This window comes from Pseudomonas sp. NFX5 (assembly GCF_049132125.1).
Lineage (GTDB): Bacteria > Pseudomonadota > Gammaproteobacteria > Pseudomonadales > Pseudomonadaceae > Aquipseudomonas > Aquipseudomonas marginalis.
Window position 1 is genome coordinate 1 of the sequence record NZ_JAFMZG010000022.1, and the last position, 57,671, is coordinate 57,671.

General features: G+C 61.6%; 42 protein-coding genes and 1 rRNA gene (1 of these 43 running past the window's edge). 36 read left to right on the forward strand and 7 right to left on the reverse strand.

All coding sequences use genetic code 11. The features are described from left to right. Positions 1-5 precede the first annotated feature (5 nt). Positions 6-121 (forward strand): 5S ribosomal RNA (gene rrf, locus J1N02_RS14130). 375 nt (positions 122-496) lie between these two features. Further along, positions 497-2,377 (forward strand): methyl-accepting chemotaxis protein, encoded by a 1,881-nt coding sequence (locus J1N02_RS14135; protein WP_027608051.1) that lies wholly within the window; start codon positions 497-499, stop codon positions 2,375-2,377. Positions 2,378-2,415: 38 nt separating this feature from the next. On the opposite strand, the gene J1N02_RS14140 is transcribed toward J1N02_RS14135, so the two are convergent. The 5 genes from J1N02_RS14140 to J1N02_RS14160 form a co-directional block, all read right to left on the reverse strand. Next, positions 2,416-2,880, reverse strand: coding sequence for an SRPBCC family protein (locus tag J1N02_RS14140; protein ID WP_169899940.1), 465 nt, complete (start codon positions 2,878-2,880; stop codon positions 2,416-2,418). 19 nt (positions 2,881-2,899) lie between these two features. Further along, positions 2,900-6,277 carry an amino acid adenylation domain-containing protein gene (locus tag J1N02_RS14145; protein ID WP_421147421.1) on the reverse strand — a complete coding sequence of 1,126 codons (3,378 nt, stop codon included), beginning with the start codon at positions 6,275-6,277 and terminating at the stop codon, positions 2,900-2,902. After that, complete coding sequence (locus tag J1N02_RS14150; protein ID WP_421147422.1) at positions 6,274-7,212, reverse strand: diiron oxygenase; 939 nt, start codon at positions 7,210-7,212, stop codon at positions 6,274-6,276. The genes J1N02_RS14145 and J1N02_RS14150 overlap by 4 nt, the downstream gene beginning before the upstream one ends. Then, positions 7,209-7,967 carry a DUF3050 domain-containing protein gene (locus J1N02_RS14155; RefSeq protein WP_092358592.1) on the reverse strand — a complete coding sequence of 253 codons (759 nt, stop codon included), beginning with the start codon at positions 7,965-7,967 and terminating at the stop codon, positions 7,209-7,211. Before J1N02_RS14155 ends, J1N02_RS14150 begins: the two co-directional genes overlap by 4 nt. 339 nt (positions 7,968-8,306) lie before the next feature. Then, complete coding sequence (locus tag J1N02_RS14160) at positions 8,307-9,014, reverse strand: GntR family transcriptional regulator (RefSeq protein WP_092358594.1); 708 nt, start codon at positions 9,012-9,014, stop codon at positions 8,307-8,309. A gap of 265 nt (positions 9,015-9,279) precedes the next feature. Between J1N02_RS14160 and J1N02_RS14165 the strand changes: the two genes are divergently transcribed. The 11 genes from J1N02_RS14165 (at position 9,280) to J1N02_RS14215 (ending at position 22,267) form a co-directional block, all read left to right on the forward strand. Then, positions 9,280-10,173: a TauD/TfdA dioxygenase family protein gene (locus J1N02_RS14165; RefSeq protein ID WP_027608057.1), complete on the forward strand. Its 894-nt coding sequence runs from the start codon at positions 9,280-9,282 to the stop codon at positions 10,171-10,173. 14 nt (positions 10,174-10,187) lie between these two features. After that, positions 10,188-11,213, forward strand: coding sequence for an ABC transporter substrate-binding protein (locus J1N02_RS14170; protein ID WP_098480643.1), 1,026 nt, complete (start codon positions 10,188-10,190; stop codon positions 11,211-11,213). Between the two features lies 1 nt (position 11,214). Next, positions 11,215-12,066 carry an ABC transporter ATP-binding protein gene (locus J1N02_RS14175; protein ID WP_027608059.1) on the forward strand — a complete coding sequence of 284 codons (852 nt, stop codon included), beginning with the start codon at positions 11,215-11,217 and terminating at the stop codon, positions 12,064-12,066. Between the two features lie 12 nt (positions 12,067-12,078). After that, on the forward strand, positions 12,079-12,927 hold the full coding sequence (locus J1N02_RS14180) for an ABC transporter permease (RefSeq protein WP_027608060.1): 849 nt from the start codon (positions 12,079-12,081) through the stop codon (positions 12,925-12,927). A gap of 59 nt (positions 12,928-12,986) precedes the next feature. After that, positions 12,987-13,907, forward strand: coding sequence for a LysR family transcriptional regulator (locus J1N02_RS14185; protein ID WP_027608061.1), 921 nt, complete (start codon positions 12,987-12,989; stop codon positions 13,905-13,907). A gap of 235 nt (positions 13,908-14,142) precedes the next feature. Further along, the gene (locus tag J1N02_RS14190) at positions 14,143-15,678 is read left to right on the forward strand and encodes an MFS transporter (protein ID WP_027608062.1); all 1,536 of its coding nucleotides are present in this window, start codon (positions 14,143-14,145) and stop codon (positions 15,676-15,678) included. A gap of 15 nt (positions 15,679-15,693) precedes the next feature. Next, positions 15,694-16,752 carry an HlyD family secretion protein gene (locus tag J1N02_RS14195; RefSeq protein WP_092358600.1) on the forward strand — a complete coding sequence of 353 codons (1,059 nt, stop codon included), beginning with the start codon at positions 15,694-15,696 and terminating at the stop codon, positions 16,750-16,752. Beyond that, complete coding sequence (locus J1N02_RS14200; protein WP_421147423.1) at positions 16,749-18,194, forward strand: efflux transporter outer membrane subunit; 1,446 nt, start codon at positions 16,749-16,751, stop codon at positions 18,192-18,194. Before J1N02_RS14195 ends, J1N02_RS14200 begins: the two co-directional genes overlap by 4 nt. A gap of 73 nt (positions 18,195-18,267) precedes the next feature. Further along, complete coding sequence (locus J1N02_RS14205) at positions 18,268-18,777, forward strand: sigma-70 family RNA polymerase sigma factor (protein WP_027608065.1); 510 nt, start codon at positions 18,268-18,270, stop codon at positions 18,775-18,777. Then, positions 18,774-19,724, forward strand: coding sequence for a FecR domain-containing protein (locus tag J1N02_RS14210; RefSeq protein ID WP_414886880.1), 951 nt, complete (start codon positions 18,774-18,776; stop codon positions 19,722-19,724). The genes J1N02_RS14205 and J1N02_RS14210 overlap by 4 nt, the downstream gene beginning before the upstream one ends. 92 nt (positions 19,725-19,816) lie before the next feature. Beyond that, positions 19,817-22,267: a TonB-dependent siderophore receptor gene (locus tag J1N02_RS14215; protein ID WP_421147424.1), complete on the forward strand. Its 2,451-nt coding sequence runs from the start codon at positions 19,817-19,819 to the stop codon at positions 22,265-22,267. 105 nt (positions 22,268-22,372) lie between these two features. On the opposite strand, the gene J1N02_RS14220 is transcribed toward J1N02_RS14215, so the two are convergent. After that, positions 22,373-23,077, reverse strand: a complete 705-nt coding sequence (locus J1N02_RS14220) for a DUF3142 domain-containing protein (protein ID WP_092490014.1) — start codon at positions 23,075-23,077, stop codon at positions 22,373-22,375. Next, positions 23,074-25,236 (reverse strand): outer membrane assembly lipoprotein YfiO, encoded by a 2,163-nt coding sequence (locus J1N02_RS14225; RefSeq protein ID WP_421147425.1) that lies wholly within the window; start codon positions 25,234-25,236, stop codon positions 23,074-23,076. Before J1N02_RS14225 ends, J1N02_RS14220 begins: the two co-directional genes overlap by 4 nt. 179 nt (positions 25,237-25,415) lie before the next feature. Here J1N02_RS14225 and J1N02_RS14230 point away from each other — a divergent pair, with 179 nt between their 5' ends. The 23 genes from J1N02_RS14230 to J1N02_RS14340 all read left to right on the forward strand — a co-directional run. Continuing rightward, entirely contained in the window at positions 25,416-27,020 is a 1,605-nt protein-coding gene (locus J1N02_RS14230; protein WP_027608070.1) for a glycosyltransferase family 39 protein, read from the forward strand. Positions 27,021-27,053: 33 nt separating this feature from the next. Next, the gene (locus J1N02_RS14235; RefSeq protein WP_027608071.1) at positions 27,054-27,299 is read left to right on the forward strand and encodes a DUF2789 domain-containing protein; all 246 of its coding nucleotides are present in this window, start codon (positions 27,054-27,056) and stop codon (positions 27,297-27,299) included. A 100-nt stretch (positions 27,300-27,399) separates the two neighbouring features. Further along, positions 27,400-28,893 (forward strand): Fic family protein, encoded by a 1,494-nt coding sequence (locus J1N02_RS14240; RefSeq protein ID WP_421147426.1) that lies wholly within the window; start codon positions 27,400-27,402, stop codon positions 28,891-28,893. A 74-nt stretch (positions 28,894-28,967) separates the two neighbouring features. Further along, a complete protein-coding gene (locus J1N02_RS14245) occupies positions 28,968-29,381 on the forward strand; it encodes a hypothetical protein (protein WP_421147427.1) in 414 nt (137 codons plus the stop codon). 413 nt (positions 29,382-29,794) lie between these two features. Next, the gene (locus J1N02_RS14250) at positions 29,795-30,205 is read left to right on the forward strand and encodes a MarR family winged helix-turn-helix transcriptional regulator (RefSeq protein WP_065941015.1); all 411 of its coding nucleotides are present in this window, start codon (positions 29,795-29,797) and stop codon (positions 30,203-30,205) included. Beyond that, on the forward strand, positions 30,202-32,280 hold the full coding sequence (locus J1N02_RS14255; RefSeq protein ID WP_421147428.1) for an FUSC family protein: 2,079 nt from the start codon (positions 30,202-30,204) through the stop codon (positions 32,278-32,280). The genes J1N02_RS14250 and J1N02_RS14255 overlap by 4 nt, the downstream gene beginning before the upstream one ends. After that, positions 32,277-32,486: a DUF1656 domain-containing protein gene (locus tag J1N02_RS14260; RefSeq protein ID WP_012721577.1), complete on the forward strand. Its 210-nt coding sequence runs from the start codon at positions 32,277-32,279 to the stop codon at positions 32,484-32,486. Before J1N02_RS14255 ends, J1N02_RS14260 begins: the two co-directional genes overlap by 4 nt. Next, the gene (locus J1N02_RS14265; RefSeq protein WP_027608075.1) at positions 32,483-33,373 is read left to right on the forward strand and encodes an efflux RND transporter periplasmic adaptor subunit; all 891 of its coding nucleotides are present in this window, start codon (positions 32,483-32,485) and stop codon (positions 33,371-33,373) included. Before J1N02_RS14260 ends, J1N02_RS14265 begins: the two co-directional genes overlap by 4 nt. Continuing rightward, positions 33,370-34,812, forward strand: a complete 1,443-nt coding sequence (locus J1N02_RS14270) for an efflux transporter outer membrane subunit (protein ID WP_421147429.1) — start codon at positions 33,370-33,372, stop codon at positions 34,810-34,812. Before J1N02_RS14265 ends, J1N02_RS14270 begins: the two co-directional genes overlap by 4 nt. Positions 34,813-34,893: 81 nt before the next feature. Continuing rightward, positions 34,894-35,526 carry a hypothetical protein gene (locus J1N02_RS14275; protein ID WP_027608077.1) on the forward strand — a complete coding sequence of 211 codons (633 nt, stop codon included), beginning with the start codon at positions 34,894-34,896 and terminating at the stop codon, positions 35,524-35,526. 148 nt (positions 35,527-35,674) lie between these two features. After that, a complete protein-coding gene (locus J1N02_RS14280; RefSeq protein WP_421147430.1) occupies positions 35,675-37,171 on the forward strand; it encodes a YdgA family protein in 1,497 nt (498 codons plus the stop codon). 300 nt (positions 37,172-37,471) lie between these two features. Beyond that, positions 37,472-39,952, forward strand: coding sequence for a poly-beta-1,6 N-acetyl-D-glucosamine export porin PgaA (gene pgaA, locus J1N02_RS14285; protein ID WP_027608079.1), 2,481 nt, complete (start codon positions 37,472-37,474; stop codon positions 39,950-39,952). Positions 39,953-39,964: 12 nt separating this feature from the next. Next, positions 39,965-41,962, forward strand: coding sequence for a poly-beta-1,6-N-acetyl-D-glucosamine N-deacetylase PgaB (gene pgaB, locus J1N02_RS14290; RefSeq protein ID WP_092358621.1), 1,998 nt, complete (start codon positions 39,965-39,967; stop codon positions 41,960-41,962). Between the two features lie 2 nt (positions 41,963-41,964). Then, entirely contained in the window at positions 41,965-43,305 is a 1,341-nt protein-coding gene (gene pgaC, locus J1N02_RS14295; protein WP_027608081.1) for a poly-beta-1,6-N-acetyl-D-glucosamine synthase, read from the forward strand. Positions 43,306-43,307: 2 nt separating this feature from the next. Next, the gene (gene pgaD / locus J1N02_RS14300) at positions 43,308-43,790 is read left to right on the forward strand and encodes a poly-beta-1,6-N-acetyl-D-glucosamine biosynthesis protein PgaD (RefSeq protein ID WP_108574897.1); all 483 of its coding nucleotides are present in this window, start codon (positions 43,308-43,310) and stop codon (positions 43,788-43,790) included. Between the two features lie 422 nt (positions 43,791-44,212). Further along, positions 44,213-45,934, forward strand: a complete 1,722-nt coding sequence (locus J1N02_RS14305) for a ShlB/FhaC/HecB family hemolysin secretion/activation protein (protein ID WP_074848304.1) — start codon at positions 44,213-44,215, stop codon at positions 45,932-45,934. Between the two features lie 29 nt (positions 45,935-45,963). Continuing rightward, positions 45,964-54,228, forward strand: a complete 8,265-nt coding sequence (locus tag J1N02_RS14310) for a hemagglutinin repeat-containing protein (RefSeq protein WP_421147431.1) — start codon at positions 45,964-45,966, stop codon at positions 54,226-54,228. 2 nt (positions 54,229-54,230) lie between these two features. After that, the gene (locus J1N02_RS14315) at positions 54,231-54,680 is read left to right on the forward strand and encodes an SMI1/KNR4 family protein (protein WP_027608095.1); all 450 of its coding nucleotides are present in this window, start codon (positions 54,231-54,233) and stop codon (positions 54,678-54,680) included. Positions 54,681-54,734: 54 nt separating this feature from the next. Beyond that, on the forward strand, positions 54,735-55,298 hold the full coding sequence (locus J1N02_RS14320; RefSeq protein WP_139202131.1) for a hypothetical protein: 564 nt from the start codon (positions 54,735-54,737) through the stop codon (positions 55,296-55,298). Between the two features lie 219 nt (positions 55,299-55,517). Beyond that, a complete protein-coding gene (gene lepB, locus J1N02_RS14325; protein ID WP_027608093.1) occupies positions 55,518-56,306 on the forward strand; it encodes a signal peptidase I in 789 nt (262 codons plus the stop codon). Positions 56,307-56,435: 129 nt separating this feature from the next. Continuing rightward, a complete protein-coding gene (locus J1N02_RS14330) occupies positions 56,436-56,909 on the forward strand; it encodes an RDD family protein (protein ID WP_051429414.1) in 474 nt (157 codons plus the stop codon). A gap of 7 nt (positions 56,910-56,916) precedes the next feature. After that, positions 56,917-57,351 (forward strand): RDD family protein, encoded by a 435-nt coding sequence (locus J1N02_RS14335; RefSeq protein ID WP_027608092.1) that lies wholly within the window; start codon positions 56,917-56,919, stop codon positions 57,349-57,351. Positions 57,352-57,556: 205 nt separating this feature from the next. Further along, positions 57,557-57,671: the beginning of a hypothetical protein gene (locus J1N02_RS14340; protein ID WP_027608091.1), read on the forward strand. The gene runs 506 nt beyond the window's last position; 115 of the gene's 621 nt are visible here — the first part of the coding sequence; it begins with the start codon at positions 57,557-57,559; its stop codon lies beyond the right edge, outside the window.

The following is a 57,671-nucleotide window of genomic DNA, read 5'->3' on the forward strand; positions in this document are numbered from 1 at the left end:
AATTTCTTGACGACCATAGAGCATTGGAACCACCTGATCCCATCCCGAACTCAGCAGTGAAACGATGCATCGCCGATGGTAGTGTGGGGTTTCCCCATGTGAGAGTAGGTCATCGTCAAGATTAAATCCCAGAACCCCTGTCTGCTCATGCAGACAGGGGTTTTGTCGTTTAGAGGGTTTATGAACTCTGTAAGCGAGCAGCAACTACGCCTACCCAACTCCAAAATCAGGTTCATGGCACTGACCTGCTTTAAGAGCACGACGCAGGTAATAGGGAAGAATTTTTACTTCTAAATCTTGTACGACAACCTTTGGTCGGTTTCCTACGTAAAAGGACGATTCATCCCACAATTCCCTAAGCTTTCCTCCAGCTTGGCCGAAAGCCTGATGAGCCATGCGTGCACCGAAATAGAGCGGCCCGAGACGCCGCCTATACCGTACATGGAATGTTCCTCTCGGCACGCTCACCCCCATTTGGCAAAAAGAAGTCGATGAAATGAATCTCAAATTCAGTCATAAAATTCTGTTGGCCGCGTCAGGCGTTGTGGTTCTGGCCTTCGCGTTATTCACGCTTTACAACGATTACCTGCAGCGCAGCACCATCAAACAGAATCTGGAGTCGTCTATCCAGCAGTCCGGTGAGCTCACCGCGAGTAGTGTGCAGAACTGGCTTAGCGGTCGAATACTGGTGCTCGAAAGTCTGACGCAAAACGTTGCCCATCAGGGTAGTGCTGCTGATCTTCCAGGGTTGGTTGATCAACCGGCGTTCACCTCGAACTTCCAGTTCACCTACGTTGGCCAAACCAACGGTGTGTTCACCCAGCGCCCGGACGCAAAAATGCCTGACGGCTACGACCCTCGTCAGCGTCCCTGGTACAAGCAAGCCGTGGCTGCCGATAAACCCATGCTCACGCCGCCCTATATGGCCGCCGTGGGTGGGCAGATCGTAACTATCGCTATGCCGGTGAAAAAGAACGGCGAGTTGCTCGGCGTGGTCGGCGGAGACCTGAGCCTGCAAACCCTGGTGAAAATCATCAATTCGGTGGACTTCGGCGGCATCGGCCATGCGTTTCTGGTCAGCGGCGACGGCCAAGTCATCGTAAGTCCTGACGAAGACCAGGTGATGAAAAACCTCAAGGACATCTACCCGGGCACTAACGTCCGTATTGAGAAAGTTAATCAGGACGTAGTTCTCAAGGGCCAGGATCGCATCCTGTCGTTCACACCTATCAGTGGCTTGCCCGGTGCAGATTGGTATATCGGCCTGTCGATTGATAAAGACAAAGCCTACGCACCGTTGGGCAAATTCCGTACGTCTGCATTGATCGCCATGCTGATCGCCGTAGTCGCGATTGCTGTGCTCTTGAGCCTGCTGATTCAAGTGTTACTGCGGCCCCTGACCACCATGGGTATTGCCATGCAGGACATTGCCCAAGGTGAGGGCGACCTGACTCGCCGCTTGACGGTCACCAGTAAAGACGAGTTCGGTGAAGTGGGCAGCGCGTTCAACCGGTTCGTAGAGCGTATCCACGCCTCGATTTCCGAAGTGTCTTCTGCAACACGTCAGGTGCATGACCTGTCTCAGCGTGTGATGGCGTCATCCAACGCCTCGATCATCGGCTCTGATGAGCAAAGCGCACGCACCAACAGCGTGGCCGCCGCAATCAACGAACTGGGGGCTGCCACCCAGGAAATCGCGCGTAACGCCGCCGATGCTTCACAGCACGCCAGCGGTGCCAGCGAGCAGGCTGATGATGGGCGTAAAGTGGTCGAGCAAACCATCCTGGCAATGTCGGAGCTGTCGCAGAAAATCAGCCTGTCCTGCACTCAGATCGAAACCCTGAACGCCAGCACCGACAATATCGGCCACATCCTTGATGTGATCAAAGGCATCTCCCAGCAAACCAACTTGCTGGCACTGAACGCTGCGATTGAAGCAGCACGTGCCGGGGAAGCCGGACGCGGGTTTGCCGTGGTCGCCGACGAGGTGCGTAACCTGGCTCACCGTACCCAGGAGTCGGCTGAGGAGATTCATAAAATGATCACTTCGCTGCAAGTGGGGTCGCGTGAAGCAGTGACCACCATGAATGCCAGCCAGACCTCCAGTGAGGAAAGTGTCCAGGTGGCCAACCAGGCCGGTGAGCGCCTGGTCAGCGTAACGCAGCGAATTGTCGAGATCGACGGCATGAACCAGTCCGTCGCTGCGGCCACCGAGGAACAAACTGCCGTGGTGGAAACCCTCAACGTCGATATCAACCAGATCAACCTGCTGAACCAGCAGGGCGTGACCAACCTCAACGAAACCCTGAAAGACTGCGATGCGTTGTCGCAACAGGCCAATCGGTTGAAGCAGCTGGTCGACAGCTTCAAGATCTGAGCCGCTGAGTGTACGAGTAGGAGCGAGCCGGTTCGCTCCTACTGCTTACCCAGCAAGCGGCGAACATTGTCCAGCGCGCTGTCTGCGAAGCCTTGTACAAACTGTTCAAATCCTTCCTGCGCCGTCTCCAGGGGGTCGGCAATGATGGTCCAGGTTACCTTGGAGCAGTGTGCTCCAAGCGCTTCCACTTTGATTGCGGCCCACAACCTGGCCACGCCCAGGGTGTTGTAGATCGTGGTCCAGGTCATGTGCATCGCTTGCTCATCCCGGCTATTGAGCTGTTCTACGACGCGGTTGCCATCGCGGAAAAATTTCGTGCGTAAAGCGCCCACTCCGGTGCCGGTCATTTCGATATGCGTCAAGGAAGGGATGAACGCATCGAAGCCTGCAAACTGCCCCACTATGTTCCATAGACGGTTGGCATGGCAGTCGATCACCACAGAGGACACTATCGGGTGGCCGCTCGGGTTATGAATTAGCGTATCGGGTTGCAGCGGTTTCATGAAGTTGTCCTGAAGCTATTCAAAGAAAGCCGATGGCCTTGAGGTAGTTGCAGCCTTTACTCAGCAGTGCCGGGTCTTTTTCGGGGTATTGCTCACCCATCTGCTGAACGCCGCGTTGCGCGTTGTCATGGAGGATCATCGAGGTGTCACCGATATCTTCATCCAGTCGATCAAGGTAAAACCCGAGTACACCAAACATCGCATTGTCCTGGCTTACCGTTCGCAGCGCCTGCTGCCAATGCGCAGTACTGACCCGCTCGAACCGGTGGCCCGCCCGGTTGAATGCATCCAGGTAGTGCTCCCAGCTCAGTGGTTGTGGGTTATGCAGGTTGAATACGCTTCTATCGGCTTGAAAGCGATTGCAGTGGAACGCAATGAAGCGAGCCAGAAAGTCCACGGGCATCAGGTCGAAATTCAGGTCCAACCTCGGCAGCATGCCCAACTGCAGCGATCCCTTGAGCATCAACATCAGGCGATTCTTCTGTGGTTGGCAGATACCGTTATGGCTGTTGAAGCTGATATTTCCAGGGCGATGGATGTTCACCCAGGCCCCTTGCTCGATTGCACGCCCCAGGATCCGCTCGGCGACCCACTTGGACAGGTTGTAGCCATTTCGGATGTACAGCGGCAGGGTGGTTGCCGCCGGAGCTTCGAGCACATGCCCCGTCGTGCTGATGCTGCTGGCGGCCGACAATGTCGAGACAAAGTTGAAGACTTTCTTGCAGCGGGTTTCGCACAGGCGCAGGCATTCGAATATGGGGTCGACGTTGTCCCTGGCCAGTGAGGCGTAGTCCAGCACGTGGTTGACCCGTGCTGCGTTGTGCACCAGCGTGCCAAAGTCTGCGGCGAGTGCGTCATACGCGTCACAGGCCAAACCCAACCGCGGAAGGCTGACATCGGCGGCGAATACTCGCACCCTGCTCAAGTCCAGATGTTCCAGTTGGTAGTCACGCAACGCCTGGGTAAAACGAGCCATCGCAGGACTCCCCGGCAAGTCACGCACCAGGCACGCCACCTCGGTGGCCCCGGCGTTCAACAACGCCTCGACAATATGGACGCCGACGAAGCTGTTGGCCCCTGTCACGATCACCTTGTGCGGATTGCCTGCGCGGTCCCCTTGCAACGGATTGATTTCCCACTCCCGTTGAGCGTCCACGGCTGCTCGGGCAGAGGATGCGTCTGGCAGTTCACCTTCCTCCATCAGCGTTGCGAGCGTACGAATAGTCGGTACTTCAATGAAATGGCTTAACGCGAAACTACGGCCAAATTGCTCGCGAACGCGCAACAACAGCGTCGACAGCAAAATCGAATGGCCGCCCAGTGCAAAGAAGCTTTCATCGATGGGCAACTGGCTGGTGGGCAAGCCCAGCAGCTCACCCCAAAGGTCGCTCAATCGCGCTTGAAGCGGCGTGTGCGCGGCGCCGGGAGTGGCCTGCAAAATGGGGAGGAAGGGGCGCGACAGCAGCCCCTTGCGGTCGACCTTGCCGTTGTCGCTGTGCGGAATGGCTGGCAGTTCCACCCAGAAACCAGGTTGCATGTAGTCCGGTAGCCACTGGCGCGTATGCTGCTGCAAGGCCACCAGCGTAGCATTGGGTTCGGGCTGGGCGACAAAGGCGCAGATCCTGCTTTCATGGTCGATCACCACGGCCAGCTCGCGATACAGCCTGCTGCTGCGCAGGCATTGTTCAATCTCCCGGGGGTCGACCCGAAAACCGCGGATCTTTACCTGGTCGTCGCGACGCCCACCCAGCACAATCCCTGCGGCGCTCCACTGCGCCAAGTCGCCGCTGCGGTAGGCCCGCAGCCTTTGGCCGCCCGGCACCAGCAGTTCGACGAACGGGCTGTCAGCCTGCCGCGGCGCATTCACATACCCCAGGCTCACTCCGGGCCCGACGATGTACAACTCGCCCATCACCTGTTCATCCACCGGTTGCAGATCGTCATCGAGGATCAGCACCTGGCTATTGGCGATGGGGTAGCCGACATTACGATTATTGTCATCGGGGGCGAACGTCCGGTGCGTAATCAGTACCGTGGTTTCGGTGGGGCCATAGAGGTTGTGCAACTGGCACCGTCCCGCCAGCCGCTCGATTACATGGGGTTCGCAGGCATCGCCACCGGTGAGCAGATGCGTCACGCCCAGGGGGGGATCCGGCGGCAGGATATTGAGCAGCGCAGGCGGCAGGAAGGCATGAGTGACACGCTGTCGGCGGAGCAATTCCAACAGTTGCCCAGGGTCGCGTCGCTGTTCCTCACTGGGTACGATCAACTCGGCGCCGGCAATCAGGGCGGGGAAGATTTCGATCAATGACGAGTCGAAACCCAAGGGCGAAAACTGCAGGACGCGGCTCCGTTCATCCTGCGTCATGCAGGACCCGAACCAAGCGGTGAAATGCGCCAGGTTAGCTTGGCTGAGCAGCACACCCTTGGGCTGGCCCGTACTGCCCGATGTATAGAGCACCATGCACGGCATATCCGAACAGGGGCGATCGTGCATCAGCGAGGATGCGGAATTGGCGTTGTGCGCCTCGACTGTGCTGACATCCAGTGAAATGAAACGCTCCCGCAATGGATGTTGGCCGGCGTCCAGCAATACGCGGGCCCCGGCGTTTTCGAGCATGGCCCGATGGCGTTTTGTGGGTTGATCAGGTCCCAGTGGCAGGTACACCGCGCCACTGCCCAGTACGGCAAGAATGCTGGCATACAATTCCACGGATTTTTCCAGGCATACACCGATCACCGGTGGCGCCTCAAGCGCCTCCAGCAGCGGGCGCAATCGCAGCTGAATCGCCATGGCCTGTAGGTGCAGTTGGCGGTAGGTCACGGTGTGCCCCGCAATGTTCAGCGCCTGCCGGTCGGCGAACAGGACAAGGCTGGCCTGCACCCGTTCGATCACCGGTACCTGGGCTTCCTGGATCAGGGCAGGGTTTGCCGTACGATTGAATCGATGCATAAATGCCAACGGCTCAAGCCCGTGCAGGCCGTGGTCGGGCCAGTCAGTGGCAATCGCGCGTGTAGAGAGAGACTCGGGGTCACGTGAGAAGCCACTGACCAGCAGTGCGACCCAATCCACCAGCGCGGTTGTTGCCTGCCGACGCAATCGCTGGCCGTTGCCACTGGGCTCCTCGGCGATGTCCAGTACGGCGAACAAGCGTCGGCCATGGCCATAGGCGCGCACTTGCAGCGCAGGCAACCCACCGTCGCTCAACGGGCCTATCCCCAGGCGCAGACTTATACAGGTGGTTTCGCCCACGTCATCCGGCAACGGCAGGCTGCCGTCTTCAATCCACAGGTCGGCGGCCTCATCCCCTGAAACATGGCCGTACTGTTCCAGCATTGGCCTGATTTCGCCCAGTGCCTTGCTTGTGCCGCACCAGCCGATGGTCAGGCACCTCATGGTGACACCGACAGGTAGTCGTTCAGCACTTGTCCCACGCTCGGCGTTTGCAGCACGCCGCTGTGTTGCAGGAAGCCCATGATATTGGCCATCAACGGGTGCTGGCGGGTGATGGGGAACGCAAGCGCTGATATTTCATCGCGCAGCACACCGCGCAGGCGCTCGCTGATGTCCAGGTGTTCGATCAGGCGCAGGTCGAAGTTTTTCTGCAGGTCGTTGGTCAGGTAATGTGCCAGGAATGTCGGCAGTACGTGAGCGATGCTGTCACGGTCATCCGGGCTCGCGGCTTGCCAGTAGATGCGCACCAGCCGCGTCCAGAACTGCGCGTGGCGACCTTCGTCAAACAGGTGGTCGTCCATCAAGCCCCGTATGGAGGCCTTGACACTGCGGTCCTTGGAAAACGCTGCGACATCGTGGGTCACGGTGTTTTCGGCGATGGCTACGCCAATCAGCTCCACAGCATCGCTCAGGTGTTCCGGAGCCTGCGCCTGCGCCGCCGGCAGCGCGCGACTCAGTTCGATATGCCCGGGCAGGTCAATCGGCTGTATGCCCGTCATTGCGACAGTCTGTTGCATGAAATCCAAGGCCACCAAGGCGTGATAGTCCTCGTCCACCACAACCGTCATCGCATCAACGCGACAGGCAAGCGGGAAGGGCAGCGAGAAGCGATTCTTGGCAATGCTGCGCGCGGTCTTGTCGACGATTTCGGTTTCGAAAATCACCACATCGTGGATGAACTTATAGAAGCTTTGCACCAGCACGAAGTCGCGCCATTGCGAGCAATGTTCCATGAAGGTCGCGTTGAGTACCAAGGGCTGACGGCACAGTGGGTAGATCAGCTTGTTGTCGTCTTCCAGCAGGCGACGAGGGCGGGTTCGGATGGTGGCGCGGCGTTCCCAGTCGTCGGCGATGGTGGTGTAGCCGGCGGTATTCATGGGTGCACCTCGTGCAGCGCGGCGCGCACCTCGTCCCAGAACGTGATACGGCTTTCTACGGCGGCAAGGGCTGCGTCATGGGCCTGTTGCGGATAAGCCGGGTCTGCACCCACCAGGCGTTCGAGCAGCTCCTCAGCTGCTGGCCCGTGATGTTCAGTATCCAACTCGATGTGGCGCCTGAAATAGCCACACAGGGACGGTGCCTGGCGATGGATGAGCGTATCGGGCTGCAGGAGGTGTTCGAACATACTTGGTATGACACGCTCACGCCCATGAAGGAATGCGGCGGCTACGCAATGGGTAGGGGCTTGCAGCGCAATGTGCAGCGTGTCGCTGACGAAGCGCGCGGCCCCAGCAGGAACATCGGCCATGCGCAGGGCCGTGCTTGCTTCCACGCCCTGGTGCAGCAGTGCAATGAAACGGTGTATCGCCGAGGTGCTGGCGCCGACTTCGACCATGGCTTCCAGGTACCACTCGAAGTGGCTGCAATGGCCTTGCCTGGGGCGTGAGTCTGATTCTTCGCCCAGCACAATCTCATTGATCAAGCGTGCTGCTTGCGGGTCGGCCGGTGGCAGCCAGGGTAGGCGAGTGCAGGTCAGGTCCTGCTGCAGGCGTTTGGTGAGCGTCATGAAGTCCCAGACAGCGAATACATGGTTTTCCATGAACAGTCGTAACTTTTCCAGCGAAGTTATTTCCAGAAATAACGGATGGCTGCACAACAGCCGTTTTCTTTGTTCCAGTAAAGGTGGGTACATAGTTGATGCCTATAAATTATTGCGTCGTCGCTAAAACAACGTTGGACTTTTGTATGCCGCAAAAAAGATAAGAAAGATGTAAACCAGGCTTTGCGCGCACGCGCGCTCACGCAAGTGGGGCTGCACGGTCGAATTAAGTGGCTGGTTTAGTAATGAAAGATAATAAGCGGGTTAAACAAGTTGGCCAGTATATGAATGCATTAGATGTTTTTCTAAATAATATAAGCTGTCGGTAACTTACTTTATAAGAGTGGGAAGTTTCTTCTGCGCGGGGCGCTACTTGGCCAGGTAGGGAACCCCGCAGTGCTCGACGGGCAAGCCGAGCGACCTTACGCCATGTTAGAGCGTCTTCTTTGCGGCGGCGTCGAGGTTATCGAGATAGGTTGTGATCACGTCCATCCCGCGCATCAGGTGATTACGCAGCGTCAGGATGCTTTCCTCGACCTTCTTTTGTGTCACCAGGTTCAGCAGTTCACGATGGTCTTCCTGGGAAGTTTCGCCCAGCCCCATCGCCTCGAGGTTGAAACGCAGGAAGCGCTCCTCCTCATTCAGCCCGTGCTCCACCAGCTTGAGCAGCCGCTGGTTGGGGGCCTTGCCATACAGGGTCATGTGGAACAGGCGATTGAGACGGCCAATCTCGGTGTAGTCTTTTTCCTGTTCCAGGGCACAGATGAGCGTGTCTGCCTCGGCGATATCGGCTTCGGTCAGCAAGGGAATCGACAAACGCAGGGCTTCAGACTCCAGCAACATTCGCAGCTCATAGGTCTCAGCCGAATTGTCTTCGATCAACGGTGCAACCACGGCGCCCTTGTGGGTGACCACATGCAGCAGTGACTGCGCCTCCAACTGACGCAAGGCTTCACGCACCGGCATGCGGCTGACCCCGAACAGGCTGGCCAGCTCCTGCTGACGCATGGCGGTACCGCAGGGCAAGCGGCCATCAAGGATGGCATTGCGCAAGGTTTCTTCAATCACGGAGCGAGCAAGATGGGCGGGAATAGGGCCGGTGATCTTGATGCTGTTCAACGGGTTCGGCTTCTGCGTCACGGTTACGCTATCCTCCTTATTAAAATAGGGTGGCTAATTGGATCCAATGCACACTAGAGGCTGCCCATAGGCTTGTCAAACGGGCACGGTTTCGGCTTGTAAGCGTTTCAACGCTCGACTCCGGCGGCCCACGCGCGGGTTTTGCCAGGTCTGACACGCCGCTGGTGTATTGCGACATTACCGCATATATATATTCTCTAACGGTATTTAAATTACCGTTCTTATGCCTATAAAGTCACTCTCCTGTCTGACCGGGAGTGAACTCATGTCCGCCACCTCTACTGTTCCAACAGCGACCCTTGCCACTCAAACGTTCGAGATTCGACCACTGCCCGGCAGCGTCGGTGCCGAGATTGTCGGCCTGGATTTGTCCCGGCCAGTCAACGACCAGGATTTCGCCCGCATTCATCGCGCGCACCTGGATCACCACGTGGTGGTGTTCCGCGATCAACGCATCACGCCCGAACAACAGATCGCTTTCAGCCGCCGCTTTGGCGTCCTGCAGATCCACGTGCTCAAGCAGTTCCTGCTGGCCAACCACCCGGAAATCCTGATCGTCTCCAACATCATCGAAAACGGCCAATCCATCGGCCTGGGTGACGCAGGCAAATTCTGGCACTCGGACCTGTCCTATAAAGAGCTGCCGAGCCTGGGCTCGATGCTCCACGCCCAGGAGCTGCCGTCCGAAGGCGGCGATACCCTGTTTGCCGACATGCACAAAGCCTGGGACCAACTGCCCGAGCACCTGCGCAAAGCCGTGGAAGGCCGCAGTGCCGCACACTCTTATACCGCGCGCTACAGCGAAACCAAATTCGAAGGCAACTGGCGCCCGACGTTGACGCCCGAGCAGCTTGCCCAAGTCGCGGAAGTGGTTCACCCCATCGTGCGCACCCATCCGGAAAACGGCCGCAGGGCGCTGTTCGTCAGCGAAGGCTTCACCACCCGCATCGTCGGCCTGCCGGAAGATGAAAGCCGCGAACTGCTGGCCCAGCTCTACGCCCACAGTGTGCTGCCGCATAACATCTACCGCCACCAATGGCAGCCCCACGACCTGGTGTTCTGGGACAACCGCTCGCTGATCCACCTGGCCGCCGGTTGCCCGAGCCATCTGCGCCGCAAGCTGTTTCGCACCACCATCCAGGGCGACGCGCCTTTCTGATTCGGAGCATGACCATGTCCAGGAAAACCCCATTTGCACGGCTGGCCACGACCGTCGGCCTCGGTATGAGCCTGTTGGCCGGCAGCCTGCTGGCTCCGGTGGCTGCGCAGGCCGAAGGCGAGATCCGCATCGCCGAACAGTTCGGTATCGTCTACCTGCTGCTTAACGTAGTGCGCGACCAGAACCTGATCGAAAAATACGGCAAGCAGGAAGGTCTCGACATCAAGGTCGATTGGACCCAGCTGTCCGGCGGCGCAGCGGTCAACGACGCACTGCTCTCCGGCTCGATCGATATCGCCGGTGCCGGCGTCGGCCCGCTGTTGACCATCTGGGACCGCACCCATGGCAAGCAGAACGTCAAGGCCGTGGCCTCCCTGGGCAACTTCCCCTACTACCTGGTCAGTAACAATCCCAAGGTCAAGACCATTGCCGATTTCACCGACAAGGACCGTATCGCCGTGCCCGCGGTGGGCGTGTCGGTGCAGTCGCGCTTCCTGCAATACGCCGCCGCCAAGCAATGGGGCGACAAGGAGTTCAATCGCCTCGACAAGTACACCGTCGCCGTCCCGCACCCGGATGCCACCGCCGCCCTGATCGCCGGCGGCACTGAACTGACCGGGCACTTCTCCAACCCGCCGTTCCAGGATCAGGCCTTGGCCAACCCGAACGTGCATGTGGTGCTGAACACCTACGACCTGCTGGGGCCGAACTCGCCAACGGTGCTGTTCGCCACCGAGAAATTCCGCAACGACAACCCGAAAACCTACAAGGCATTTGTCGAGGCGTTGACCGAAGCCGCGCAATTCGCCCAGAACGATAAAGGCGCGGCGGCCGACACTTACATCCGCGTCACCAAGGCCAAGATCGACCGCGCCGAATTGCTGAAAATCATCGACAACCCTCAGTTCGAATTCAGCGTCACGCCAAAAAACACCTACCCGCTGGCGGAATTCCTCTACCGCGTCGGCGCCATCAAAAACAAGCCTGAATCGTGGAAGGACTACTTCTTCCAGGATGCCAAGCCCCTGCAAGGAAGTTGAGATGAACGCGCCCTTGCAAGGCCACACGGCCAGCAACCTGCACACCGCCGCACCATTGCTGGCGGTGGATAACGTCAGCCTGGAATACCGCACCCCCGAGCGCGTGGTGCGCGCCACTCACCAAGTCAGCTTCGAGATCGACCCGGCGGATCGCTACGTGTTGCTCGGCCCATCGGGTTGCGGCAAATCCACACTGCTCAAGTCCATTGCCGGGTTTATCAAACCCTGCGAAGGCGAGATCCGCCTGCTGGGGCAAAAGGTCGAACAGCCGGGCCCGGACCGCATCGTGGTGTTCCAGGAGTTCGACCAGCTGCCGCCGTGGAAAACCGTCAAGCAGAACGTGATGTTTCCGCTGCTGGCGTCGAAGACCTTAGCGCGTCGCGAAGCCGAAGAACGGGCGCTGCACTACCTCGACAAAGTCGGCCTCAGCGCCTTTGCCGACGCTTACCCGCACACGCTGTCCGGCGGCATGAAAGCCCGCGTGGCCATCGCCCGCGCCCTGGCCATGCAGCCGAAAATCCTGCTGATGGACGAACCCTTCGCCGCCCTCGACGCCCTGACCCGGCGCAAGATGCAGGAGGAATTGCTGCTGCTCTGGGAAGAAGTGCGCTTCACCCTGCTGTTCGTCACCCACTCCATCGAAGAAGCGCTGGTGGTGGGCAATCGCATCCTGCTGCTGTCGCCGCATCCGGGGCGTGTGCGCGCGGAAATCCACAGCCATCAATACGACCTGCACAGCCTCGGTGGCGTGGAGTTCCAGGCGTCGGCGCGGCGGATTCATCGCCTGTTGTTCGATGAAGCGCCCGAGGCCGAACGTGAGTTGGGTTTCGCCGACATCCGCATCGCTTACTAAGGGGACAACCCAATGCGCCAGGAATACGAAATCAACCTTGAGCCGCTGCTCAGCGTCCCCGTGGAACGCGAACTGCCCCTGCGCCAACGCCTGTGGCAGCAAGGCTGGCTACGCAAGGGCCTGATCCTGATCGTGCTCGCGATCCTTTGGGAAGCCGTCGCGCGCTACCAGAACAACGACCTGCTGCTGCCGAGTTTCCTGCAGACCTTTCACGCGCTCTATGACGGCCTGCTCAGTGGCGAACTGCTGGGCAAGGTGAGCATCTCGCTGGTGGTGCTGGTCAAGGGCTACCTGATCGGCATCGTGCTGGCGTTTGCCCTGACCACCCTGGCGGTGTCGACGCAACTGGGCCGTGACCTGCTGAGCACCCTGACCTCGATGTTCAACCCACTGCCGGCCATTGCGTTATTGCCGCTGGCGCTGCTGTGGTTCGGCCTGGGCCAGAACAGCCTGATTTTCGTGCTGGTGCATTCGGTGTTGTGGGCGCTGGCGCTCAACACCTATTCCGGGTTTCTCGGTGTGTCCGAAACCCTGCGCATGGCCGGTCGCAACTATGGCCTCAAGGGCATGCGTTTCGTGTTGTTCATCCTGATCCCGGCGGCACTGCCGTCGATCCTCGCCGGGCTGAAAATCGGCTGGGCCTTCGCCTGGCGCACCCTGATCGCCGCCGAGCTGGTATTCGGTGCGACCAGCGGCAAGGGCGGCCTGGGCTGGTACATCTTCCAGAACCGCAACGAGCTGTACACCGACAAGGTATTCGCCGGCCTGGCGGTGGTGATCCTGATCGGCCTGCTGGTGGAAAACCTGGTGTTCGACACCTTCGAGCGCCTCACCGTGAAACGGTGGGGCATGCAGCGCTGATACCCCCAGCCTGCTACGATTGCGGCCAGCTCACTCCCGACTGACCACGAGTGCTTGGCATGCAACTACCCGACATGAACCTGTTGGTCGCCCTCGACGCCTTGCTCGACGAGGGCAGCGTGGTGGGCGCCGCGCGGCGGATGAACCTCAGTCCGGCGGCCATGAGCCGTACCCTCACACGTATTCGCGAAGCGGTGGGCGATCCGATCCTGGTGCGCGCCGGTCGCGGCCTGGTGCCGACGCCCAAGGCCTTGCAGTTGCAAGGCCAGGTGCGCAACGTGGTGGAGCAGGCGGCGTTGCTGTTTCGCTCGGCGGATCAGGTTGATTTGAGCACCTTGCGCCGTCGCTTCAGTGTGCGCGCCAATGACTTTTTCATCGGCGTGTATGGCGGTCGGCTGTTCGACACCATGGAGCGCATGGCGCCACTGTGCGAGCTGTGTTTCGTGCCTGAAGGCGACACCGATGATGAAGCCCTGCGCGAAGGGCGGCTGGACCTGCGCGTGAGCAACACCATGCCGGTCACTCCGGAAGTGAAGGTGCAGAACCTGTTTTCCACCACCTTCGTGGGCCTCGCGCGGGAGGACCATCCGTTGTTTGACGACGAGATCACCGCCGCGCGCTTCGCCAGCTATTCCCATATCAGCATCTCGCGACGTGGCATCGCCCGTGGCCCGATCGACACTGCACTGAATGCCCAGGGCCTGGAGCGGCGGGTGGCGATGATTGCGCCGGGTTTTCACGGTGCGATGTTCATGTTGCCCGATTCCGACCTGATTCTGCCGGTGCCCAAGGAAGCCCTGTTGAGCGCCAACCGCTTGAAGCTGCCACTGCGCGCGTTTGCGTTGCCGATCTCGCTGCCGACGTTGGTATTGGCCCAATCCTGGCACCCGCGCTTCGACAAAGACCCGGCTCATAAGTGGCTGCGCGAAACCATGCGCGAAAGTTGCCACGCCACCTGGCTGGAAGCCCAACCCACCTGATCTACAAGCCATGCGCGGTCAAAATGTGGGAGGGGGCTTGCTCCCGATTGCTGTGTGCCAGACCCAGATTTTCTATCTAATCCAGCGCAATCGGGAGCAAGCCCCCTCCCACAAGGGTTCTATAGTGAATCCAGGATTGCGCCTGGCGCACTTATATCCTGCCAACATGTAACTTTTTGTCATGGATGTGCCTGATTAAACTGCTCGGGTATTTCTAATCCCGAGCTGCCTGTTCATGACTTCCCTCGCTGCCCCCACCCTTGCGGCCGCAGCCAGACCCACCGCCATCACCCCGCCTGTATTCGGCCCGCGCATCATCATCGGCCTGGTCGGCGTGTTGCTCGCGGTGCTGGTGTCCGGCCTCAACGAGATGGTCACCAAGGTGGCCCTCGCGGATATTCGCGGTGCGCTGTACATCGGCTTTGACGAAGGCACCTGGCTGGTGGCCGCGTACACGGCCACTTCCGTGTCGGCCATGGCCTTTGCGCCCTGGTGTTCGGTGACGTTTTCCCTGCGGCGCTTCACCCTGTGCGCCATTGGCCTGTTCACCGTGCTCGGGATCCTGTGCCCGTTTGCGCCGAACTACCAAAGCCTGCTGCTGCTGCGTACCGTCCAGGGCCTGGCGGGCGGTGCCTTGCCGCCGATGCTGATGACCGTGGCGCTGCGCTTCCTGCCGGCCAACGTCAAGCTGTATGGTCTGGCTGGCTACGCACTTACCGCCACGTTCGGGCCGAGCCTCGGCACGCCGTTGGCGGCACTGTGGACCGAATACGTCGGTTGGCAGTGGGCGTTCTGGCAGATCGTCGGGCCGTGCCTGCTGGCCATGGCCGCCGTGGCCTACGGTTTGCCGCAAGACCCGCTGCGCCTGGAGCGCTTCAAGCAGTTCAACTGGCGCGGACTGCTGCTGGGGTTTCCGGCGATCTGCATGCTGGTGATCGGCATTCTGCAGGGCAATCGCCTGGACTGGTTCGAGTCGGGCCTGATCACCTTCCTGCTGTGCGGCGGCAGCGTGCTGCTGGTGCTGTTCATGTTCAATGAATGGTCGCACCCGATGCCGTTTTTCAAATTGCAGATGCTAGGCCTGCGCAACCTGGCGTTTGCCCTGATCGTGCTGGCAGGCGTGCTGATGGTGCTGACCTCGGTGATCATCATCCCCTCGAGTTTCCTCGCCCAGGTCCAGGGTTATCGCCCATTGCAAACCGCGCCGGTGATGCTGCTGATGGCGCTGCCGCAATTGATCGCGCTGCCGCTGGTGGCGGCGTTGTGCAACCTGCGCTGGGTCGATTGCCGCTGGGTCCTGGGGATCGGGCTGGGGATGTTGGTGCTGTGTTGCGTGGGCAGTGCGCACCTGACCTCGGCATGGATTCGCGACGATTTCTACGGCCTGTACCTGCTGCAAATCTTCGGGCAGCCCATGGCGGTGTTGCCGCTGCTGATGCTCTCCACCGGCAGCATTCAACCGGCGGATGGGCCGTTCGCCTCGGCCTGGTTCAACACCGTCAAAGGCCTGGCTGCCGTGATTGCCACCGGCGTGCTGGATGCGTTGACCACCCAGCGCCTGCACTTTCACTCGACCATGCTGGTGGACCGCCTGGGTAACTCGCCGCTGGCCGACGGCGATGCACCGGGCCTGGCCCAGCGCCTGCACGAGCAGGCCGTGGTGCTGACTTCTTCGGACCTCTATTACGTCATGGCCGCTGTCGCGGTGGCGTTGATCCTGCTGATTTTCTGGATGCCCACGCGGATTTTTCCGCCTCGCGCACCGACCTAGCCACAAGGACTTCCCATGAAACGCAAAGACAAAATCGCCGTCTCCGTTATCGCCGTGTTTGCCGTCGGCGTGCTGGTCTACCTGGTCGCGCCCGGCCTGTTGGGCAACAAGCGCCAGGCCACCAACGACGCCTTCGTCGCCGCCGATTTCACCCTGGTGGCGCCACGTGTGGCGGGCTTTATCAAGGAAGTGCTGGTGGAAGACAACCAGCGCGTCAAGGCCGGGCAACTGCTGGCGCTGATCGACGACCGCGATTTTCGCGCCGCCGCCCAGGCCGCCGACGCCGACACCCTGGTCGCCCAGGCCCAGCTGAAGAACGCCACCGCGACCCTGGAGCGCCAAACCTCGGTGATCGCCCAGGCCCAGGCCACCGTGGCGGCAGACCGCGCCGAAGTGGCCTTCGCCGAACATGAACTGAACCGCTACAACCACCTCGCCGGCGTGGGCGCGGGCACCGTGCAGAACGCCCAGCAAGCCAAGACCCGCATCGACCAGGCCACCGCGCGCCTGGCTAACGCCACGGCGGTGCTGGCGGCCGAGCGCAAGCAGGTGGAAATCCTCACGGCCCAGCGCGATGCCGCCGAAGGTGGGCTCAAGCGTGCCCAGGCCGCGTTGGAAATGGCCAGCTATCAGCTGTCCTACACGCGCATCGTCGCGCCGGTGGATGGCATGGTCGGTGAGCGCGCGGTGCGGGTCGGTGCCTATGTGACCCCGGGCAGCAAGATCCTCGCGGTGGTGCCGTTGGCCGAGGCCTACGTGGTCGCCAACTTCCAGGAAACCCAGCTGTCCCATATGCACGCCGGCCAGGCCGTGCAGGTGCGGGTCGACAGCCTCGACGGGGAGCTGCTCAACGGCCACCTGGAGAGCCTCGCACCCGCCACGGGTGTGACCTTCGCATCGGTCAAGCCGGACAACGCGACCGGCAACTTCACCAAGGTGGTGCAGCGCATCCCGGTGAAAATCGTCCTCGAACCCAACCAACCGCTGACCGAGCGCCTGCGGGTCGGCATGTCGGTCGAGGCCAGCGTCGACACCCAGCCGGTCGCGCCGCAGCGTGAGGTGGCCCAGCAATGAGACACCTTGCCTGGCTCACCCTGAGTGTTATCAGCCTGAGTGCCTGCACTGTCGGGCCGGATTTTCAGCGCCCGCACACGCCGCAAGCCACGCGGTGGAGCGAACCTCAAGGGCGACAAGCCGCCAGCCGAGCAGTGAGTGATCCGCTGCAAGAGCGCTGGTGGGACGTGTTCCACGACGAGCAACTGTCGGCCCTCACGCGCCGCGCGCTGACCGATAACCTCGACCTGAAACTGGCCAGCAGCCGCCTGCAACAAAGCCGTGCGGTGCGCCAGGTGACCACCGCCGAGCGTTATCCCACTGTCGACGCCACGGGCGCCTACCAGCGCAAACGCAACAGCGGCAAAGGCTTGAACGACCCCTCCGGCGAAAACGGGCGTTCCGCGTTCAACCAGTGGGACGCGGGCTTCTCGGCGTCGTGGGAGCTGGACTTCTGGGGACGGGTCAAACGCGAAACCGAAGCCGCCGACGCCACCCTGCAAGTGGCGGAAAACGACCGCCGCGCCGTGCTGTTGTCGGTACTGGCCGAGACCGCCCAGGACTACATCCAGCTGCGTGGCGTACAGAACACCCGCGCGGTGACCGAGCAAAACCTCGACGTCGCCCGCCACAGCCTCAAGCTCTCGCAGTTGCGCCTGGCCGACGGCGTGGCCACCGATCTGGATGTCGCCGAAGCGGCCGCCCAGGTCGCCGCCATCGAAGCGCGGCTGCCGGATCTGCAGCAACGCCAGGACCAGTTGATCAACGCCCTCAGCCTGTTGATGGGCGAGCCACCCCAGGCCCTGCACGCGCAATTGTCCAAGGACGCCGCCGTACCGCAGACCCAACGCCAGGTCGCCATCGGCCTGCCGTCGGAACTCGCCGAACGCCGTCCGGATATCCGCCAGGCCGAGGCGCGCCTGCACGCCGCCACCGCCAGCATCGGCGTGGCCAAGGGCGATTTTTACCCGCGCATCACCTTGTCCGGCAGCCTCGGCTCCCAGGCCATGCAACTGTCGGATTTCGGCTCCTGGGGCTCCCGCGCGTTTGCCTTCGGCCCGCAAGTGAGCCTGCCACTGTTCAACGGCGGCCGCCTGCAAGGCATGCTGGACCTGCGCGAAGCCCAGCAACAGGAAGCGGCCCTGGCCTACCAGCAAACGGTGCTGCGTGCCTGGCATGAAATCGACGACCAACTGACCCGCTACAACGCCAGCCAACTGCGTCGCGACAGCCTCGCCGAAGCCGTGCGCCAGAACCAGATCGCCCTGACCACCGCGCAGCACCAATACGTTGAAGGCGTGGTGGATTTCGTCAACGTGCTCACCGTGCAGAGCGCGCTGCTGGCCACGCAGGAGCAGTGGGTGGAGAGTTCTACCGGCGTGTCGTTGGCCATGGTCGGCCTGTACAAGGCGTTGGGCGGAGGGTGGGAATCGGTGTATCCGCTGCAAACCGCCGAGCGCTGAACCACAAAGAGTTTTGCCAGCCGCGAAACAAGGTGTAATGATAATTGCTCTCAATAATGTATCTGAGCTTTTCATGGACACCGCGACTGACGGCCAGCAACAGCTTCACCTCCTGTACCGCGACCATCACGGCTGGCTGCAAGGCTGGCTGCGCAAGCGCCTGGGCGACCGCGAACACGCCGCCGATGTGGCGCAGGACACCTTCCTGCGCCTGCTGGTCTCCGGTCGCTACCCCGGTGACAAGGAAAGCCGCAGCTACCTGGTGCAGATCGCGCGCAACCTGGTGATCGACCAATGGCGCCGCCTGCGTATCGAGCGTGCCTACCTGGAAAGCATCGCGCATTTACCCGAGCCCGAGTCGCCGAGCCTGGAAACCCGTGCGCTGATTCTCGAAACCCTGATGCAGATCGACGCCATGCTCGACCGCATGCCCGACAATGTACGCCGCGCGTTCCTGCTCTCGCAGTTCGAAGGCCTGAGCTACGCGCAGATCGCCGAGCGCCTGGGCGTCACGGTCAGTTCGGTGCAGAAGTACATGACCCGCGCGATCGTCGCCTGTTACCAGGTGGCGTACGCAGAATGAGGCCCGACGCCCCCATCGCCCCGGCCATTGTCGAGCAAGCCAGCGAATGGCTGATGCTGCATTGGAGCGGCGAGCTGCAAGGCGAGCAACGCCAGGCGTTTGTGCAATGGCAGGCGGCGGATCCGGAACACCGTCGCGCCTGGCAACGTCTGCAGCACCTGCAACAAACCCTTGGCAGCGTGCCCATCGACAGCGCCCGTGCGGTGTTGCGCGACACCCCGGACACCCAGCGCCGCGCCGCGTTGAAACTGCTCGGCCTGCTGCTGGTGGCGGGTGGCAGCGGCTACCTGGTGCAGCGCAGCGAACCCTGGCAGGCAGCCTTTGCCGACTACCGCACCACCACCGGCGAGATTCGCCACGTGACCCTCAGCGACGGCACGCGCCTGGACCTCAACAGCGACAGTGCAGTGGACCTGCGTTTCAGCGCCAGCGAGCGGCGCATTCGCCTGATCCGTGGCGAGATCCTGTTGACCAGCGGCCACGACCCGGTGCGCCCTTTGATCGTCGAAACCCCGGCCGGTGACGTGCAGGCGCTGGGCACCCGTTTTGCCGTGTGCGAACTGCCCGATGGCAGCCGCGTCGACCTGTATGAAGGCCGCGTGCGGGTCACCCCGTTGCAGGGTCCTGCGGTGCAGATGAATGCCGGCGACAGCCTGTGGTTCAACTCGCGCCAAAGCTCGGCGTTGCCTGCGGTAAGTGCCAATGCCAGCAGTTGGACCGCGCATCGGCTGATCGCCGAGCGCCAGCCATTGGGCGAGTTTGTCGCGCAACTGAGCCGCTATCGTCCAGGCCTGTTGCGTTGTGATCAGGCGGTGTCTGGCCTGCTGCTGACGGGGGTGTTCCCGTTGAACGATACCGACGCGATCCTCGCGGCCCTGGAGCGTTCGCTGCCGGTGCAGGTGCAGTCGGTGACGCGCTACTGGGTGACCATCAAGGCACGGGCCTGAAATTTTTTTTATCGATGCTTGTCGGTTTGCGCGCCCCGTTCGGGATACCTCTTGAAAGCCAATCAAGAAGCGTTCTCACGGGGAGTCCTGCAATGCCGCACCACCCAATCCAACCCTTGGCCCGCGCCTTGCGCCGTGGCCTGTTTGTCAGCCTGCTGGCGACGGTGCCGATGCTGCCGACCCAGGTACATGCCGAAGACAGCACCGAAGCGCTGCGTGCCTACAACATTCCGGCGGGCAGTCTCGATCAGGCCTTGAACCAGTTCGCCAGTGCGTCGGGCATCTTGTTGTCGGTCGATGCTTCCCTTACCCAAGGCAAGCGCACCACAGGCCTGCAGGGAAGTTACGGCGTCGGGTCCGGCCTGGAGCGGCTGCTGGCAGGCAGCGGCCTGGTGGCGGTGCAGGCCCAGGGCGGTTGGTCGTTGCAGGCGATGCCATCCGCCGGGCCGTTGCAGCTCGGCGCGACTCAGATCAGCGCCCAGCAGGCCGAGGAAAGCGCCTCGGGCCCGGTGGACGGCCTTGTCGCCACGCGCAGTGCGTCCGGCAGCAAGACCGATTCGGCATTGGTGGAAATCCCCCAGACCATCAACGTGATCACCGCCGCCGAGATCAAGGCTCGCGGCGCCCAGAGCGTCACCCAGGCGTTGCTCTACACCCCGGGCATGACCGCCGGTGGCTTTGCCGACCGGGTCAAGTTATTCGACGAACCTACCTCGCGCGGCTTCACCCCCACGCCCTTGTACCTTGACGGTTTGCACCTGCCCTACGGCGGCGGCAGCACGGGTGGCGCGCTGCAGATCGAGCCCTACTCCCTGGAGCGCATCGAAGTGCTCAAGGGCCCGGCCTCGGTGCTGTATGGGCAAAACCAGCCTGGCGGTATCGTCAATATGGTCAGCAAGCGCCCCAGCGAAACCCCGGTGCACCAGGTGGTGCTGGAAGCCGGCACCTACGAGCACAAGAGTGCGGCCATCGACCTCAGCGGCCCGCTGGATGAACAGGGGCAATTCCTCTACCGCCTCACCGGCCTGGCCAACGACGGTCAGGACGAGATCAACTACGTCGAGAACAAACGCCAGTTCATCGCCCCCAGCCTCACCTGGCGCCCCAACGACGACACCCGTGTGACGCTGTTCGCCCAATACCAGAAGGACAAGGGCGTGCCCGAGGCCCAAGGGTTGCCGGCGTCCGGCACCTTGTGGGCCAACCCCAACGGCAAGATCAAGCGCGATGTGTTTATCGGCGAGCCCGGCGTCAACCAGTACAACCGCGAGCAGTACGTGCTGGGCTACGAGATTTCCCATCGCCTCAACGATACCTGGACCCTCAAGCAGAACGCGCGCTACGCCGAGGTGGACGACCGCTACACCGCACCGCTGCACGGCTACCGCTTCGTCGCCAACCCGGCCACCGGTGTGCAGGACCAACGCTACCTGCAGCGCTTCGGCGTGGACTGGGCGCAAAACAACAAAGTGTTTGGCGTGGACAGCATCGCCCAGGCCGAATTCGACACCGGTGCGCTGTCCCATACGTTGATCGTCGGCCTGGATTACTACCACTCCGGCTCGCTGTTCCATGGCCTGTATGACCGCAACCCGCCAGTGATCGACCTGTTCAAGCCGGTCTACGGCCAGCGCCTGAATTTCGGCCAACCGTACCGCTGGGACCGCACCCTGAGCCAGACCGGCCTGTATGTGCAGGACCAGATCAAACTGGATAAGTGGGCCCTGGTGCTCGGTGGGCGTTATGACTGGGCCAGCGTGGTGAACAAGGAGCCGCTGCAAGGCACCCGCTTTGCCAGCAAGGACGAAGCCTTCACCGGCCGCGCCGGCCTGGTGTACCTGTTCGATAACGGCCTGGCGCCTTTTGTCAGCTATTCCGAATCGTTCCTGCCGCTGACCGGCACCGACGCCCAGCGCAAACCGTTCGACCCCTCCACCGGCAAGCAATACGAAGTGGGCATGAAGTACCAGCCGCCGGGCCAGAAGAGTTTTGTGCAGGTCGCGGTCTATCAGCTCGACCAGGAAAACGTGCTCACCACCAACCCCAACGACACCTTCAGTACCCAGAGCGGCGCCATGCGTTCCCGCGGCGTAGAACTGGAAGCCAAGGCCGCCCTCAGCGACGCCTGGGAGATCATCGCCTCGGCCGCGCGCAACGACATCAAGTACACCAAGGACGAAGAAGGTCGCCAAGGCCGCCACCCCGCTGGCATCTCGCCGCTCACGGCGTCGATGTGGGTCAACTACACCGTACTGGGCGACACCCCGCTCGCCGGCCTCGGTGCCGGCCTGGGCGTCCGCTACGCGCGCCAAAGCCTGGGCGATTACTACGAAGGCGCGTTCAGCGTGCCGTCGTACAGCGTCTACGACGCCAGCCTGAACTACGACCTGGGCGCCTCGCCGCTCAAGCTCAAAGGCGTGAAACTGGCGATGAACGTGCAGAACCTCACCAACAAGACCTATGTCTCGCAGTGCACCAGCGACCTGGATTGCTACTACGGGGAGGGGCGTACGGTGGTGTCCAGCCTGACCTATGACTGGTAACCACCTTCCAATGTAGGAGCGAGCTTGCTCGCGAAAAACGTTAACGATGACGCGGGTCTTTCTGAATGCTCGCGGCAATCTCAGGTTTTCGCGAGCAAGCATCCATCAAGGATTGCGTAAAAACACCACATACCCCCGAAACCACTCACTCCCCTGCAAATACCCCGGCTCCTCCCACTCTCCACCCTGAATCAAACCGATCTTGAACGGCAGCCCCATCCGGTTCATCCGTGGCAAATACGCCGCGTAATCCGGGATGCTCTGGCGCCCTTGATAGGTCTGCACCACCACCTCATCCACCACGTCTTTGAGCTGGGCGATGGCGGTGGGGTCGGCGTTGCTGCTCCAGTCCATCAGGCCGGTGATACTCAGTTTCAGATCGGCCGGCAGGCGCTGGCGCAGGTCGCGCAGGAAGTCGGCGTATTCGTGCAGGTATTGGGTGCGGGCGTCGAAGTCGATCTGGATGCCGACCACCGGGTTGCCTGCGTCGCGCCAGCGTTGTACCTGGCCGAGCAGTTGGGTGTAGACCTGTTCGGGCCAGCGCAGGGTGTGGGCGCGGTAGACCACCCAGACGTCGCCGCGGGTGAGGCGCGGTACGCTGATGCCTTGGGCGATCAGCTGCACACCGCGCTGGGGCGCGCGGCGGGTGGCGTTGATCTGGCCCTGGAGGATGTACAGGGTCTTGGCCTGCTTGAGTACCGGCTGGGGCGTGACGCCGCTCCACAGCCAGAAGGCGTCGTAGTCGCGGGCATCGACGGCACCGAAGGCCGGGCTTGCCAGCAACAGCATGCCCAGCCACAGGTGCTTCACCAGTAGTACTGCAGCGATTTGCCCCACTGGGTGTCGGCGAAACCACTTTTCAGTTGGCGGAACCAGGCTTTGCGCACGCCGGGTTCGACGTCCTTGCCGCCGCAGCTGTTGTAGCCGGCCGGCGCGTAGCAGTTGATGGCGCGGAACAGGGCGTAGGCCTTGTCGTTTTTCGGTGCCTTGGCATTGCCGATGACCTGTTGGTAACCGTCGAGCCGCGAGAAGGTTTCACCCTTGAAATCCGAAGCGGTGCTGCCCAGGCTGCCGGCGGCGCGGGCCTGCTCCAGAGGCATGCCGTCCAGGTTGTTGCGCAGGATGAATTCGCCGAAGCAGTTCAAGGCCTGGGGGTTTTTCGCGTCGGTCTGCAAGGTCGCTGCGGTTTGCGCGATGCTCGGGCAGGCGTAGCCGGACTCGGCCTTGTCGCCGTTCCACTGGAACAGCTTAAGCGTCTGGCTGGCGCTGTAGACATAACCCAGGCTGGTGCCCAGCTTGTCCTCGGGGGCCTGGGCCGGCAGCTGCTTGAGGTCTTCGGCGAAGGTGGCGAACTGGCCGTGCAGCAGGTCTTTGTAGAGCAGCACGAATTGCGCGGTCTGGCGTTCCAGCGGATCGCTCGCCTGGGCGATCTGCTGGCGCAGCAGTTCAGGCCCGGCGATGTTGCGCAGCAGGATGTAGCGCACCTGTTTGGCGCTGATCGGCGAATCGCTGGCGAACACCTTGGCCAACTGGCCGCTGCGCTCGTAGTTCATGGCCAGGGCCAACTCCAGCTGGTCGCGTTGCAGCGGCAGTTTTGCCAGCGGCAACAGTTGCAGCCACAGCGCTTCGGCGCCTTTCCAGTCCTGCTTGGCTTCCAGGGCCAGGGCGCGCAGGGTCTGTTGGCTGAAGGCGAAGTAGTTGAGGTTTGTCGGCACGCTTTGCGGCAACTGCTTCAGGGCAGCATCCGGTTGATGTTCGATGTACAGCGCACACACGGCCAGCAAGTACTCATAGAGCTCCGGCTCGCTGGCGAACGCGGCCTTTTGCTTCTCAAGGTCGGCGCGGCTGAGGGCCGGCTGGTTGCCGCCGCGCATCACCATCAGGTCGCTGACGAGTTGGATCATCGGGGTCTTGACGGTATCGCTGTTGACCATCAACAGCTTGAGGTCAGCTTCTTCTACCAGCTCATCCTCAGACACATTGCGCTGCTCGTCGGTGGCCGTCAGTGCCCAGGCGAACGCGTCGGCGAGCTGGGTGTTGTCGTCGGCCAGCCAGTACACCCGGCGCAGCAGGCCGTGGGCCGAGGCCGCGTATTCGCCCTGTGGATAAGTCTTCAGGTAGGCGTTGAAGCCCTGCTCGGCCGTGGCCAATGCGGGTTTATCCACACGGTCCAGGTGCGGTACGCCGTCTTCGTCATAGGTATCGGCCTGGGCCTGGTTGAGCGCTGTGCGGGCGGTCATGTACAGCGCGGTTTCCTTCAGCCACGGCGACTGTGCACTGCCGACGCCGGCAAAGCCTTGCGCGGCCTCGGCGAAGCGGCCGCTGTAGAAATCCGCGGCGGCTTGCAGGTAGGTGCGAAACAGTTGGCCGTCGGCTGACTGGATCTGCTGCGGCTCGGCGATCACCGGGCCATCCCAGGTGCAGGTGGTGAGCAGTTGCAGTCGCGCCTTTGCCAGCAGCGCGCGCTCGGCCGCCGGCATGTCGGCCTTGACCACCTGGCGGATAAACGCCGTGGCGCTGTCATCGTCGTTGCTGCGGCAGCGGCTGCCTTCGCCATTGAGGAAGGCTTCGCCAGCGGTCTTGTACGCCTCGCGCTTGATGCCCAGGGGCGTCAGCAGGGTGTCCAGCTCAGCGGTAGGCGAATCGTCCGAGTCGGGCTCGGTCTCTGCACTGGAGGCAGCGGCCAGGCGATACACCGGGAACGGCACCGGGCCGAAACCCTGGGCCAGGTCATCTTCGCTCAACGCCCTGGGCGCCAACGGCGCGGCCTTTTTGTCCGCCAGCAACAGGCGCAGGTTGGCCCGGCTGTCATTGCCCGGGCTCAGGAACGGCACGTTGTTGCAAGGGTCGAGGCTGTCACGCGAGACACGCCAATCGGGGTAGCACGAATCGTCGGAACTGGCCTGGGCCTGCTGGGAAATACCGGCCAGCAGGGCCAGTGCCAGGGGGGAGAGAAAACCGATACGCATGACGTGTCCTTGATCCTGGGTCCTTGGAGGGCGGCAATCATAGCGTGTTCCTGCGGGCGCTTCGGTGAAGCCCTACACAAATTGCTGATTTGTCCGATTCCAGAAGCGAACCGGGGGCTTTTGTCCTAGAGTGGCGGTGTTTGCGCTGAGGCACTCAAGGCAACAGCGGGGGAATCGAGGTGCGCCGGTCTGTGGTAGAGCAAAACGAAAAGGTCGGGGCGTTGCCCGCATTCAATCGTCTTACGTGGGAACGCGTCGGTTGGCTGAGCCGACTGTGGTGGGTGCCGATCCTGGGACTGGCCATGGCCCTGCGGTTTTACCGCCTGACATCGGCGGCGATCTGGGGCGACGAGGGCTCCAGCCTGCTGCTCAGTGAATACGCCGCTGCCGACCTGTGGTTTCACGCCGCTCACGATGTGCACCCGCCGTTGTACTTCTTCATGCTGCGCGGCTGGATCGAGCTGTTCGGCGACAGTATCTGGTCGATTCGTGGCATGAGTGCCATCCCCGGCGTGGTTGCGGTGGGCCTGGGTGTCTGGCTGACACGGCAACTGTCTACCCGGCGTGCTGCCGTGCTGGCGGGGATCCTGCTGGCGCTGCTGCCCACGGCGGTGCGCTACAGCCAGGAAGTGCGCATGTATTCGCTGCTGGGCGTGTGGCTGCTGGGGGCCACGCTGGCGCTGGTGTACTGGGTACGCCAGCCCGAGCGGCTGCGCTACCTGGCCATGTATGTGGCGTTGATGAGCGCCGGGTTCTACACCCATTACTTCACCGCCCTGTGCGTGCTGGTGCATTGGGCTTACCTGGGGGTGCTGTGGCAGGCGCAGCCGCGAGGCCGACGGCTGATCGCACGCCCGGCCTGGTGGGTAGCCAATGCCGCGATTGTGCTGTTGTACGTACCGTGGCTGCCGAACCTGCTGGACCTGGTGCAGCACGTCGAACAACTCAAGGTAGGCGGGGACATAGGCTGGGAAGAACCGGTCAGCCTGTTTTCCCTGCCTTCGATGATCTGGCAGTTCGTGTTACAGGATGAAGGTATCGGCTTCTGGCCACCGCTGTTCTGGTTTGTCCCGCTGTTACTGATGGCCGTGGTCGTGATGACGGCCGCGCGAGACCGCGAACGCCATCGGCCCGCTTGCCTGCTGGCGCTGTTTTTCCTGCTGCCGCTGTTGCTGGTCTACGGGGTATCGTTTATCTCCCCGGTGTTTATCGAGCGCTACCTTACGGTGTACGCCTTGGGTTTGCCGATCCTTGTCGCCATGGCGATCGACCGCCTGCCTGCGCGCTTGTCGCTGCTGGGTGCGGCGCTGTTCGTGCTGTTTGTCGGCGTGGAGCTGGTGGGCCTCAAAAACAACTTCACGGTGGATGAGCACGACCAATTCAATGTGCCGGTGGAGTTCGTCAATCGCAATTACCAGGAAGACGATCGCATCGTCCTCAGCGACATGATGTGGTACCTCAGCTATGTGTATTACGACCAGACCGACGCCCAACTGCAGCTCTACACCCCGCCCAAGCCCGATGGCACGCCGACCCGGCCCAACGCCTACGGCTTCGGCACCCTGGTGGACCAGGACGGCGGGCGCATTTACCTCGACCGCCTGTCGGCACTGCCCGCCGACACCCGCCGCGTATGGCTGATCAGCAGCAACGAAGTGCTGGACGATTTCGCGCCACTGCCCCAGGGCTGGCGCGAACTCAGTCGCCAGGACGGTGGTGGTGCCAGGGTGCGTTTGTTCGTGTTGTGCAACGTGCCGCCACCACAACCCGAGGGCTGCCGCTAGACTCGGTTAAATACCTTTTTTCAGGAGTCCGTCATGGAATCGCCCGTGCACAGCTTGCCGTCACTGTTCAAACAGCTTGGGCTGCCGGATGACCCGGTCGGTATTGATCAGTTTGTGACCGCCCACTCGCCACTCAAGCCGGATTTGAAGTTGGCTGAGGCGTTTTTCTGGACAGACAGCCAGAAAGCATTTTTGCGTGAGGAAATCTTGGACGATGCGGATTGGGCGGAGGTGGTGGATGAGTTGAATCTGATGTTGCGGGGTGGGCGAGGGGTGTAAAAAAATCTTTTGAAAATTGTGTTTTTGTAAAAAAAAAAGGTGAGCAGTAAAAAAATCTGGGCTTTAATCGCCTGGGTTATTTTTTCTTGGGGGATTCACCTTGGCAACAGTCGGATATGCCCATCTATGTGAAGTCCTGGACCTAAAGATTATTGCGCCCTCCCGTGTTGCGATGATTAAACCCGTGACCAGAATCACTCGAATCGGCACTTGTCTGGCTGTGCCGGCCGCTGTGGCGCCCGCGCATGCTGCGTTATTTGAGCATGTGCTATTTGCTCTCAAGCATGAAGGCGTGAACCTGGCCGTGCTCGCCCAGGCTTTTGAACGGCTTGGTCCTGAGCCGTTTTTGGTTGCCTTGGCGGATTCGCCCAATGGTGCGTTCATTCGCAAAGCTTGTTTTCTATGGGAGGGATTTACCGGGCAGGCCCTGGATTATTCAAAGCCCGTTCGAGGCCGCGTCGTTGCCTTATTCGATCCCGAGCGCTACGTAACCGGACCCAGCATCCGCAACAGCCGCTGGCGCGTGGATTTCAACGGCTTGGGTTCTTTGCATTACTGCGCCACCGTGGAGCGAACGCCTGAGCTGGACGCGTTGTTGGCGCTCAATGTGCTGGCCCGCGCCAAATCCTTCATGGCCACCCTCCCACCCGAAATGATGGACCGTGCCATCCAGTGGGCCTACCTCCACGAAACCCGTGATTCGTTTGCCATCGAAAAAGAACAACCCAGCGAAGAAAAATCCCGCCGCTTCGTTCAACTGTTACGCCAGGCCCACGAAGGCCGCTTGCTGACCGAGGACTACCTGGTAGATCTGCAGAACAGCACCGTCTCCAACCCCTTCGACAAAGCTGTCGCGTTTCGCCATGAGCAGAATCATCTGCACAACGGCCTGCGCGGCGCGGCGGGCGTCAGCTATGTTCCTCCAGCCCCTGAACTTTGCCAGGAACTGATGGAAGAGCTGATGGCCTTCGCCAATCAGCCAGTACGTGAAGTCGACCCCCTGGTAGCGGCGGCAGTCACTGCCTTCGGCTTCGTATTCCTGCACCCGTTTATGGACGGCAACGGGCGATTGTCGCGCTTCCTGATCCATCAGACGCTCTGCCATTACGGTGCACTGGAAAACGGCCTGCTGCTACCGGTGTCCGTCGCAATGAAGCACGAAGAGCAAGCTTATCTGGCCGCTCTCAAAGCCTTTTCCCAGCCGACGCGGGAATTCTGGAACGTCACGTGGCTGGACGGCGATCAAATGGCCTTCGACTTCATCGGCCACCCCTCGATCTACCGCTACTGGGACGCCACCCACTGCGTCGAATTCACCCTGCAAATGGCCCGCCGCGCGTTGGAAGTGGAACTGCGCGAAGAAACCGAATTTCTCGACCGCTACGACCGCGTGATCAAGGCCGTGAACCAGCGCTTTGATGTGCGCGGCAGTGATCTATCAAAGCTGGTGATGATGTGCCTGGATAACGAGGGCAAGGTTTCCAAGAACCGACGCAAGCAGTTTCAGTACAGCGTATCGGAGGAGGTGTTTGAGTTTATTGAGGAGGAGGTGGGGCGTGCTCTGCGCGAAGTAGGGGAACGTTCTATCGACTAAACGGAAGTGGACGATAGTGGCCGGTGGGAGGAGCTCGCTATTAACAGGCGCTAACTCCCTGCTCTGGACACAACATGAAACGGCTGGTTTTTTGGTTTTGGGGAGTCATGGATGCCCTTTATCTGATTCGGTATGCAGTGGCCAGCGCAATAGAGGGAAGGATTCCTTATTTAAGCGATTTTGAAAGTGCTTTATGGGTGCTGCGTGATCATAGTGTTGTGCAGTTATACATGTTCGGCTTTGCCATGCTGCTGCAAGCTTCCATCGTAATCTCGTGCTTACTGTTCTTTCTTGGACGTGAACAGGTGAGGTGGGTTACTTACCTTCAAACACCCTTGCGATTGGCTTTTATTGTGCCTTCTGTTTCGCTGTTGCTGGTAGGTGCTCAGTTTTTTCCTAACTACAACTTGGTGTTAATGGCTGCGTTAGTCGTTGCGTCCGAGGCAGTGAAAATCTGGAGCGTCTGGCGGTGGAGCAAAAGGTGCTGACGTTTTCCAGCAGGGCCGCTTAGGAGGCTGAGCGGGCAATAAGCCGGTTGCACAGACCCAACCATCCCCTTGGTCACGGCCACACGGATCCCCCTTCGCGAGGTGATGGGCCAAAACAAGCGCCACCTGGATGGCGAGGCCGCACAGCAATCCTGAAGCCGACACCGATCCAAATGTGGGAGGGGGCTTGCCCCCGATGGCGGTGGATCATCTAACGAATCTGTTCACTGACACTCCGCTATCGGGGGCCAGCCCCCTCCCACATTCGGCCTGCGGCGTTGCCACTGAATCGCTCCACCCCTCCGCTAAATTGTTTCAAAACTTGACGCAATTCGATCCCTCGGCCATATTGATAGTTAGCAAACTAACTGTATGCGAACTATCCAGTGCATCAATCCCTCGAACAACTCCAGATGAACCTCAGCAGCAGCATGGTGGTGGGCGCCCGTAACTGGCGCAAAATCTGCCAGAGCACGCTGGTCAGCTATGGCATCTCCGAAGCCTGCGCCGTGCCGCTGTTGATGATCGGCCGCCTGGGCGACGGGGTGCACCAGGTCAAAGTGGCCCAGGCCTCCGGGATGGAAAGCCCGTCGCTGGTGCGCCTGCTCGACCGGCTGTGCCATGACGGCTATGTGTGCCGTACCGAAGACATCCACGACCGCCGCGCCAAGGCCCTGAGCCTCACCGAGCGTGGTCGCGAGTTGGTGCAGGCGGTGGAGGTGCAATTGGTGCGCCTGCGCCGCGAAGTGCTGGCGGACCTTCCGACCGCCGACATGGAAGCCGCACTGCGCGTACTGCGGGCCTTTGAGGCGGCGACGCTTTGAACGGATTTTTTACCGGCTTTCCGCCCGCCCGTGACTGGTTCTATGGGGTTCGTACCTTCGCCGCGTCGATGATCGCGTTGTATATCGCCATGCTGATGCAAATGCCGCGTCCGTACTGGGCGATGGCCACGGTGTATATCGTCTCCAGCCCGTTTGTCGGCCCTACCAGTTCCAAGGCGTTGTACCGCGCCATCGGCACCTTGATGGGGGCGGCGGCGGCGGTGTTTTTTGTGCCGATGTTCGTGCAATCGCCGTACATCCTGGTGGTGGTGATCGCACTGTGGACGGGCACCTTGCTGTTCCTCTCCATGCACCTGCGCACCGCCAACAACTACGCCTTGATGCTCGCCGGCTACACCTTGCCGCTGATCGCCCTGCCGGTGGTGGATAACCCGCTGGCGGTGTGGGATGTGGCCGAGGCGCGGACCGAGGAAATCTTCCTCGGCATTGCGGTCGCGGCGGTGGTGGGCGCGATGTTCTGGCCACGGCGGCTGATGCCGGTGTTCGATGGCGCGGTGGCCAAGTGGTTTGGCGACGCCCAGGTCTACAGCCAGCGTTTTCTTTCTCGCAATGTGCAACCGGAAGAAGTCAGCGCCCTGCGCGGCGGCATGGTCGCCACCTTCAATACCCTTGAATTGATGATCGGCCAGTTGCCCCACGAAGGCGCGCGGCCGCAGACGGTGCGCAATACCAAGGAATTGCGCGGGCGCATGATCCACCTGCTGCCGTTGGTGGAGGAACTCGACGATGCGCTGTATGCCGTCGAACAGCGTGCGCCGCAGTTTCTCGAGCAACTGACGCCGCTGCTGGAAGCTACCCGGCAGTGGCTGGAAAACACCACCGAAAGCGCACCGCTGGAACGCTGGCGCGCCCTGCGTGACCAGGTCGACACCCTGCAACCCCAAGGCGAAGCGCTGGACGAGCGCCCCACGCTGTTGTTCTCCAACGCCCTTTACCGCCTGGGCGAGTGGATCGACCTGTGGCAGGACTGCCGCAGCCTGCAAGCCGCCATCCAGTGCGAAAGCCAGGACACCTGGCGCGCCGTGTACCGTCACTGGCGCCTGGGCCGGCTCACACCGTTCCTCGACCATGACCTGATGCTTTATTCGGCGTTTTCCACCGTCACCGCGATCATCGTCGCGTCGGTGCTGTGGATCCTGCTGGGCTGGACCGATGGCGGCAGCGCGGTGATCCTGGCAGCCGTGGCCTGCAGCTTTTTCGCTTCTATGGACGACCCGGCGCCGCAGATCTATCGGTTCTTTTTCTGGACCGCCATGTCGGTGCTGTTCGCCAGCCTCTACCTATTCCTGGTCCTGCCCAACCTGCACGATTTCCCGATGCTGGTACTGGCGTTCGCGGTGCCGTTCATCTGCATCGGCACGCTGACCGTGCAGCCGCGTTTTTACCTGGGCATGCTGCTGACGCTGGTGAACACCTCGTCGTTCATCAGCATCCAGGGCGCCTACGACGCGGACTTCCTCAACTTCGCCAACGTCAACCTGGCCGGGCCGGTGGGCCTGCTGTTCGCCTTTGTGTGGACGTTGATCGCCCGGCCCTTCGGCGCCGAACTGGCGGCCAAGCGCCTGACCCGTTTCAGCTGGCGCGACATCGTCGGCCTGACCGAGCCCGCCACCCTGAACGAACACCGGCACCTCGCCGCACAGATGCTCGACCGCCTGATGCAACACCTGCCGCGCCTGGCGATGATCGGCCAGGACACCGGCATCGCCCTGCGCGACCTGCGCGTAGCGCTCAACCTGCTCGACCTGCTGGCCTATTCGCCGCGCATCCTGGGTGTGCCGCGGGTGCTGCTCAACCAGGTGGTGGAAGGCGTGGGCGGTTACTTCAAGGCCTGCCTCAAGGCGGGTGAACGCTTGCCTGCGCCCAGCGGTCTGCTGATGACCCTCGACCGCACACGCCGCGCCCTCAATGGCCAGGGCCTGCAAGACGAAGACGACACCCGCCTGCACCTGCTGCACGCGCTGGCCGGCCTGCGCCTGGCACTGCTGCCGGGTGTGGAATTCATTGGCGGCACGGAGATGGAAGCGCCGCTACCCGATGGAGCGCCTTTATGATCGGTGATCTGGATATCAGCGGGGTGTTCCTGCCCACGCTGCTGGTGCTGATGGGCATTACGTACGTGTTATTCCTGGTGGTGCACGGGCTGTTGACCCGCGTCCACTTCTATCGCCTGGTCTGGCACCGGGCATTGTTCAATGTGGGGCTCTACGCGCTGTTGCTGGGCGCGGTGGACTCACTCAGTCGATACCTGATGACATGAAAAAACCTTTTTTGACCATCGGCCGTGTAGTCCTGACGTTGTTGATCGTGAGCTTCGCGGTCGTCGTTGTGTGGCGCATGGTCATGTACTACATGTTTGCGCCCTGGACCCGTGACGGTCACATCCGTGCCGACATCGTGCAGATCGCGCCGGACGTGTCCGGGCTGATCCAGCGCGTCGATGTGCACGACAACCAGCTGGTGACCAAGGGCCAGGTACTGTTTGCCGTCGACCAGGACCGCTTCAAGCTGGCCCTGCGCCAAGCCCAGGCCGCCGTGGCCGACCGCCAGGAAACCCTGGCCCAGGCAAGTCGCGAGTACAAGCGTAACCGTGGCCTCGGCAACCTGGTGCCCAGCGAGCAGCTGGAAGAAAGCCAGTCCCGTGTTGCCCGCGCCCAATCGGCCCTGGCCGAAGCGCAAGTGACGGTGGACTCGGCCCAACTCAACCTCGACCGCTCGGTGATCCGCAGCCCGGTGGACGGCTACGTCAACGACCGCGCACCGCGTACCCAGGAGTTCGTCACCGCCGGGCGGCCGGTGCTGTCGGTGGTGGACAGCAATTCCTTCCATATCGACGGCTACTTCGAAGAGACCAAGCTCGACGGCATCCACGTCGGCATGGGCGTGGACATCCGTGTGATCGGCGACAACGCCCGCCTGCACGGGCATGTGCAGAGCATCGTCGCCGGTATCGAAGACCGCGACCGCAGCAGCGGCTCGAACCTGCTGCCCAACGTCAACCCGGCGTTCAGCTGGGTGCGCCTGGCCCAGCGGATTCCGGTGCGTATTGCCTTTGACGATGTCCCGGCGGACTTCCGCATGATCGCCGGGCGTACCGCCACCGTATCGATCATTGGCGACAAACCCAATGACGGAGCCAAGCCATGAAGCCGCTGTGGGCAACTGCTGCGCTGGGATTGTTGCTGTCGGCCTGCCAAGTGGTGGGGCCGGATTACCAGCTGCCGCAAACGTCTGCCGTCAACCGCGCTGACCTGCAAGGGCAACTGGCGGGCAAGGGCAACGACGTGGTGTCGGCGCCGGTGCCGGCCGACTGGTGGAAGCTGTACAAAGACCCGCGCCTGGACGAGCTGGTACGCCAGGCCATGGCCTCCAACACCGACCTGCGCGTAGCCGCAGCCAACCTGCAGCGCGCCCGTTATCAGACCCAACAGGCTGAATCCGCCGGCGGCTGGAGTGCCGGCGCCAAGGCCGAGGTGCAGCGCCTGCAGGAATCCGGCGAAGCGTTTTTGCAGGCGGACAAAGTGCCGGTGGATAACATCGGCAGCGTCGGCATTACCACCTCGTATCAATTCGACCTGTTCGGCACCTTGCAACGTGGCATCGAAAGCGCCCAGGCCAGCGCCGATGCGGCCCAGGCTGCCGCTGATACCGCACGCATCACCCTGGTGGCCGATGTGGTGCGCTCCTACACCCAGGTGTGCGCGGCCAACGAAGAACTGGCGATTGCCAACGAGTCCCTCGACCTGCAAGCCCAGAGCACCAAACTGACCCAACGCCTGCGTGACGCGGGCCGTGGCGATGAAACCCAGGTCACCCGCTCGCAAACCCAATACAAATCCCTGCGCGCCGACATGCCGCGCTACGAAGCGGCGCGCCAGGCCGGGCTGTTCCGCCTGTCGATGCTGCTGGCCAAGCCCGTGGACCAACTGCCGGCGGGCACCGGCACCTGCGCCGAGCTGCCGCACATCGCCCAGCTGTTGCCGGTGGGCGATGGTGCGGCGCTGCTGAAACGTCGCCCCGACGTGCGCCAGGCCGAGCGCCAACTGGCCGCCGCCACCGCGCGTATCGGCGTGGCCACCGGCGCCTTGTACCCGGACATCGCCATCGGCGCCACGGTGGGCACCGTGGGCCTGCTCGACAACCTCGGCCAGCCGGCGACCAACCGCTGGGGCTTCGGCCCGATGATCAGTTGGACGGTGCCGACCAACGGCGCCCGTGCGCGCATCCACGAGGCCGAAGCCGCGACTCAGGGCGCCCTGGCGCATTTCGACGGGGTGGTCCTCAACGCCATCCGCGAAACCCAGACCGGCCTGGCGCAATACACCGCCGTGCTGCAACGGCGCGAGGCGCTGGCGGACGCCGAGCGCTCGGCCCAAGAGGCGGCGGACCAGACCCACCGCTTCTTCCAGGCCGGCCGCGAATCGTTCCTCGCCGACCTGCAAGCCACCCGCACCTACACCGCGATGCGCGCGCAACTGGCGGCGGCCAATACCCAGGTTGCCATGAGCCAGATCGATCTGTTCCTGGCCCTGGGCGGCGGCTGGGAAAGCGGACGAACGCAAGCGTCACAGCCCGGCAAACCCTGAGCGAATAGCTATGCTTGGACAGGCGGGTCGCCGTGACGACTCGCCTGACACTGCTCGCGTTTGCTCATGGGGATTCCAATAATGAAAAACCCTTATGCTCCCGCTTTCTGGTGCGTGCTCTTCGCACTGGTGTTGTTATCGGCCGCGTATTTCTACGGCGTCATGCTCGCCCATCAACTCGACAAGGCCATGGTGTTTCTCGACAGCGCCTGCCTGGTGATCGGCTCCCTGTCCATCGGCGTGGTGGCCTGGGCGTCCTACCAGAACCAGCGCGTGAAGAAAAAACTCCTCGAACAAGGCAAGACCCGCGTCGCGATCTGGGACACCAAGGTCGCTCTGCGTCGGGTCGAAACCGTGTTCGACCGCTATTTCTGGGGCAGCTATTGGCAGCCGGGGCGCACCTTCCAGGAAGTCATGGGCGACCTTACCGGCACGCCCCTGGAAAAAAGCCTCGAAGTCCTGAAAAAACAGTGCGTGGCCCTCGATCGGCAGGTCGCCGATGGCCGGCATTGGCTGAATAACGCGCGGGAATTGTCCGACGTCGCCACGCAGATGGCCCGGGAGCGCTACCAGCTGGACTTCTGCGACCCCAAGTCCGACACCCCCGGCAATGCGGTGATACACCGCGAGTTTGAGGTGCTGGTGTACACCTGGACGGCGCGCCTGAAGAGTTTTGACCACCAGCTCGACGAGATCGAGTTGGAGTATTCGTGAACCAACTGCACGCCTGACCCCTCTGAGAAAGCTGGGCCGTTTGCGGCCGCCAGTGCTAATCTTCCCCCGTTTTCGGCGGGCTTGAGCCAACCCTTTCGGGGTTCAAGGAAGACAGCCCACTTCTCACAGGATTTGATCAGGTCACTTCATGAATAAGCCAGCAGTCGTTCTTTTGGGTTTAGTTGTCGCCGTAGGCGTCGTCAGTGCAGGCGGCGCCTGGTACACCGGTAAACAACTGGAACCGGTGCTGCAAACCGCGATCCAGAACGCCAACAAGGAACTGCAGACTTCCATGGCCGGCGTCGACGGCACCGTGGCCCTGGAGCTGGTGTCCCTGGAGCGTGGCGTGTTCAGCAGCACCGCGCACTACCGCCTGAAGGGCCAAGGCTCGGTGTTCGGCGAAGAAAACCCCAATCCCGAATTGCTCTTCGTCGACCATATCGAGCACGGCCCGCTGCCGTTCTCGCGCCTGGTGACGCTCAAATGGCTGCCGGTCATGGCCACCAGTCACTACGAACTGGAAAAGAACCCCACCACCGAGAAGTGGTTCGCCGCCGCCAAAGACGTGTCGCCGCTCAAGGGCGTGGCCAATATCGGCTACAGCCGCTCGGTCAACGGCAACATCGAATTGCTGCCCTTGACGTTCAAGGACGACACGTCTTCGGTGAACTTCTCCGGCGCCAACCTGAATTTCGACAGCACCGCCGAAGGCCAGAAGGTCAAGGCCGACGGCTTCATGAACAGCCTCAAGATCGCAGCGGTAGATGCCAAGGGCGACGCCTTCGAGGCCGAACTGGCTGGCCTGACCATCGCCAGCAACCTGGAAAAATCCACCTTTGGCTTCTACACCGGGCAAAACACCGTTGAGCTGACCGACAGCACGTTCACCTTCGGCCCGCAGAAAGCCGTGCTGACGGTCAAAGGCTTCGAGCAGAAAGACTCCAGCGAAACCAAGGACAACAACCTGGCCGGCCGTGTCGACTACAAGATCGACGAGATCGGTTACCAGGGCAAACCCGTGGGTTCGGCGGCCATGGCCCTGAGCATGAAGAACGTCGACATCCCGGCCATGCTGGTGTTGACCAAGCTGTACCAGGACAAGATGCAGCCGGTGCAAGCCGCTGCCGCAGCGGGCCAGCCCGCGCCTGAGCTGCAACTGACCGAAGCCGAGCAGGCCCTGGCCGAAGCCAACGTCAACCAGGTATTGGCCGCCAAGCCGCAGATCGCCGTGGAAAACCTGTCGCTGAAAACCACCCATGGCGAAAGCAAGTTCAACCTGCTGGTGGACCTGGCCAAGCCGGCCTCCATGGAGTTGCCGCCGGTTGAGCTGGGCAAGCAGATGATTGCATTGCTGGATGCCAACCTGACCCTGTCCAAGCCGATGATCGGTGACGTGGCTGCCCTGCAGGCGCAACTCGGTGGCGTGACCGATCCGAAAGCCATCGAGCAGCAGTCCCAGATGGCCGCCGAGATGGTCAGCGGCATGGCGGTCGGTACTCAGTTGGCGACCCTGGTCGGCAGCGATGTGGTGTCCAAGTTGCACTACGCCAACAATGAAGTGACCTTCAACGGCCAGAAGATGACCGTCGAGCAGTTCATTGGGTTTGTGATGGCCAAGTTCGGCGCGGTCAGCGGCGCGCAGTAAAGCGTTCGCCATCGCCCGGAAATAAATAATGTGGGAGCGGGAGTGCCCGCGATAAGGGTCAAACAGTCGACGCACCTGTCGGCCGGCACCCCGTTATCGCAGGCAAGTCCGCTCCCGCATTCACATTTCAGGCGGGCCGCGCAATTCTGAACAATTGTTCCGGATTGGTCTTTTTCCTACTTTCCTGAGAGATAGTTCACACAGGAAAGCTAGGCCGGGTCATTGGACGCCGGCACCCTGCGGCAATTCGCTCAGGACCACCTATCGTTACAGCTTTCCGTGTGTAAGGAAGCTCACGATATGTTGCGAAACCTACCACTCAGTGCATCAGGCCGGTTGCGACTGCTCGTCGGGGCCGCCTTATGCAGCCAATTACTGATCCCCGCCTTCGCCATGGCCGATCCGGCCTATGACGCGCTGATCATTCAGGCGCGCAACGGCAACTTCACCCCCGCCCTGACTCAATTGCGCCAACTGTCCGCCGAGCGCCAGACGCCAGGCCAGGTCAGCGATCATGTGGTGATCGCCGGTTGGGCCGGCCAGGACGCCGAAGTGCTGAAGGTGTACGAGGCCCAGGGTAAACATCGCAACCTCAGCACCCAGGCGCTCGCCACTGTCGCGCGGACCTATCGCAACCAGAAGCAATGGGCCCAGGCCGAGGCGGTCTATCGCCAGGCGTTGCTGCGTGAACCGAATAACGTCGACCTGCAACTGGGCCTGGCCCTGACCCAGGCCGACGGCGGCAAGGCGGACGAAGCGGTACAACGTACCCGCGCATTGGTCGCCGCCAAGCCCGATGACCCCAACCGCCGCATGGCCCTGGGTTATGCACTGACCCGCGCCGGCTTGAACTACGACGCGCTGTTCGAGTTCGACCAGGCGTTTATCCGCGCCGGCGACAAGCCTGACGTCGCCCGCGAATACATCGTCGCCCTGCAAAAGGCCCGCCTGCCGGAAGCCGCGTTGCGCCTGTCGGCCCAGCGTCCTGGCCTGCTGGACCCGGTGACCCAGCGCCGCCTGGAAGGCGATCTCGCTGCCGAGCGTGTGCGCATGGCCGAGTTCGCCACACGCAGCGAAAAAGAACGCTACGTGATTGCCGACCGCGCCCTGGCGGATTACGACAAACTGCTCGCCCGTTGGACCCCGGACGCCAGCGCCCATGACGATGTGGTGCGCTGGCGCATCGACCGTCTCGGTGCACTCAAGGCTCGGGCGCGTACCGCCGAGGTGATCCGCGAATACGAGACGCTTAAGGCCGAAGGCGTGCAACTGCCGACCTACGCCGTGCGTTGGGTGGCCGCGGCCTACCTGGACCAGCGCCAGCCGGAAAAAGCCGAGCCGCTGTATCGCCAGGCCCTGAGCGCCACCGACGCCGAGCCCGATGATCGGGTCGAAGACACCACTGCGCTGTTCTACGCCTTGCAGGAAAGCGATAAAGCGGAGGACGCCAACGAGGTCGCCAAGGGCCTCGCCAACAGCCAGAACCCGCGGGTCGAGCTCAAGGGCTTGCCCATCGGCAACCCCAACGACGCGTGGATGGACGCCCAGCAACTGTCGGCCCAGGCCGGCGTCTACGGCGGCGACCTGCCGGGCAGCGAAGCCGGCCTCGAAGCGCTGGTGGCGAAAGCCCCGGGCAACGTCGGCCTGCGCCTGGCCCAGGCTGACATGTACCGCGCCCGCGACCTGCCACGGCGTGCCGAAGGCATCCTGAAGGAAACCGAAGCCCAGGCCCCACGGGATATGGGCCTGGAAGTGAGCCAGGCCTACACCGCCATGGACCTGCAGGAGTGGCGCCAGCTCGACGTGCTCACCGACGATGTGCTCGCCCGCAACCCGGACAATCGCCAGGTGCAGCGCCTGAGCCGCCTGCGCGACGTGCATGACATGGCCGAACTGCGTGTCGAGGCGTATACCGGCAAAAGCTTTGGCGGCGGCAATGACAGTGACGCGGGCGCCGTCGCGGGTAGCCGCGACTGGGGCATTGAGAGTCGGATCTACACGCCGCCCATCGACGAAGACTGGCGTGTATTCGCCGGCGCCGGGTACGCCAAGGCCGATTTCAGCGAAGGCACGGGCCAGCATCGCTGGCAGGTCGTGGGCGTGGAGCGGCGTACCCGCGACATGACCATTGAAGCCGAGGTGTCCAACCACTCCTACGGCGATGGCGCCAAACAAGGCGCCGCGGTGTCGATTGCCCGTGACATCAACGACAACTGGCAATACGGCGGCAGCCTGGGCTACCTCCTGAGCACCACGCCGCTGCGGGCCTTGAATGACGGTGTCACGGCCAACGGTGGCAGCGGCTTTATCCGCTGGCGCGCCAACGAAAGCCGCGAATGGAAACTGACCCTCAGCCCCTCCCATTTCAGCGATGGCAACGACCGCTTCGAAGCCTTGCTCAGCGGCCGCGAAGGCCTCTACAGCTCGCCGAAGGTGCAAGTGGACCTGGGCCTGGAAGTCGGCGCCAGCCGCAACAGCAAGGAAGACACGGTGTACTTCAACCCGAAGTCGGATTTCACCGTGCTGCCCGTCCTCAACATCAACCATGTGCTCTATCACCGCTACGAGACCCAGTGGAGTCAGCAGTTCCAGGTCGGTGCGGGTACCTATAGCCAGCGGGATTATTCCACCGGTGGCATCGGTCTGGTGGGCTACGGCCAACGCTTTCGCTGGAATGACGTGCTGGACGCCGGCGCCAACCTGAGCCTGATCAGCCGACCTTATGACGGGGATCGCGAACGCGATCTGCGTCTGCTCGTCGACCTCACTTACCGTTTCTAAAAGAGCCTGACCATGACCTTCCTCAGCCGTTGCTTGTTGGTTCTGGGCGTATTGCTGGCCAGTGCCTGCGCCCAGCAACCCGCGCCTTTCACTCCACCCGCCGAGCGGCCGACACCGGCCAACGAAACGGCGTGGCCGAAAAACCATTTCCTGGGCATTGCCTACCATGACGTGTCGGACCGTGACCCCGACCAGGCCGTGGTGGCGGTACGCACCGAGCGATTGATCGAACAGTTGGCCTGGCTGCGGGAGAACGGCTACCAGGCGGTCAGCGTTGACCAGATCCTGGCTGCCCGCCGTGGCGGCCCCGCGTTGCCGCCCAAAGCCATCATGCTCAGCTTCGATGACGGCTATTCGAGCTTCTATACCCGCGTGATGCCGATCCTGCGTGCCTATCGCTGGCCGGCCTTGCTGGCGCCGGTGGGCTACTGGATCGACACGCCGATGAACAAACCGGTGGACTTCGCCGGCTCGCCACGGCCGCGCGGCGAGTTCCTCACCTGGCAGCAGATCCGCGAAGTGTCTCAGTCCGGCCTCGTGGAAATCGCCGCACACACCGATGCCAGCCACACCGGGATCCTCGCCAACCCCCAGGGCAACCTCGAGCCGGCGGCGACCTCGCTGCGCTATGACCCGGCCACGGGCCGCTATGAAAGCCAGGCCCAGTTCCAGGCGCGGATGCGGGCGGATGTCTCGGCGATCTCCAACAAGATCCAAACCGTGACCGGTAAGAAACCACGGGTATGGGTGTGGCCGTACGGCGCCGCCAAGGGCACCTCGCTGGCGATCGTCAGCGAGCAGGGCTACCAGATGGCCCTGACCCTGGAAGACGGCCTCGACAGCTCCAGTGACCTGATGAACAGCCCCCGCTTCCTGGTGGCCTCCGACCCGGACGGCGAGCATTTCGCCAACAGCATCGTCGCCGTGCAAACCCCGGCACCGCTGCGGGTGCTGCATGTGGACCTGGACAACGTCTACGACCCGGACCCGGCCCAGCAGGCGCGCAACCTCGACCAACTGGTGCAGCGCGTGGTGGACATGGGCGCCGGTACGGTGTTCCTGCAAGCCTTCGCCGACCCCAAGGGTGATGGCCTGGTGCACGAACTGTACTTCCCCAACCGTCACTTGCCGGTGCGCGCCGACCTGTTCAACCGCGTTTCCTGGCAGTTGCACACCCGTGCCCATGCCGCCGTGTATGCGTGGATGCCGGTGTTGAGTTTTGCCCTCGATCCCAAGCTGCCCCGCGTGACGCGTTGGGACCCGGAAACCGGCCAGGTCGGCACCGACCCTGACCAATACAAACGCCTGTCGCCGTTCGACCCGCAGGTGCGCAGGATCATTGGCGAGATCTATGAAGACCTGGCGCGTAACAATGCCATCGACGGCGTGCTGTACCACGACGACGCAGTGCTCTCGGACTTCGAAGACGCCAGCCCTGCCGCGCTCAAGGCCTATGCCGCCAACGGCCTGCCGGGCAGCATCCAGGCCCTGCGCGCCGACCCTGCCGTGATGCAACGCTGGACGCGCTTCAAGAGCCGCTACCTGATCGACTTCACCAAAGAGCTGACCGCCAAGGTCCACGCCATCGGTGGGCCGCAGGTGCAGACCGCGCGCAATATCTTCGCCGAGCCGATGCTCAACCCGGCGAGCGAGGCCTGGTTCGCCCAGAACCTCGATGATTTCCTCCAGACCTATGACTGGACCGCGCCGATGGCCATGCCGCTGATGGAAGGGCAGGAGTACAAGACCTCCAATGCCTGGCTGGAGAAGCTGGTGGCGACGGTCAAGGCGCGTCCCGGCGCGATGGAACGCACCGTATTCGAACTGCAGGCCAAAGACTGGCGCACCAAGGCCGCGCCGGATATCGACGCTGTGCAGATGGCTGAATGGATGGGTGTGCTCAAGCGCCAGGGTGTCACGAGTTTTGGCTACTACCCGGACAACTTCCTGGAAAATTCCCCGGACCTGAAGACTGTGCGTCCGGCCCTTTCCAACCAATGGAATCCTTGACCATGTTCGACAGAATCCTGGCGTTATTCGTGCTGGCACTGGTATTAGGCGTGCCCCTGGGCCTGATCTTCCTGGTCACCGGGCAGTTCCTGATGGACTTCGTGTTTTTCTACCCGCTGTTCATGTCGGCGCTGTGGATCGCCGGTGGCTTGTACTTCTGGCTGCATTGGGAGCGCCACTGGCCCTGGGAGGAAGACACTCCGGCACCGACCCTGGCCGGCAACCCGCTGATCTCGATCATCATCCCTTGCTACAACGAGGGCGATAACGCCGCCGACACCATTCATGCGGCGCTGGGCCAGCTGTACCCGAACATCGAAGTGATCGCGGTCAACGACGGCTCCAAGGACAACACCGCCGCCGTCCTCGATGCCCTGGCACTGGAGCATCCGCGCCTGCGCGTGTTGCACCTGGCGCAGAACCAGGGCAAGGCCGTGGCCTTGCGCATGGGCGCCGTGGCCTCGCGCAGCGAATACCTGGTGTGCATCGACGGCGATGCGCTGCTGGATAAAAACGCGGCGGCCTATATGGTCGCGCCGATGCTCGACAACCCGCGCCTGGGCGCCGTGACCGGCAACCCACGCATCCGCACACGCTCGACCTTGATCGGCCGCGTGCAGGTGGGCGAGTTCTCCTCGATCATCGGCTTGATCAAGCGCACCCAGCGCGTGTTCGGGCGGATCTTCACGGTGTCGGGTGTGGTGGTGGCGTTCCGTAAAAAGGCGCTAGACCGCATCGACTACTGGAGCACCGACATGATCACCGAGGACATCGATGTCAGTTGGAAGCTGCAGCTCGATCACTGGAGCATCTTCTACGAGCCGCGCGCGCTGTGCTGGATCCTGATGCCCGAAACCGTCGGTGGCCTGTGGAAACAGCGCCTGCGCTGGGCCCAGGGCGGTGCCGAAGTGCTGTTCAAGAATATCCGTGGCATCTGGCAATGGCGCCATCGCTACCTGTGGCCGCTGCTGTTCGAATACTGCCTGTCCACCGGTTGGGCCTTCACCTTCCTGCTCTCGGTGATTTTCTGGGGCCTGGGCAAATTCATCGTGCTGCCGCCGGCAATCACGGTGGACTCCCTGGTCCCGCCGGCCTTTACCGGCCTGGTGCTGGCGATGGTGTGCCTGGTGCAATTCGCGGTGAGCATCCTGATCGACCGCCGCTACGAGAAAGACCTGTGGAAAACCCTGTTCTGGACCGTGTGGTACCCGATGGTGTTCTGGCTGGTCAGCCTGTTCACCACCCTGGTCAGTTTCCCCAAGGTGCTGTTCAACCAGCACCAGAAGCGCGCGCGCTGGGTCAGCCCGGATCGCGGTATCAAACCTGTTGAAGAGGAGGCGTGAGCATGAAACTGGTCAGAACTCGCCAAAGTACCGTGATGTGGATCATCGACGTGATCCTGACCTTGATGGCCTGGGCCGGACTGGTCTGGCTGCTGGCGCGCGGGATCACTTCGATGCTTGAAACCCACGGCGGCCCGCGTATCGAGGCGCCGATTTTCGCGGCGCTCAATACCTTGCAGATCTACCTGTGGATCGCACTGTTCAACGCCGTGATCCTGGTCACCTGGGCACGCTACCAGCAACGCAAGGGGCGCAAGTTCGCCCAGCGCCGCGCCGAAGCCAAGGCTCTCACCGACAAGAACCTGAGCGAGAGCTTCAGCCTCGCCGAGGGCGACCTGGAGCAACTGCGCCGCCCGGGCGTACTGGTGATCCACAACGACGAAGACGGCGGCGTGTCGGAAGTCAAAGCCCACGTCTCCCGCGACGTGGAAAAACCAGGCTTGACCCTCGTGCCTGGCGCGTCTCAGAACAAAGACGCCAGCTAGTGGTGTAAACCACAATCCAATGTGGGAGGGGGCTTGCCCCCGATTGCGGTCGATCAGCTAATGAATGCTTGGCTGACACCTCCCTATCGGGACTCTTACCCTGCCGATCCCGATTATTGGGATCCAATTCACAAAACTCCCGCGAACTTATCTGCTTTTTTCGGTACTAACTTATCTCGGAAAGAACTTGATGGCCAAGTAATGGCAACTTATAAGTTCTCCGACGAATCGCTATCAGAACAGCTGCCGCCTGTCGGAATAATATTTCCAGTTTCAGGTCGTGTATCTTTTTGATGATTTTTTATTGTTATTAATCAATGTGTTGCGTGAATAGCTAGCACGGGCATGCAACTGACTCTGTTTCTTGGGTTACTGCTAGTTCGATGTTAGTTTCGCGGCCCCTGATTTTCGACGGACCGAACATGTCTTTTTTATTGCCACGGACTCGGTACTTGCTATGCACTTTGCTGCTTGCTTATTTGAGCGGCAACAGTGCCTTGGCCGCCCCTACGCCGGGGGATCAGGACCTTATCCGCGACCGCCAGAACCGGCTTCTCGAAGAGCAGCGTCGGCGCCTGGAAGAGCTCCAGGACCTGCCCGGCAAGAGCAATCAGCCACAGGCCCCGGCACAGCCTGCTGACACCCGCTGCTTCCCCATCCAGGACATCGAACTCAAGGGCGCCGACAGCCTTTCCGCTGCCGACCGTAACCGCCTGCTCAAACCCTATATCGGCCAATGCCTGGGCGTTACGCAGCTCAATGAACTGCTCAAGGTCATCACCGATTACTACATTGCCAAGGGCCGCGTCACCAGCCGGGCCTACCTGCCGCAACAGGACCTTTCCAGCGGCCACCTGCAAGTGCTGGTGGTCGAAGGCAAACTCGAAGGCCTGAAGGGCGCCCAGGGCAGCACGGTCACCGACCGCGAGCTGGCCATGGCGTTTCCCGGCAAGGTCGGCGAGGCCCTCAACCTGCGTGAGGTCGAGCAACTGGTGGATCAACTGAGCCGCCTGCCGTCCAAACAGGCGCAAATGGAACTGACCCCCGGCACCCAGATCGGCGGCAGTGAAGTGCTGGTCAAAAACCAGCCGCAAAAACCCTGGCGCGCCAGCCTGTCGCGCAACAACGATGGCCAGAAAAGCACCGGCGAACAGCAGTGGGGCGCGGGCCTGGAATGGGACAGCCCGTTGGGCCTGGCCGACCAACTGATCCTGCGCGGCGGCCACGACGCCATCAGCGACCACCAGAAAACCTCGAAAAACAGCATGCTCTACTACAACGTGCCGTGGGGCTGGTGGAACTTCAGTTACACCTACAGTGAGAGCGATTACCGCACGCCGGGCAGCGTCGATGACTTCAAATACAAGCAATGGGGCGACAGCCAGAATCACCAGCTGCGCGCCGAGCGTGTGGTGCATCGCGATGACGTGAGCAAGACGTCGGTCAATGTCGGCCTCACTCATTTGCGCACCAACAACTACATCAACGACACACGCCTGGGCGTCAGCAGCAACCGCCTCAGCGAATTCCAGGTGGGTATCAGCCACGGGCGCCGTATTGGCAGCGCGTTCGTCAACCTTGATGTGGGCATGCAAAACGGTATCGGTGCCTTCGATGCGCAAAAGGATGAGCAGACCCGTATCCGCGGCAACCTCACGCCCACGCCGCGCTACCGCAAATACACCGCCACCCTGAGCTACCTGCAGCCGTTCACGCTGTGGGGCGAGTCATTGAGTTTTTCCAGCCTGGCCACCGGGCAGCGCAGTGAAGACGTGCTGTACGCGCCGCAACGCATGAGTCTTGGCGGCTCGTACTCGGTGCGGGGTTTCAAGGACCAGCAGTTGAACGGCGACAGCGGCGGCTACTGGCGCAACGAAGTGCGTTGGGCGCGCCCGGTGACCCTCGACTGGATGCGCCCGGCCTTCGCCGAGTACGGCGCCAGTGTCGGCTACGACCAGGGCGTGATTCGCAACGATCGCTACAACGATGACCAGCACGGCCGGGTGTCGAGTAACTCCCTGGAGCTGTTTGCCCGCGGCAAGCACGTCAGCACCAGCGTGACGTTCGCCCATTCGCTGGAAAGGCCTGGCGTCGTGACCGAGCGCGAAGCGCCGATCTATTTCCGCCTGGATTTCTTCCTGTAATTCAACACCGCTGCCTTGAGATTTTGAATATGGACGTTCGCCCTGTTACTGCCCTGAAAAGCCTGAGCCAACGCGGCCTGGCCCTGATCCTGGCCAACGCGCTGTTCTGGCAGCCGCTGCTGGCCCAGGCCGAGGGCATTGTGGTCAGCGGCCCCGGCACTACCCTCGGGCAGGCGGGCAACGGCGTGCCGGTGGTGAACATCGCCACGCCCAATGGCAGCGGGCTGTCCCATAACCAGTTCAAGGACTATAACGTCGGTCCCAACGGCGTGATCCTCAACAACGCCACGGGCATGGTGCAGAGCACGCAGCTGGGCGGGATCATCGTCGGCAACCCGAACCTCAAGGGCGGCGCTGCGAATGTCATCCTCAACGAAGTCAACGGCGGCAGCCCCAGCCAGTTGCGCGGCTACACCGAAGTGGCGGGGCAGTCCGCCAAGGTCATCGTGGCCAACCCGTATGGGGTGAGCTGTAACGGTTGCGGCTTTATCAATACCCCCAACGTCACCCTGACCACCGGCAAGCCGATTCTTGACCAGGCCGGGCGCCTGGACCGCTACCAGGTGGACGGCGGTGCGGTGACCATCGACGGCCAGGGCTTGAACGCCAGCAACGTCGACCGCTTCGAGATCATTACCCGTTCGGCCAAGATCAACGCCAAGATCAATGCGCGCCAGCTCACCGTGATTGCCGGACGCAATGACGTCGACGCCCAAAGCCTGAAAACCACCGCGCGCGCCGACGACGGCAGCACCAAGCCGGAACTGGCCATCGACTCGTCGGCCCTGGGCGGCATGTATGCCGGTGCGATCAAACTGGTGGGCACCGAAGCCGGCGTGGGCGTGAAGCTCGACGGCACGCTCGCTGCCAGTGGTGGCGATATTCAGCTCGACGCCAACGGCCACCTGAGCATGGCCCAGGCCGCCGCCAGCGGTGCGGTGGACATCAAGGCCGCGAGCCTGGAGACCAAGGGCGCCGTGTACGCGGGCACCACCCTCAAGGCACAGACCAAGGGCACCCTGAAAAACAGCAAGACCCTCGCCGCCCGCGACAGCATCACACTGACCAGCAACGGCCAACTGACCAACAGCGGCATCGTCGAGGCCGGGGTCAACGCCGATAACACGCGCAACACCGTCGGCGACGTCAAGCTCGAGGCCCGGCACATCAGCAATACCGGCACGGTGATCGCCAATCGCGAGCTCGGCGCCACCGCCAATACCCTGGACAACCAGGGCGGTACCATGAACGCCAGGCAGGTACTGAACGTCACCGCCGCCAGCGTCGACAACCGCAACAACGGTCGCCTGCTCAGCGACGGCACGCAGACCCTCACCGTCAGCGGCCTGCTGGACAACAGCCAGGGCGGCATCATCGACAGCACCGGTGCCTTCACCCTGCACGGCGATACCCTGGACAACAGCGCCGGCAGCCTCACCGGTGGCGGCGCAATCACCCTGGACCTGATCGGCGACCTGATCAATCGCAACGGCAAGCTGGCGAGTGCCGGCCCGTTGCTGATCCAGCGCGCCGCCCACGTTGACAACCAGGGAGGCAAGCTCGCCAGCCAAGGTTTGCTGACCCTGTTCGCCAACAGCATCGACAACCGCAACAACGGTACCCTGGCCGCCAACGATGGCCTGACCCTGACCACCAGCGGCCTGCTGCAAAACGGCGGCAACGGCCTGATCCACAGTGAAAAGTCCGGCGTGACCCTCACCGCCGGCACCCTCGACAACGACGGTGGCCGCATCGCCGCCAAAGCCGGTGATGCGCAGATCGACGCCACGGATTTCAACAACGGCAGCGGCGCGCTGTTTGCTCGGGATCGCGTGCACCTGACCGGTATGAATGTGGATAGCGGCGGCGAGATCGCCGGCAACCGGATCGACGTCAGCCTGACCGGGGCCCTGGTTAACCGTGGCCTGATCGAGAGCGCCACCGCCCTCGACGTCGACACTGCCAGCCTCACCAACAGCGGCCAGATGCGCGCCCTCGGCACCACCGGCAAGACCCGCTACGCCATCGGCGGCCTGCTCAACAACAGCGGTAGCCTCGAGACCGCCAACGACCAATTGAGCCTCGCCGCCACCCGCTTCCAGAACACCGGCGGCAAGGTATTGCACGTGGGCACGGGTGCACTCGACCTCAGCGGCATCAGCCTCGACGATGTCGGCGGCAGCCTGGTGACCAATGGCGACCTGATCCTCGATAAAGCCAACTGGACCAACAGCACCGCGATCCAGGCCGGGCGCCTGACCGTCAACGTCGATAACCTGCAACAGACCGCCACCGGCAAACTGCTCGGCACCCGCGCCCTGGTCGGCAGCGGCAAGGACTGGACCGTGGGCGGCAGCGTCGCCAGCCAGGGCAGCCTGGATCTTTCGGTGGACAACCTGCTCAACGACCACGGCCTGATCTTCAGCGGCGGCGACATGAACCTCAAGGTCGACCGCCTGAAAAACCTCGGCGCCGCGATCTACGCCATGGGCAACCTGCGTGTCGACCGCGACGGCCAGGGCGGCCTGGCCACCAGCATCATCAACAGCTCGGGGACGATCGAGAGTGAGCGCAACCTGATCCTGGCGGCCAGCACGCTCCAGAACATCCGTACTGTGCTCACCACCGAGTCCGGCATCTACAGCGCCTCCATCACGCCCATCGCCTGTATCGACGGAGTGACCGGTGGCGACTGCGAAGGCGGCAAGCAGAACCGGCCGTTCCAGATTACCCAGCGTGATCACTTCATCGTCAGCGATGCCACGGCAGCGTCCAGCATTACCTCGGGCGGCAACATGCTGCTCACCGGCGGCGAGCTGCTCAACAGCAGCAGTAGCATCGCCGCCGGCGGCAACCTCACGGCCATCGTCAACCAACTCACTAACGTCGGCGTCGTGACCCACGATACCCAGTATGACCGCGTCTTTACCTCAGCCCGCGAGCGCAAGCCCGGAGGCTGGTACCGTGAAGCCGCGGCCTTCACTCAACGCTATTCGGCAGGCCAGGACATGACCGGCGTCGAAGCCGGCCTGGCGTCGTTCATTGGCAAAATGGAGAGCGAAAAGACCGACTTGCGCAAAACCACCCAACTGATGGTGCCCGACCAGAGCTACGCCGCCGTCATCCAGGCCGGCGGCAGCGTAGACGTGAAGGCCCAGGCCGGCATCGACAACAGCGTCGTGCAAGGTGGCTACACCTACGTCGGCAGCGGCGCCAACACCAAGGCGCCGGGCTACTCGACCCTGGTCAGCCTCAACGCGCAACTGCCACCGGACGTAGCCCAGCAACAGGTCAACCCGCTGGGCCTGCCCGGCTTCGACCTGCCCACCGGCCAGAACGGCCTGTTCCACCTCAACGACCGCGATGGCGCAACCGGGCTGCCCACCAGCCAGTTCGCGGCCAGCCCGCATAAGTACCTGATCGAAACCAACCCGCTGCTCACCGACATGCGCCAGTTCATGAGCTCGGACTACATGCTGACCAAGCTCGGCTACGACCCCGACACTGCGCAACGTCGCCTGGGCGACGGCTTCTATGAGCAACGCCTGATCCAGCAAGCCGTGCTCGCCCGCACCGGCCAGCGCTTCATCGATGGCCAGACCAGCGACGCCGACCTGTTCAAGCACCTGATGGACAACGCCATCGGCAGCAAAACCGCGCTTAACCTGTCGGTGGGCATAAGCCTCACCGCCGAACAAGTCGCCGCCCTGACCCACGACATCGTGTGGCTGGAAAACGCCACCGTCGCCGGGCAACAAGTGCTGGTGCCGGTGCTGTACCTGGCCCAGGCCAATAACCGCCTGGCACCCAACGGTGCATTGATTTCCGGCACCGACGTCAACCTGATCACCGGCAGCCACCTCAACAACGCCGGCACCTTGCGCGCCACCGGCAACCTGCTGGCGAACGTCGGCAGCAACCTCACCAACAGTGGGTTGATGGAAGCCGGTGGTCGCCTCGACCTGCTCAGCGGCAACAACCTGACCAACCGCGCAGGCGGTGTGATCAGCGCGGGCAACGTCAACCTCGCCGCCGGCGCCGACCTGCTCAACGAACGCAGCGTCACCACCCACGAAAGCGCCAGCAGCTACCGCACCGAACGCAGCGACTTCGTCGACAGCGCCGCGCGCATCGAATCGGCCAACGATCTGGCCATGCAGGCTGGCGGCAACATCAACAACGTCGGCGGCGTGCTCAAGAGCGGTGCCGACACCACGGTCAAAGCCGTGGGCGACGTCAACATCACCGCCTCGAAAAGCCTCGACAGCGGCGCCATCGGCAACCGCTCCAGCTTCACCACCATCGCCCAGCAAGGCTCGGTGGTCGAGGCCGGCCGCGACCTGCATGTGATTGGCGGGCGCGACATCAGCGCCGTGGCCAGCCAGGTCAATGCCAAACGCGACGTCAACCTGATTGCCACCCGCGACCTCAACGCCATTGCGGCGGCCAACGAGCAGCACTCCACGACCAACACGAAAAAGGTCAAGAGCATCGAAGACCACGTGCAGCAAGTGTCCAGCGTGATCAAGGCCGGCGGCGACGCCACCCTGAGCGCCGGGCAGAACCTGCAACTGGTCGCCAGCCAGGTCAATGCCGGCAACGAGGCTTACCTGGTCTCGGGTAAAAACCTCGAGCTCAAAGCCGCGCAAGACCAGGACTACAGCTTCTACAGCAAGACCAAGAAAACCTCCCAGGGCAAGAAATTCCGCCTGGATGAAACCGACGTGGTGAACAACGTCGGCAGCCTGGTCAGCGCGGGGACGAACAGCACCGTCGTCGCCGGTGCAGACCTGCTGCTGGCCGGCAGTGCCGTCACTGCCGAAAAAGGCGCCACCCAACTGGTCGCCGGCCAGGACGTGAACATCCTCGCCGTCAGCAACGCCGACAGCGCCCGCCACGAACGCAAGGAAAGCAAAAGCAGTTGGGGCGGCCTGAAGTCGAGCAAAGTCCAGGACAAAGTCGACGAAAAACGCACCACCGCCATGGGCAGCATGGTCTCCGGCGAAACCGTCACGGTCGCCGCCAAGCGCGATGCCACGGTCACCGGCTCGTCCCTGGTCAGCACCGGCGACCTCGCCGTCCAGGCCGGCCGCGACCTGACCATCGACGCGGCGCAAAACACCTTCGCCCGCACCGACATGCACAAGGAAAAAAATCGCGACCTCACCGGCGTGCTGACCGGCAACAAGCTCGGTCTGGATGACATGACCGGCAACCAGAAGCTGTACATAAACAGCTCGAAGCACAACGGCACGGCCAATGAAATGACCTTGACCGGCAGCACTATTGGATCGAGTGCGGGCAATGTGTCGCTGACGGCAGGGCGTGAGTTGAAGGTGGTGGCCAGTGATCTGGTGAGCACCAAGAACATGGAGTTGGGTGGGGCGAATGTCACCGTTACTTCAGGGATGGAGACTGCCAGTCAGACCAGTAAGGACAGCTCAAGAAGCTTGGCGGTTGGGCGAGTGATTGCGGGCACCGTGGTCGACACCGCCAACAGCATCCGCGACGCAGCCGAGGCGGCGCGCAGCTCCGACGATCCGCGCCTCAAGGCCGTGAAGATCGCCCAGGCGGCGCTGTCGATGTACAACCTGAATAACCAGGCGGGCGATCTCGCTAAACAAAGTACCGGCTTCAAGGACAAGACCGGTGGCTCTGCCGGCAACGGGTCGCTGATCAAGATCGGTACCGAACTGGCCAACACCCGTACCAAAAGCAGCAGCGAATACACGGCGCAGACCGCTCACCAGAGCAACCTCAACGCCGGGGGCAAACTGTCGATCATCGCCGCGGGCGATGCGCCGGGCACTGTGGGTGACTTGACGATTACCGGCAGTACGTTGAAAGCCGACAGCACGTTGCTGTCCGCGAAAAACAACATCCTGATGCAAAGCGCACAGAACACCACCGACCGCAAAAACGACGGTTCACGCAACAGGACCGCTATCGGTGCCAGCTTCAACATAGGCGAGCAAAACGGTTTCACCATCGACCTCGGTGCACAAACCGCCAAGAACCTTGGCTCGGGTGGCTCGGTTACCCAGGTCAGCACCACTCTGGACACCGGCTCGCTGGTGCTGCGCAGCGGCCAGGACACCAGCCTGATCGGCGCGCAGGTACGCGCTGACCGTATCGATGCCAACATCGGCGGCAACCTCAACATCCTGTCGCGCCAAGACACCGAAACGTCCAAGAGCAAGCAGAACAGTGCGGGCTTCGGCGCGAGCATCTGCATTCCACCGATCTGTTATGGCTCCCCAGTAACCGCGTCCGCGAACCTGGCGGCGTCGAAGATGAACAGCGACTACCAGGCGGTGACCGACCAGAGCGGCTTCTTTGCCGGTAAGGGTGGCTACACCATCGATGTGGCGAAAAACACCACCCTGCAAGGTGCGGTGATTGCCAGTGAAGCCACGGCCGACAAAAACCTGCTGCTCACCGACCGACTGCTTGTCAGCGACATCAAGAATAAGAGCGAGATCAAGAGCCAATCGGCCGGCGTCAGCGTCTCCGGTTCCTACAGTGGCGGCGCGACTACCCTCACGCCGGGTGCCTTGTATGGAATGTCGCTGAACGATTCGGACCACAGCTACACGCGCAGTGCCGTCAGCGAAGGCACGATCGTGGTGCGCAACCCTGAAGGCGCGGGTGACCTGGTCGGCCTGAACCGCGACACCGCCAACGCCAACCAGCGTCTCGACAAGCCTGATGAAAAGGCCATGCAGGAACGCATGGACCTGATCAAAAGCTCGATGGAGCTGACCAAGGGCATTGGCGACGCGATTGCTGCGGCCAGGATCAGGGCCGCTGACGACCCTAACAGTGACGTCAACAAAGCCACGCGCCTGAAGTTGATTGATGAGGGTATCGCCAATCCGACACAGGCTCAGATCAGCCAGCGTGCCCAGCAGGATTATGGCGTTGGCAGCAGCTTCCAGAAGGCCAGCCAGGCGGTGACTGCCGTGGTGCAAGCGGCGATGGGTGGCAGCGTAGGTGGGGCGTTGGCGGGGGCGGCGGCGCCATATCTGGCAGAAACAATCAGGGACAGGACCAAGGGCGACCCTACAGCCAATCTGATGGCCCATGCGGTACTGGGTGCTGTGCTCGCCAAGGCTGGCGGTAACTCAGCACTCGCTGGTGCAGCCGGTGCTGTGGCGGCAGAGGAAACCGCACGTCTGATCAAAGAGAACCTGTATGGCGATGTCAGTAACGAGAACCTGACCCAGGCGCAAAAGCAGACGATCTCCAGCCTCGCGACTTTGGCGGGTGGCCTTTCAGGATCGTTGTCCGGCAAGGGCGCACTGGATGCGGTGGCAGCGGCTCAGGTTGGGAGGAATGCGGTTGAGAATAACTATCTCAGCGTGCCGGAAGCGACCCGTAAGTTTGTGCTTTCACGCAAGCAAATGCTGGGCACCATCACTGAAGATGAACAGGACGAACTCGCCTACATAGACGTTATCGATAAAAGTCGAGACGAAGCGATTCGGGGAGCGTGCACTGCCGGGAATTTATCCAGTACAGCGTGCGGCAACTTGATTGCCCCTGCTCAGAAAGCCCTCGCTGGATATGGGGAAAATGTCGCGTACAACTTACTTTATAAAGATGTTTACCGTGTTGATGCGGCGAATGCGGAAGCCGTTCTCCGGGGTTTGGACGCCGATAGCATTCTTCGCGATATCACGATAAACAACTTGGCAAAAGGCTCGGACAAGACGCGGGCGGAAGTCGAGGAACAGTATGATAACGTAATGTGGATGCATGCCATTACGGTAGCATTTGCCAGTGCATACGGCCTCAAGGGCGGGTTGACTTCAGTACCCAAGGGCGCGGTTACGGGGGCCGCAACTGCTGCTGAGAAGGCTGAGGCTGCAACCGGCCTGCTGAGTACTCAGTTAGCTAAAGATGCCAGAGCTTACCTATCGGATATTCAGACTTTAACAGGGCGGCAATTTACACCGCAGCAAATGGAACTGTTGAAGGCTGACCTGAGGGAAAATACCTATTCTCGGCTTTCCAAAGAGGCTGTTGATTTGAATCGGGCCGACTTCAGGAAAAAAGTACCTGTTTTGCGTCAGGAATGGGAGAAAAATACTGGTCAAAGCTGGCCGAAAGAGAGCTACACCGCCAGTAATGGGGAGACAAAATTTCGATATTATGATGCCCATCACGTGATAGAAAACAAGTTTGGTGGAAAATCTGAGTGGTGGAACATTACGCCTGCGTTGCGCGGATTGGAACATCAGGGCGGCATCCACAGAGCTCAAGGTCCTGCAGATAAAATATTTGGGAAATGATAATGGAAAACACACTTGAAATTCGTGATCTCATAAACCATATCACCTCCGCTGAACTATATGAGGGTGATTTCGGGAGTCGCCTGACTGATCGTGAAGCTATATTGAGTGGGGTCGATGCGGCGGACCGCGACGGCGTTCCCTCTGACTATCTAGCGTTTCTAGGTGTCTTTGGATTTGGCGATTTAGACAGCGCGCTTTATATCGAAGATGGTCCAGATAAATACGCCTCAGTCGCCGGATGTGAGGTGGATGCCTATAGTCGGATGTATGTTTTTGCGGGTACTTCAGATGGTGTGTTATATGCTTTTGATGCAGGCAATAATTGGTCGATAGTGGAGATTGATTCGGAGATCGATGAGGTGAGGGTGCTGGCCGATAACTTCTCAAGCTTCATCCTTAATCAACTGATTGAGGTGAAAGGTTATGTCGATTGGCGTGCGGAGCAATAAGGAGCACTCAAGCGGGTAGCTGAAAGCGTTTCCGCAGTAACCCCCGAGGCTACCGTGAACATGTACGAAAAATTAGAAGTCTTTAATGCGCTGGGATGTGCGCTATTAGAGCGGCTGACGCCTGTTTCTTCAGGTGAAATAAGTGTGATGCGGCAGCAGTGGCCGGCGGCTCCCGACGAGTACTTTGCTTTTATACAGGAACGGGGGCACGGTGAAATCAAGGAGGACGACCGCGCGCTGCCGCTTTTGACGATTCAACCGATGCTGCTTTCTGCTAAGGCTGACTACTTCGGTGATGATGGAATTTATAAAGACGGGCCCTATGAAGCGGGCGCGAAGGGCGAGGTGTGGCTGTTCGGCTGGGATAGTGTCGGGACTGCTTTCGGTTTTGACAGCGGAGACAACTGGCGATTTTTGGAAATCGACAATATGCGTTGGATAACGCGACTTGACTTGTCCTTTTGTCAGTTCGTCGAAGGGCTGTTGGTTTGTTACCCACAGCGGCCAGTGAGCTTTGCGAATGGAGTTTGGCGTGACTCGGAAGATGTTTCTTACAGCGCGCCGGCATGGGCACAACAGCCTGCCGGGCAGAACACGGTTACATTAATGGTGGTCTGACCACTATTTCCCCAAACACACGTGCGTGATGGAAGTTCTGAGAATTCTCCCTATTGGTCAGTTGTAGAAATTGATCCTGGGCTGAATGATGCAGAGGTCTTATCTGAAGACTTTTCAAACCTCATGCTTAGCCAGTTGATAGCCGCCAAAGGTTGCGTGGATTGACGAGCCAGGCAGTAGTATGTGCGCTGCCCGCGCTGACCTTATCAAGGACGATCAATGAAACCCGTAAAACTCTCCCTCCAAGCCTTCCTCATGTCCTGCCTGGTGGCTGGCTGGGGCCTGGTGTACGTCGATCGCATCAAATGGGGCGTCTGTGTCGCGGCACTGTTGTACGCCGGCGTTATCCTGATGGGCCTTTGCGGGCTGATCGCAACACCGGTCGGGCTGTATGTACTCTTGGGCTTCGTCATTACGGTGAAGCTGGCCTCGGCAATAACCTCTGCTGTTTTGGCACGCCGCTACACCGGCCCGCAGGGTATACCGCGTAAACGGTTCCATGCGCTCTACGTGGGCGTGCTGATCGTGATCACCTTGGTTCTGCTGGACGTGCTTCGGGTGCCGTTGCTGGGCTTTAAAACGTACTTTGTGCCGACGGGCTCGATGGCACCCACGGTGTCGGTCGGCGATTACATTGTGTCCGACCTCAAGGCCGGTGCGCCCGAGGTCGGCGATATCGTGGTGTACCGCTGGAATGGCACCGAAGCAATCAAGCGTGTGGCGGGCATCGGCGGCGATACGTTGGCCATCGTGAATGGCGAGTTGATCCGCAACGGCGAAAACCTCGGCTTGTTTCACGCCCCGGTGGACCGGGTCCAAAGCCCCGAGTCACTGACGCTTGCGCCGGTAAAAGTCGAACCGGGCCACGTGTACCTGCTGGGTGACAACCGCTACAACAGCAACGACAGCCGCTTCATGGGCCAGGTCGCGGTTGAGGATGTGGTGGGCAAGGTCACCGGCATCTGGTTCTCGAGTGAGCGGGGGCGCATCGGGACGACTTTCCCATGAGCCTTTCGAGCATCGCTGGCGCAGGTACTCCCGGCCAGCGGGCAGCACGGCAATACCATTGAGAGGCTGGGAGCCGATTTGCGCCCAGCCGAAACACACACCAACGCCATAAGTCTGGAGCAATACCGCATGGACGCAAACCACACCGCCAAACGCCCGACGATCCTGGCCAGCATCGGCCGGCGCCTGGCCGCGCGACTTATCGACTGCGCCATCGCAGTCCTGATCTTTTTCATCGTCAAATTCTGCGCCGGTGCATTGTCTGCCTACGTGCCGGCCGTGACGCCCAAGGCTGGTTTTCTCTCGGCGTTTTTTGCAGCCTTCGCCTACTTCCTGCTGGCCGATGCGTTGCCCAACGGCCAGAGCCTGGGTAAGCGTTTGTTGAGCATCGCCGTCGTCGACCGTAAAACTCGCAAAAGCTGCACGGTTTCCCAGGCGTTAACCCGCAATTCCGGAGCGCTGGTGGTGATCGATTGGGTGTGGATATTCATGGAGTCCAGAACGCGCCTGGGCGATATGTTCGCCAAGACCATCGTGGTTCAGACCGGCAACCTGACGAGCGTTCGCAGCCTTGCGGATATTTATGACAACGGTAGGGGATAAATACGTCATGAACGATTCGGTATCGGCTACGCAAACCTGGGACATCGCCAGCCCGTTCAGACGGTTGCTCGGCTATCTGATCGATATGGCGGTGGTATTTTTCCTGCTGTTTTTGAACAGAAACCTGGACTATGCCTATTTCTATCTGGGCTCGGCAGGAGGCCCGGCATTGTTTGATGGTCTCCACTATGTGCTGTGGTTTTCAGCCTTCGGGTACTACTTGTTTTGCGATGCCTTGCCCAATGGCCAGAGCCTGGGCAAGCGGGTGTGCCGCACGGCCGTGGTGGGTTACCCGTACCCCACGAACTGCACGCTGTTCCAGTCGTTCCTGCGCAATGTTCCGAAGATGGTGTTCAGTGTGCTGGACGGTCTTTTTGTACTGTTCGGCCTGCGTCGTCGCTTGGGCGATATGTTGGCCAGGACGATTGTCATCAATTCCTGAGCAGGGCGGCCTGGACGGGCCGCCCGGTTTAACTCAGGACGGGTTGGCGTTCAGCCTGCGATTGATCACATCCAATAAAACACCGTGAGTTGATGCCAACGGCATGATGCTCAAAGCCCTGTATGCGTGTTAACCGTTTTATCCCGTTACTGCAGAAGCAAACTTGCTCCCACCCACCCATTATTTGGACCCAAGGAAGCTGTCAATGAAACTGTATCGTCTGTTTATCTCACTCACTGCACTGGCGACCTGCACCAGCAGCTTCGCCGCGGCGCCTGCCCTGCAAAGTTTTCTCGCCTGCGACCAGAACTCCCTGGCGG

What these genes read in the sequence shown, in the direction of transcription:
- J1N02_RS14190 (WP_027608062.1), top strand. Translation starts at nt 14,143, where the DNA reads ATGACTTCCCTCGCTGCCCCCACCCTTGCGGCCGCAGCCAGACCCACC.
- J1N02_RS14200 (WP_421147423.1), top strand. Translation starts at nt 16,749, where the DNA reads ATGAGACACCTTGCCTGGCTCACCCTGAGTGTTATCAGCCTGAGTGCC.
- J1N02_RS14175 (WP_027608059.1), top strand. Translation starts at nt 11,215, where the DNA reads ATGAACGCGCCCTTGCAAGGCCACACGGCCAGCAACCTGCACACCGCC.
- J1N02_RS14205 (WP_027608065.1), top strand. Translation starts at nt 18,268, where the DNA reads ATGGACACCGCGACTGACGGCCAGCAACAGCTTCACCTCCTGTACCGC.
- J1N02_RS14185 (WP_027608061.1), top strand. Translation starts at nt 12,987, where the DNA reads ATGCAACTACCCGACATGAACCTGTTGGTCGCCCTCGACGCCTTGCTC.
- J1N02_RS14335 (WP_027608092.1), top strand. Translation starts at nt 56,917, where the DNA reads ATGAACGATTCGGTATCGGCTACGCAAACCTGGGACATCGCCAGCCCG.
- J1N02_RS14215 (WP_421147424.1), top strand. Translation starts at nt 19,817, where the DNA reads ATGCCGCACCACCCAATCCAACCCTTGGCCCGCGCCTTGCGCCGTGGC.
- J1N02_RS14270 (WP_421147429.1), top strand. Translation starts at nt 33,370, where the DNA reads ATGAAGCCGCTGTGGGCAACTGCTGCGCTGGGATTGTTGCTGTCGGCC.
- J1N02_RS14310 (WP_421147431.1), top strand. Translation starts at nt 45,964, where the DNA reads ATGGACGTTCGCCCTGTTACTGCCCTGAAAAGCCTGAGCCAACGCGGC.
- J1N02_RS14135 (WP_027608051.1), top strand. Translation starts at nt 497, where the DNA reads ATGAATCTCAAATTCAGTCATAAAATTCTGTTGGCCGCGTCAGGCGTT.
- J1N02_RS14250 (WP_065941015.1), top strand. Translation starts at nt 29,795, where the DNA reads ATGAACCTCAGCAGCAGCATGGTGGTGGGCGCCCGTAACTGGCGCAAA.
- pgaB (WP_092358621.1), top strand. Translation starts at nt 39,965, where the DNA reads ATGACCTTCCTCAGCCGTTGCTTGTTGGTTCTGGGCGTATTGCTGGCC.
- J1N02_RS14210 (WP_414886880.1), top strand. Translation starts at nt 18,774, where the DNA reads ATGAGGCCCGACGCCCCCATCGCCCCGGCCATTGTCGAGCAAGCCAGC.
- J1N02_RS14280 (WP_421147430.1), top strand. Translation starts at nt 35,675, where the DNA reads ATGAATAAGCCAGCAGTCGTTCTTTTGGGTTTAGTTGTCGCCGTAGGC.
- J1N02_RS14235 (WP_027608071.1), top strand. Translation starts at nt 27,054, where the DNA reads ATGGAATCGCCCGTGCACAGCTTGCCGTCACTGTTCAAACAGCTTGGG.
- J1N02_RS14170 (WP_098480643.1), top strand. Translation starts at nt 10,188, where the DNA reads ATGTCCAGGAAAACCCCATTTGCACGGCTGGCCACGACCGTCGGCCTC.
- J1N02_RS14315 (WP_027608095.1), top strand. Translation starts at nt 54,231, where the DNA reads ATGGAAAACACACTTGAAATTCGTGATCTCATAAACCATATCACCTCC.
- J1N02_RS14155 (WP_092358592.1), bottom strand. Translation starts at nt 7,967, where the DNA reads ATGTACCCACCTTTACTGGAACAAAGAAAACGGCTGTTGTGCAGCCAT.
- J1N02_RS14330 (WP_051429414.1), top strand. Translation starts at nt 56,436, where the DNA reads ATGGACGCAAACCACACCGCCAAACGCCCGACGATCCTGGCCAGCATC.
- pgaD (WP_108574897.1), top strand. Translation starts at nt 43,308, where the DNA reads ATGAAACTGGTCAGAACTCGCCAAAGTACCGTGATGTGGATCATCGAC.
- pgaA (WP_027608079.1), top strand. Translation starts at nt 37,472, where the DNA reads ATGTTGCGAAACCTACCACTCAGTGCATCAGGCCGGTTGCGACTGCTC.
- J1N02_RS14305 (WP_074848304.1), top strand. Translation starts at nt 44,213, where the DNA reads ATGTCTTTTTTATTGCCACGGACTCGGTACTTGCTATGCACTTTGCTG.
- pgaC (WP_027608081.1), top strand. Translation starts at nt 41,965, where the DNA reads ATGTTCGACAGAATCCTGGCGTTATTCGTGCTGGCACTGGTATTAGGC.
- J1N02_RS14265 (WP_027608075.1), top strand. Translation starts at nt 32,483, where the DNA reads ATGAAAAAACCTTTTTTGACCATCGGCCGTGTAGTCCTGACGTTGTTG.
- J1N02_RS14165 (WP_027608057.1), top strand. Translation starts at nt 9,280, where the DNA reads ATGTCCGCCACCTCTACTGTTCCAACAGCGACCCTTGCCACTCAAACG.
- J1N02_RS14140 (WP_169899940.1), bottom strand. Translation starts at nt 2,880, where the DNA reads ATGAAACCGCTGCAACCCGATACGCTAATTCATAACCCGAGCGGCCAC.
- J1N02_RS14195 (WP_092358600.1), top strand. Translation starts at nt 15,694, where the DNA reads ATGAAACGCAAAGACAAAATCGCCGTCTCCGTTATCGCCGTGTTTGCC.
- lepB (WP_027608093.1), top strand. Translation starts at nt 55,518, where the DNA reads ATGAAACCCGTAAAACTCTCCCTCCAAGCCTTCCTCATGTCCTGCCTG.
- J1N02_RS14245 (WP_421147427.1), top strand. Translation starts at nt 28,968, where the DNA reads ATGAAACGGCTGGTTTTTTGGTTTTGGGGAGTCATGGATGCCCTTTAT.
- J1N02_RS14150 (WP_421147422.1), bottom strand. Translation starts at nt 7,212, where the DNA reads ATGAATACCGCCGGCTACACCACCATCGCCGACGACTGGGAACGCCGC.
- J1N02_RS14275 (WP_027608077.1), top strand. Translation starts at nt 34,894, where the DNA reads ATGAAAAACCCTTATGCTCCCGCTTTCTGGTGCGTGCTCTTCGCACTG.
- J1N02_RS14180 (WP_027608060.1), top strand. Translation starts at nt 12,079, where the DNA reads ATGCGCCAGGAATACGAAATCAACCTTGAGCCGCTGCTCAGCGTCCCC.
- J1N02_RS14145 (WP_421147421.1), bottom strand. Translation starts at nt 6,277, where the DNA reads ATGAGGTGCCTGACCATCGGCTGGTGCGGCACAAGCAAGGCACTGGGC.
- J1N02_RS14260 (WP_012721577.1), top strand. Translation starts at nt 32,277, where the DNA reads ATGATCGGTGATCTGGATATCAGCGGGGTGTTCCTGCCCACGCTGCTG.
- J1N02_RS14225 (WP_421147425.1), bottom strand. Translation starts at nt 25,236, where the DNA reads ATGCGTATCGGTTTTCTCTCCCCCCTGGCACTGGCCCTGCTGGCCGGT.